We start from the raw sequence: 57,098 nt of genomic DNA on the forward strand, positions 1-57,098 counted from the left end.
CGTGGGTCGATCGGTGGACGCTCGCTCACTAACGTGGGTCGATCGGTGGACGCTCGCTCACTCTTGGTTGAAAGGCCGGGGATCCTCCTGCGGATTATCTGCAGGAGGATCCTGTCGTTTGGGCTTGTTTGTGAGCGGGGGTTGCCGGGGGTGGGCTTGTTTGTGAGCGAGCGTCGCACTGGAGTCAATTGAATTGTGCACAATTTAATTGTGAGCTATCGTTATTCCCATGAGTGAAGCCCCCCGCCTCGACCGCCAGGTCTGTTTCGCGCTCTACTCCGCCTCGAAGGCCGCCACGGCGGTCTACCGGCCGGTGCTGGACGAGCTTGGACTGACGTATCCGCAGTATCTCGTGATGCTGGTGCTCTGGGAGAACGAGCCTCGAAGCGTCCGGGAACTGGGTGCTGAGCTGGGACTCGATTCGGGAACCCTGTCGCCGCTGCTCAAGAGGCTTGAAGCTTTGGGCCTCGTGGAGCGCCGGCGTTCAGCCGAGGACGAGCGCCGCGTCGAAATCCACCTGAGCGATGCCGGGCGGGACCTCAGCGCCCGGGCCGGGGCTGTTCCGCAACGGCTCGCCGACGCCGCGGGCTTGAGCGCCGCCGAGCTTGCTCAGCTTCACGACACCTTGGGCCGGCTTACGGCCGCCCTCCACTCAGCCATCTGATCGTCCATCCCATAGAAGGAAAAGGAACCACAGTGAAGACTCTGTACGTAGCCGAGGCGCTTGCCTCCGGTGAAGGCCGCGAAGGCAACGCACGCACCAATGACGGCAAGCTGGACGTCGCTCTCGCCAGCCCGGTGGAACTGGGCGGGAGTGGCCAAGGCACCAACCCTGAGCAACTCTTCGCCGCCGGATACGCGGCATGCTTCCACTCGGCGCTCAGGATGGTGGGACGCAAGGCCCGCGTGGATCTCAGTGATTCCGCTGTGGCCGCCAAGATCCACTTCGGTGCCCTGGAGGACCGCGAAGGGTATGGGCTCGCCGCCGAACTCGAGATCGCGCTGCCCGCCCTCGACCGGGAAACAGCGGAGCAACTCGTGGCCAAGGCCCACCAGATCTGCCCCTACTCCAACGCGACCCGCGGGAACATCGCCGTCGACATCAAGCTTGTGGAGGTGGCGGCATGAGCACGGTACTTCCCAAGAGCACCCGCGAAATCCGGCTGGCATCCCGCCCGCAAGGACGCCCTGTCAAGGAAAACTTCCGCCTGGCGGAGAGCGATCTGCCGGAGCTTCAGGACGGCCAGGTCCTGGTCCGCAACGAGTTCATGTCGGTCGACCCCTACATGCGCGGCCGCATGAACGACGCGAAGTCCTATTCGGCACCTTTCCGGCTCGACGCAGCGCTCGACGGCGGTGCGGTGGGTGAGGTGATCGCGTCCCGTTCCGAGACGCTCAAGGTGGGCGACGTCGTCGTGCACCCGCTCGGCTGGCGCGAATATTCCGTGGTGGATGCGGCAAGCGCGACGCCGGTTCCGGCCGGCCTGGCACCGACGTCGGCATTCCTCGGGGCGCTCGGCATGACAGGCCTGACCGCGTACGCCGGACTGCTCAAGGTGGCCGAGTTCAAAGCCGGGGACGTCGTCTTCGTTTCCGGTGCCGCAGGCGCAGTAGGCTCGATTGTCGGCCAGATCGCCAAAGCCATGGGCGCCTCCAAGGTGATCGGCAGCGCCGGTTCCCCGGAGAAGGTGGCGCGCTTGCTTGAACTCGGCTTCGACGTGGCCTTCGACTACCATGACGGACCGGTGGCGAAGCAACTCCATGAGGCGGCGGGGGAGCGGGGCATCGATGTCTACTTCGACAACGTTGGCGGCGAACACCTCGAGGCTGCCCTCGCAGTCCTCACTGTGGGCGGACGCGTAGCAATGTGCGGCGCCATTTCGCAATACAACTCCACAGAGCCCACACCGGGCCCGCGCAACCTGGCCGTGGCTATCGGAAAGCAATTGACCCTGCGTGGCTTCCTCGTAGGCGGCCAGCGCCAGCACGCCGCCGAGTTCGCCGGGAAGATGGCCGGATGGCTGGCCGACGGAACGGTCCGCTACGACGAGACGATCGTCGACGGGCTCGAAAACGCGCCGCAGGCCTTCATCGACCTCCTGGACGGAGCCAACACCGGCAAGATGCTGGTCCGCCTGTCCTGAGGGATTCCCGGCGCGAACTGGCGGCAGATGCCCGCAAAAGGCGATTTTTGGGTCATCTGCTGCCAGTTCGCGCGCTTGGGAACGGGCATCCTAGAACCGTTGGCTGGGAGTACCACTACTGCTTGGTAACAAAAGCTCAACAATCTTCGGGTTGTTGGGCTTTTGTGTTACCCGGGTGTGTTCAATCCCACTAAAGTTGTGCCATCAGTGCGCCCTAGGCGCAGTGCTGCGAAGCATCAGTGAAAACAGAATTTCAGACTCGAGTTTTCGAAACGGACACTCATTGACCAACTGTCGTAGCATCAATCACTTTCTTCCTGGAGGAAAATTGAAGCAATCACTGCGTGCCACACTAAAGCGCGGTTCATTTGCGGGCGTCGCAACTGCGGGCGCCGCTGCACTTTTGCTGGCAGGCTGCGGTAGCGCACCGTCTGCTTCGAGCTCGGGCAGCGCCACCAAGTCGGACTACACCGCATGCATGGTGTCCGACTCCGGCGGCTTCGATGACAAGTCGTTCAACCAGTCAGGCTTCGAGGGCCTTCAGGCGGCAGCCAAGGACCTGAGCATCCAGGAGAAGCACGTCCAGTCCAAGGCCGACACGGACTACGACCCCAACCTTCGTTCCATGGTCCAGCAAGGCTGCAAGCTGACGGTTACGGTCGGCTTCCTCCTGGGCGACGCCACGAAGAACATTGCGACGGCGAACCCGAACAGCCACTTCGCCATCATCGACTACTCGGACCCCACCTTCCCGAAGAACGTCAAGCCGATCGTCTATGACACGGCCCAGGCCGCCTTCCTGGCCGGGTACCTCGCCGCCGGCACGTCCAAGACGGGCAAGGTTGCCACCTTCGGTGGTCTCAATATCCCCACCGTGAGCATCTTCATGGACGGCTTCTCTGACGGAGTGAAGTACTACAACCAGAAGAAGGGCAAGTCCGTCCAGTTGCTTGGCTGGGACAAGGACAAGCAGGACGGAACGTTCGTCGGCGACTTCAAGCAGGTCGACAAGGGCAAGGTCCTCACCCAGGGATTCCTGGACCAGGGAGCCGACGTGGTCCTTCCCGTCGCTGGTCCGGTTGGAGCGGGCGCCGGAAGCGCCATCCTTGACGCCAAGGCAAAGGGCACGGACGCAAAGCTGATCTGGGTCGACTCGGACGGCTACCTGACCGCACCCGCCTACAAGTCGGTCATCCTGACCTCGGTCCAGAAGACCATGGCGACCGCCGTCGAAACGGTCATCAAGGCCGACAAGGACGGCAAGTTCGACCCCAGCCCCTACGTTGGCACGCTCGACAACGGGGGCGTGGCGCTTGCCCCGTTCCACGACCTCGACTCCGCAGTGCCGGCCGACATGAAGAGCGATCTTGACCAGTTGAAGAAGGACATCATCTCCGGCGCAGTCAAGGTCGAATCGAAGTCCAGCCCCAAGTAATCATCCGGGCTAAACCGCGTCGCGCTGCCCTTCAGCCGAGTTTTGGCAGAAGGGCAGCGCGTTCTGCGTTGCCTTCAATTTGCTCTTCGACACTCCTTTGCCGAGCACTATGCTGGGAGCACGGTGATGACGAGGAGCCATCCTTTATAGATGGGTTGGAGTTTTGAAACTCGAACTGAAAGGGATCACGAAGCGCTTCGGATCCCTCGTAGCCAATGACCACATCGATCTCGTGGTTGAGCCGGGCCAAGTCCATTGCCTCTTAGGCGAAAACGGCGCCGGTAAATCCACCCTGATGAATGTCCTTTACGGACTCTACGACCCCAGTGACGGCGAAATCCTGGTCGACGGAAAGCCGGTCGTTTTCAAGGGTCCCGGCGATGCCATGGCGGCAGGGATCGGAATGGTCCACCAGCACTTCATGCTGATTCCGGTATTCACCGTCGCCGAAAACGTCGCATTGGGAAACGAAGCCACCAAAGCGGCCGGTTTCCTGAACCTGGACGAAACCCGCCGCAAGATCTCCGAGATTTCCAAGCAGTACGGATTCCACGTGGACCCCGATGCCCTCGTGGAAGACCTTCCCGTGGGCGTGCAGCAGCGGGTCGAGATTATCAAGGCGCTCGTGCGCGACGCCGAAGTCCTGATTCTCGACGAACCGACCGCGGTTCTCACTCCGCAGGAAACTGACGAACTCCTGGACATTATCCGGCAGCTCAAGGCCGCAGGAAAATCAATTGTCTTCATCTCCCACAAACTGCGTGAGGTCAAGGAAATTTCGGACATCATCACGGTGATCCGGCGGGGCAAAGTGGTGGGCTCGGCTGATCCTTCCGCGTCCCCGACGGAACTCGCTTCGGCGATGGTGGGCCGGGCGGTCAGCCTGACCCTGGAAAAGAAACCCGCCCAACCGGGCGAGGCAACCTTCAAGGTCCGGGACCTGACGGTTGTCGACCACAACGGCCAGCATGTCGTGGACGGGCTGAGCTTCGACATCGCCAAGGGTGAAGTGCTTGCCATCGCCGGTGTCCAAGGCAACGGCCAGACGGAGCTCACGGAAGCCATCCTCGGCGTCCAGCCCCACGTCACCGGGTCCATCGTCCTCGACGACGTCGAACTGCTCGGCAAGACCGTCAAGCAGGTCCTATCCGCCGGCGTCGGGTTCGTCCCCGAGGACCGCAAGATCGACGGCCTGGTAGGCACGTTCTCGATTTCCGAGAACATGATCCTGGACCTGTACGACAAAGCGCCTTTTGCCCAAGGCATCGGCATGAAACCGGCCTTGATTGCTTCCCACGCGGAGAAAAAGGTCGAAGAGTTCGATGTGCGGACGCCGTCGATCGACGTCGCGGTGGGTACGCTCTCCGGCGGCAACCAGCAAAAAGTGGTCCTCGCAAGGGAGCTATCCAGGCCACTGAGGCTCTTCATCGCATCGCAGCCCACCCGCGGCCTCGACGTCGGATCCATCGAATTCGTGCACAAACGGGTCATTGCCGAACGGGACAACGGTACTCCCGTGATGATCGTGTCCACAGAGCTCGATGAAGTGCTCGAACTCGCTGACAGGATCGCCGTTCTCTACCGCGGAAAACTCGTCGGGATCGTTCCCGCCGGTACCTCCCGCGATGTGCTGGGCTTGATGATGGCAGGCGTTCCGGAACACGAAGCAGAACTGACTGCGCACAAGACCCTCGAGGGAGGAACACATGTCTGAGTCCAACACCCCTCGACAGGAAAACGAGGTCGAGCCGGAGCGCCCGGAAACTTTGAATGACGACGTCGTCCTCGATGTCGCGCTGGACACGGCAGACGGTGCAATGGCCCCGTCAGTCATCCCGGCTACCAGCCAAGGCGGACAGATCCCGCACGCCCCCGGTGGCTCGGTCTTCCGGCAGATCGTGACCGGAAACGCCATGGTCTCGGTGTTGTCCGTGTTCCTCGCGATTGTGCTCGGCGGAATCCTGATGGCCGTGACCAACCCCAAAGTGGCTGAAACGGCAGGCTACTTCTTCGCGCAGCCGGGGGACATGCTCACCGAGGTCTTCAGGCCCTATGTGGCACTCGTCCAGGGTTCGATATTCAACTGGGCCGGGGCCGACGCCGCAGCCCAGCTGTACCCGATCACTGAAACCCTGACGGTGTCCACGCCGCTGATCCTGGCAGGACTTGGCGTGGCCTTGGCCTTCCGTGCGGGACTGTTCAACATCGGTGCGCAAGGCCAAATCATCTTTGGCGCCCTGTTCGGCGCCTACGTGGGATTCACTTGGCACTTGCCGTTCCTGGTTCACTTGCTGCTCGTGATCGTTGCCGGATTCATCGGCGGCGCGGTGTGGGGCGGCGTCGTCGGCCTCCTCAAGGCCCGGACCGGTGCGCATGAGGTCATCGTGACCATCATGCTGAACTACATCGCGAACTTCCTGCTCCTGTTCCTCCTGACCACCCCTGCATTCCAGCGCAAGGGTTCGACCAACCCGATCTCGCCCTTCCTGGACCAGTCGGCACTGTTCCCGGAGTTGCTCGGGCCGCAGTTCAGGCTCCATGCCGGCTTCCTCCTGGCAGTGCTGGCAACGGTTTTCGTCTGGTGGCTCCTGAAGCGCTCCACGCTCGGCTTTGAATTCCGGGCCGTGGGCGCCAACCAGAGCGCGGCACGCACCGCTGGAATCAACGTTCCCCGCGCCGTGATCCTCGTGATGGCGATTGCGGGGGCGCTTGCAGGCCTGGCCGGCATTGCGCAGGTATCCGGAACGGAGAAATACCTCTCCGGAGGCGTCGCGGCCTCCATCGGATTCGATGCCATTACCGTCGCCTTGCTGGGGCGTTCGACGCCGTGGGGAACCTTCTTCGCAGGGCTTCTGTTCGGCGCGTTCCGTGCGGGAGGCGTCGCGATGCAGGCTGAGACCCAGACCCCCATCGACATCGTTTTGGTCATCCAGTCCTTGATCGTCCTCTTCATTGCGGCACCGCCGCTGGTGCGCGCGATCTTCGGACTGAACCCGCGGAAAAAGAAGAAGGCCACTGGCGGCCCCGGCTCCGGAACCATCCCCTCCGGAAAAATCGAGAGCGGAGCTGCAACAGCATGAGCACCACCACAACTCAGCCCGGCGGTGGCACACCCGCCGGTAGCGCCCCGGCGAGCCCCGGAAAAACGGCTGCCACCGAACTGGTGAGCTGGAAGGCCGGAATCGGGCTATCCCTGCTCGCAATCCTGGGAACCGTGCTTTTCGGGTTCATGTCCAATTCGAAATCGGCAGGCTTCGGCATTGCCGAGGCGGCCAATGAAGCCGCCTCGAGTGTTGCCGCGTTGGTCACGTTCGTCCTCGCCCTCCTGCTTTCCGTCGCACTCGGATACCTGTGGTTCGTCCGCCGTCGTTCGGGCCTGGCATCAGGTTCAGGCGCAGTGTCGGGTTCAGGAACGGTACCGGGTTGGTTGCCCCCGTCCACCGTCGCCGCCGTGGTGGTCCTCGGCCTGGCCGCGCTGGGAGTGGCGAAGGTTTCCAAGATCACGCTTCCTTCCGCGGCCATTGGCTGGATCGCTTCGGTGATTCTCCTGGGCCTGGCCGGCTACACGGTGTACCTCACCCAGGCGAAGAAGGCCACGCCCCGCTGGGTGGGCGGTACGTTTGCCGCAGTGTTCCTCATCGGGTTCATGGTCTGGATCGTGGCCGGCGGAAACGGCGATGAGCCGTCGATCTCCCTCGCCGGACTGATCGCAGGATCCGTAACCTTGGCCGTGCCCCTGGTCTTCGGATCCCTTTCCGGCGTCCTGTGCGAACGCGTCGGTGTGGTCAACATTGCCATTGAAGGGCAGCTCCTCCTGGGAGCGTTTTCCGCGGCCGTTGTTGCCACGGTGACGCACAATGTCTACGCCGGGCTGGTCGCGGCCGCCGTCGCCGGAGCGCTGGTTTCCTTGGTCCTGGCCGTGGTCAGCATCAAGTACCTCGTCAACCAGATCATCGTCGGCGTCGTTCTCAACGTCCTCATCAGTGGACTGACGAGCTTCCTCTTCTCGACGCTGCTGACGGCCGACCCGGATGGGCTCAACAAGCCTGGGCGCTTGCCTCCGGTGGACATTCCCTTCCTGTCCGATATCCCCGTCATCGGCCCCATCCTGTTCCACCAGTCCCTCGTGGGCTATTTGATGTACATCGCCGTGATCGTGGTCTACCTCGGCTTGTTCCACACGAAGTGGGGACTGCGCGTGCGGGCCGTCGGCGAGCACCCGCAGGCGGCCGACACCGTGGGCATCAACGTCAACCGGACCCGTTTCTGGAACGTCCTCATGGGCGGTGCGATCGCGGGCATTGGCGGCTCGTTCTTCACACTGGTATCCGTGGACGCGTTCAGCAAGGACATGTCCGGGGGCCGCGGGTACATCGCCCTGGCGGCGCTGATCTTCGGGCGCTGGAACCCGATCGGCGCCTTCCTGGCCGCGTTGCTTTTCGGTTTCGCGGACAACCTCCAGAGCGTCATCACCATCATCGGATCGCCCGTGCCGAGCCAGTTCATGGCCATGCTGCCTTACGCCTTGACGGTCTTCGCCGTCGCTGGATTGGTGGGCAGGTCCCGGCCGCCGGCGGCTAGCGGCATACCGTACGTCAAGGGCTGACCGTGGCGGTCACGGATACCGAAGTGGACTGGGCGGCCCTCGAGGCCGCCGCGGTCGCCGCCATGGGGAAGGCCTACGCTCCGTATTCGAAGTTCCCGGTGGGGGCCGCTGCCCTCACCGAGGACGGGCGGATCGTCAGCGGCTGCAACGTCGAGAACGCCAGCTACGGACTCACATTGTGCGCCGAGTGCGCCTTGGTGGGAGACCTCCATATGGGTGGCGGCGGCAGATTACGGGCGTTCTATTGCGTCGACGCCAAGGGCAATGTCCTCATGCCGTGTGGCCGTTGCAGGCAATTGCTGTATGAATTCCGGGCACCCGGCATGCAACTCATGACAACGCAAGGCATCAAGACCATGGACCAAGTGCTGCCGGATGCCTTCGGTCCCGACAACCTGGAGGAGAACCGGTGACACAGACTGAAGCGTTTGATGCCGTCCAGATCATCAGCATCAAGCGGGACAAGGGCACCCTGAGCCCGGAACAGATTGACTGGACCATCGATGCCTACACCCGCGGCGTCATTGCCGACGAGCAGATGGCGGCCCTGAACATGGCGATCCTGCTCAACGGGATGGACCGCGCCGAAATCTCACGCTGGACCGAGGCGATGATCGCCTCGGGCGAGCGGATGGACTTCTCCAGCCTCCGGCGTCCCGACGGCGGCATGAAAGCCACCACGGACAAACACTCCACCGGGGGTGTCGGGGACAAAATCACGCTTCCGCTGGCGCCGTTGGTGGCGGTCTTTGGAGTGGCGGTTCCCCAGCTTTCCGGCAGGGGACTGGGCCACACGGGAGGCACCCTCGACAAGCTCGAAGCAATCCCAGGTTGGCGGGCGAACCTGAGCAACGAGGAAATCCTGGCCCAGCTGCAGGACGTTGGTGCCGTCATCTGCGCCGCCGGCACGGGTTTGGCGCCAGCGGACAAGAAGCTCTATGCCCTGCGCGACGTCACGGGCACGGTGGAAGCCATTCCCCTGATTGCCTCGTCCATCATGAGCAAGAAGATCGCCGAGGGCACGGGGTCCCTTGTGCTCGACGTGAAGGTGGGTTCCGGCGCGTTCATGAAGGATGAAGCCCGTGCCCGCGAGCTGGCCGAAACCATGGTGGCCCTGGGCAAGGACGCGGGCGTCAATACGGTGGCCCTCCTGACCAACATGGGCACCCCGCTGGGCTTGACTGCGGGCAATGCCATCGAGGTGGAGGAATCGGTGGAGGTGCTTGCGGGCGGCGGCCCGGAAGACGTCGTCGAGCTGACCATCAGGCTCGCCGAGGAGATGCTTGCCTGCGCCGGAGTGCACGACGCCGACCCCGCGGCCGCCCTCAAGGACGGCCGCGCGATGGACGTCTGGAACCGCATGATCGAAGCCCAAGGGGGCGATCCGCGTGCCGCACTGCCGGTGGCCAAGGAATCCGAGATCATCCCGGCGCCGGCCGACGGCGTCCTGGTGGAGCTCGACGCTTTGTCCGTGGGCGTGGCGGCGTGGCGTCTCGGCGCCGGACGTGCCCGGAAGGAGGACGTCGTCCAGGCCGGTGCAGGGGTGCGGATGCACGCCAAACCGGGTGCCTTGGTCCGGGCGGGGGAGCCACTCATGACCCTCCTGACCGACACCCCGGAGAAGTTCGAAAGGGCCAAGGAAGCCTTGGAAGGAGCCGTACTCATCGCGCCGGAAGGCTCACGGCCTGCGCAGCGGCTCATCATCGACCGGATCTCCTAGGCTGGTCTCCCGGGCATTTTTGGGATGCCCGGGAGACAATCCCTGCGGCCATTCGTTAGGAAGACCGTGCAAGCCATCAACGACTTCATCCTCGCGGCAGCCGGGCAGCCCTGGGTTTTGCTTCTCGTGCTTGCCTGCTGCGTGATCGACGGATTCTTCCCGCCCATTCCCAGCGAGTCGGTGGTGGTGGGACTCGCGGCCGTCTCCGCGACCGCAGGGGTACCTAACGCATGGCTGCTGATCCTCGTGGGCGCCCTCGGGGCTTTCACGGGAGACAACATCGCCTACTTGATCGGCCGCAAGATAGGTGTTCGACGCTGGCGGTGGATGCGTTCCCAAAGGATGCAGGGCGCCTTCCGTTGGGCTGGGCGGGAACTTCGACGCCGGGCAGCGTCTCTGATCATGGTGGCCCGGTTCATCCCCATCGGCCGGGTGGCGGTCAACCTCACAGCCGGTGCAACCCATTTCTCGCACGGCATGTTCGTGGCACTCACGGCTATGTCTGCCGTTCTGTGGGCCAGCTACTCGGTGGCCATCGGTTTGTTCTTCGGCCAGTGGTTCGAACACAACCACCTGCTCGGAGCGATCATCGCGATCATCGCGGCCGTCATCCTGGGAATCATCGTGGACCGGGTCATCAGCAAAGTCCGCGGTGCCACGCCCGCCACCGAAGAGGACGAAGAAACCGGAGAGCCCGAAGAGGAACCCGTCATATAGCGAGGCGGAGCCAAGGTGGCGGATCTCCTCCTTGAGTATGACCCGCTTGGCTCCGGAAGATCCCTCCACGGGGGGATGCTTCCATTCCACCTTTGGAGCTAGCCTTAAATTGTGTTCTCCGCGGCTGGGGCGTAGCGAACGACGCTCCGGCCGTGGGACACTGGATAGCGATCTGTGTCACGCAACCGTGTGACTTTCCTTGAGGAGCAATGCCTGCGTGGAATTCATGAACCACATGCTCGAGCATGCCGCCGGGCAACCGTGGATCTACCCGGTGCTCCTGGTTTTCTTTTTCATCGACGGCTTTGCCACGATCCTTCCCAGTGAGACCGCGATTGTCGGGCTCTCGGCTTTGGCAATGCACCGGGGCGAGCCCAATCTGTGGCTCCTCGGCGCTACGGCCTTGGTCGGTGCTATGGCCGGCGACAACACGGCCTACATGCTGGGCCGCAAGATCGGCTTGGACCGCTGGAAATGGATGCGCAAGCCGAAGGTCCAGAAGATGTTCGCCTGGGCACACTACGAGCTGGACAAGCGCGGCGCAGTCCTTATCTTCACCGCCCGGTACATACCCTGGGGCCGTGTGGCGGTGAACTACGTCGCCGGACAGACTGGATTCCGACACAAGACCTTCTTCTGGCTGGATGCCTTCGCCTGCTTCACCTGGGTAGGCTATTCGATCGGCGTTGGATCCCTTGCCGGCCACTGGGTGCACAACAACCCGCTCCTGGGCGTCGGGATTGCCGTGGCATTCGCCGTGGTGCTCGGCGTCATTGTGGACCACACCTTGCGTTGGTGGCACAAGCACCTCGAAAAGAAGGACGGCGAGAAGAGGGAAGCAGCTTCCGCGGAAGCAGCCGCAGCCGACGCAGCCACCGCGGTTAACGCGACGGCCGGCGTCGACCGCTCAAACCCTGCTGGCTAAGCTTCTTCCGTCCCCCTAGAGTTGAGTGGTGACTGAGCCCATTGTTGATGCCGCCCCTGCCCTTGACTTCGACCTGAAGAGCCTGCCGAAGGTTTCCCTTCACGACCACTTGGACGGGGGACTGCGCCCGGCCACCATCATCGAGCTGGCGGAGGCCGTCGGCCACACCCTGCCTTCCACGGATCCCGTAGCGCTGGGCCAGTGGTTCCGTGAGTCCGCGGACTCCGGTTCTTTGGTCCGATACCTCGAAACCTTCGACCACACGATCGCTGTCATGCAGACCAAGGAAGGCCTGGCGCGCGTCGCCAAGGAGTTCGTTGAGGACCTGGCTGACGACGGCGTCGTCTACGGCGAGATCCGTTGGGCACCTGAACAGCACCTGCAGAAGGGCCTCACCCTCGACGAGGTTGTGGACGCGGTCCAGGAAGGGCTCGACGCCGGCGTCGACGCCGTTGAGGAGTCCGGCCGCCAGATCCAGGTGGGCCAGCTCATCACGGCGATGCGGCACGCGGACCGCGGCCAGGAAATTGCCGAACTCGCCGTACGACACCGCTACAACGGTGCTGTCGGCTTCGACATCGCCGGAGCCGAAGACGGCTTCCTGCCTTCCCGTTTCAAGGACGCCTTCACCTACCTGGCCGAGCACAATTTTCCGGCTACCGTCCACGCCGGCGAAGCCGCGGGCCTGGACAGCATCCAGTCCGCCCTCGTGGACGGCCGTGCCCTGCGCTTGGGCCACGGCGTGCGCATCGCCGAGGACATCACCGTTGAATTCGAAGATGCCGAGGGCGAAGAAGCCGACGACGACGCCGAGGACACCGTTGGCATGGTCACCTTGGGTGAGGTGGCCGGCTGGGTCCGCGACCGCGGAATCGCGCTGGAGATCTGCCCCTCGTCCAACCTGCAGACCGGCGCAATCGCGAACTTCGGCGAAGGCATCGAGAACCACCCGCTGGACATGCTGTACCAGCTGGGCTTCAACGTCACCATCAACACGGACAACCGGCTCATGAGCGGCGTGACGCTGACCGATGAATTCGAGCTTCTCGTGGAGACCTTCGACTACGACCTCGACGACCTCCTCGAACTGACCCTCAACGCTGCCGAGTCCTCGTTCCTGCCGTTGGACGAAAAAGAAGCGTTGGTGGAGTACATCAACGACGCCTACGCCAACCTTGGCTAAACAAACTCCCGCAGGCGCAGCCTCTGAAAGTCCCATGACAGTGCTCGGTGGGCCCACGGCAGCCGGGGTCCCCGGCCGAGCTTGCGAGGTTGGGGAGCTGCTGGGGAGAATTGCCTCTTTGCGAGAGCACTGTCCGTGGATGGGTGCGTTGACCCACGAATCGCTCGTCGAGTACCTGATCGAGGAAGCGTACGAAGTGGTCGATTCGATCGAAGCCGGTGCGTCCGGTTCCGATACTGCCGACGAACTCCGCGGCGAGCTGGGCGACGTGCTGCTTCAAGTGGTACTCCACGCCCGGCTCGCCGAGGAGCAAGGACAGTTCACCTTCGACGACGTCGCCCGCACCATCACAGAGAAGATGGTGCGGCGCAATCCGCATGTCTTCAAGCCGGACGGATCCTTGCAGGATTCCTTCCCGGCCACCGTGGAGGAGATCGTCGAAAAGTGGGATGCCGTGAAGAAGGCCGAAAAACCCGGGCGTTCGGATCCCTTCGAAGGCATTCCACCCCACCTTCCTGCCCTCGCGCTCGCGCAAAAGTCGCTTGACCGTGCCGAGCGCGCGGAGCGCTCGGGCGGCCCGGAACGCAGCAGCCGTCCAGTCGCGGCGGTGGAGGTTCCCGACTCCGAAGCTGCGCTTGGAGACTTGCTGCTTGCCGTCGTCGCGGGCTCGCGGGAGAAGGGTTTCGACGCCGAAAGGGCCTTGCGCGGTGCCGTCCGCCGCTACCAGGGGCGGGACGGCGAAGCCACAAAACGTGAGGAGCCCGACGCTGTTCCGTAACGTTGGCCTGTCTCGACTAGGCTAGTGGCGACGAGGACGTCGAGAATTTCCCTCAAGATTCCCAGTAAATCGCTTCACCATAAGGAGCAGTCCATGGCGCTTATCGATGCCATCCACGCCCGCGAGATCCTTGATTCCCGCGGAAACCCGACAGTAGAAGTTGAAGTTCTGCTTTCCGATGGCCAGATCGGCCGCGCGGCAGTTCCCTCCGGTGCTTCCACCGGCGAGCACGAAGCCGTTGAACTGCGCGACGGCGACAAGGGCCGTTACCTCGGCAAGGGCGTCCAGAAGGCCGTTGACGCGGTCATCGACGAAATCGCCCCGGCCCTGATCGGCTTCGACGCCACGGACCAGCGCAGCATCGACCAGGCCATGATCGACCTCGACGGCACCCCGAACAAGGGCAAGCTCGGCGCGAACGCCATCCTCGGTGTTTCCCTCGCCGTAGCCAACGCAGCCGCCGCCTCCGCGGACCTGCCGCTGTACAAGTACCTGGGCGGCCCGAACGCCCACGTCCTGCCCGTCCCGCTGATGAACATCCTCAACGGTGGCTCCCACGCCGACTCCGACGTCGACATCCAGGAATTCATGATCGCCCCCATCGGCGCCGAGACCTTCTCCGAAGGCCTGCGCTGGGGCGTTGAGGTCTACCACAACCTCAAGTCCGTCCTGCAGGCCAAGGGCCTCTCCACCGGTCTCGGCGACGAAGGCGGCTTCGCGCCGAACCTGCCGTCCAACCGCGCCGCACTGGACCTGATCGAGGAAGCCATCAAGAACGCCGGCTACACCCCGGGCAAGGACATCGCCCTCGCGCTGGACGTCGCCTCCTCCGAGTTCTACAAGGACGGCGCCTACCAGTTCGAAGGCAAGGCACTCTCGGCCACCGAGATGAGCGCCTACTATGCCGAACTCGTCGCAGACTACCCGCTGGTCTCGATTGAAGACCCGCTGGACGAAAACGACTGGGAAGGCTGGAAGACCCTCACCGAGACGATCGGCGACAAGGTCCAGCTGGTTGGCGACGACCTCTTCGTCACCAACCCGGTCCGCCTGCAGCAGGGCATCGACGCCGCCACTGCCAACTCCCTGCTCGTCAAGGTCAACCAGATCGGTTCCCTGACCGAAACCCTGGACGCCGTTTCCCTGGCCCAGCGCGCCGGTTACACCACCATCACCTCGCACCGCTCCGGCGAAACCGAGGACACCACCATTGCTGACATCGCCGTTGCCACCAACGCGGGCCAGATCAAGACCGGTGCCCCGGCCCGCTCCGAGCGCGTCGCCAAGTACAACCAGCTCCTGCGCATCGAAGAGGAACTCGACGACGCTGCTCGCTACGCCGGCCGCAGCGCCTTCCCGCGTTTCAAGGGCTAGTATCCGCTGAAACAGCTGACCGGTGGCTATGGTGGAAAGACCATAGCCACCGGTTCTGTTTAACGAAATGTGCGAGCACTTCGGGCAAACCGCAGGCTCCGTGAGGCACGCAACGCGCAGCAACCCGCCAGGCAAGCACCAGGCATTACAGGAGTGTCATGGCCACCCGCCGCCCCAAGGTCCCACGGGCAGATGCCCTGGGCCGCTCGCCCCAAAAGAACCCCGACGGCGGCCATGTCATCCGTGCCGACTTCGGCGAGTCCCGCAAGGCAACCGCCCAGCAAGAGACCCAAGTTCAAGTCGGGTCCAGGGCGCCGTCCAATTCCAAAGCCGAAGGCAGCACCCAAAGCAAGGGCCAGCCTGGCTCCAAGACTGGTTCTGCCGCGAAATCGGGACGTTCGCTTCCGGGCGGGCCGGGCAACACCCCGGTTGTCGGCAAGGCATCCAACAAAACGTCGGGTGCGGGCTCCGCCCACCCCGAGAAGGACCACAGCGCGCGACCCGTGCCCGCGAAGGCGTTCTCCGGCCGCATGCTTGCCCTGGCCGTGGTGATGATAGCGATCACCATCATGCTCGCGCCGACGGTCAAGATCTGGTTGGAGAAAAAGGCGGAAATCTCCGGCCTGGAAGCCGACATCGCGAGCAAACAGGCCGAGCAGGCCAGCCTCCAGAAGCAGATCACACGGTGGCAGGACCCGAACTACGTGAAACAACAAGCCCGGGACCGCATTAACATGGTTATGCCGGGTGAAGCTGGCTACTGGGTGTTTGGTGGAGATGTTCCCGCCGGCACGCCGGGTGGGAGCACCAGTTCAGGAGCTTCCGGAAGCCCGTCCAACCTGCCATGGGTGGACGGCCTGTGGGAATCCATCAGGCGCTCGGCAACAGACTAGACGCGGTGCCCGCCGCCGTCGCGCCCTGATGGGAGCGGCCAAAAAGGGCAGGAAGGATGGCAGCGCCAGTGGAAGACAACTCGGCACCTGCATCGCAGGAATCCCGCAAGCCATCAGCACATGATCTCGAAATCCTCAGCCGCCAGCTCGGACGGCCGGTGCGCGACGTCGTCGAAATCCCGGCGCGCTGCGTCTGCGGCAACCCGCTGGTCGCTGCAACCGCTCCGCGCTTGAGCAACGGCACCCCGTTTCCCACGGCGTTCTACTTGACGCACCCCGTCATCACCGCTGCCGTGTCGCGGTTGGAAGCCGGCGGGCTCATGAATGAGATGAACGAGCGGCTCACGGCTGACGAGCCTTTGGCTGCGGCTTACAGGACCGCCCACGAAGCCTATCTCCGGGCGCGTGACGAGATAGCCGGACGTGCCGGTACAGGGGATGTTCCAGAGATCGCCGGAGTGTCGGCCGGCGGCATGCCCACCCGCGTCAAATGCCTGCACGTGCTGGTCGGCCAGTCCCTGGCAGCCGGTCCCGGGATCAATCCGCTCGGCGACGAGGCCATCGAGGCGATCAGCGAATGGTGGACCGCGGACCGCTGCTATTGCGACGGCGCGTGGGACAGTGCGGGGGAGGCCCCGTCCAGGGACCTCAGCCGCCACGGACCGCAGGGCTTGCCGGACATCGTGGGCCGTCCCGCCCCCGTCCGCAAATCCAAGTCCTCCCACGCAACAGAGCCATCGGGAGAGCCAGCCGCAGGGGAGCTCAACGTATGAACCGGGTAGCTGCCATCGATTGCGGCACCAATTCGATTCGCCTCCTGATCGCGGATTCCAACGGCGCTGACGCAGGGTCTCCCTTGCGGGACGTTGTCCGCGAGATGCGCGTGGTGCGCCTCGGCCAGGGTGTAGACGCTACAGGCGAACTTGCCCCCGAGGCGCTCGAACGCACCTTCGCGGCAACCGCCGACTACGCCGGGCTGATCCGCCATCATGGTGCCCGGGGCGTCCGTTTCGTGGCGACCTCTGCCAGCCGCGACGCCCGCAACCGGGACGTCTTTGTTGACGGGATCCGTGAACTGCTCGGCGTCGAACCCGAGGTCATTTCCGGCGACGAAGAAGCAGCCCTTTCCTTCGCCGGTGCAAGCAGCGTGCTGCCTTCGCGCGGCAAGGACCCGGTGCTTGTGGTGGACCTTGGCGGCGGGAGCACCGAGTTCGTCCTCGGAGACTCCGACGGCGTGATTGCCGCCAAATCCGTCGACATCGGCTGCGTGCGGCTGACCGAACGGCACCTCCGCAGCGATCCTCCGACGCCGGAGCAGATCGCCGCAGCGGAAGCCGACGTCGACGCAGCCATTGACCTCGTAGCCCGTACGGTCCCGCTGGAGCGGGCCACCGCCGTCGTGGGAGTTGCCGGCTCCATCACCACCATCACGGCACATGCCCTGGGCTTGAACGAGTACGATCCCGCACTCATCCACGGTGCCAGCCTGGACCTGGAGACCATCAGCGACGCCGCCACAAGCCTGTTGGAAATGAGCCGCGAAGAGCGTGCCCGGCTGCCCTACATGCATCCGGGGCGCGTTGACGTCATCGGAGCCGGAGCCCTCGTCTGGCGCCGAATCCTCCAGCGCTTGGCTGAGCTCGGAGGGGGCTCCATCACTGCTGCCACCTCCAGCGAGCACGATATCCTCGACGGCATCGCGCTGAGTATTCTGAGTATTCGTTAATGGTGGGTATTCGCTGATGACGTTGCCACACGGTTGGCGCCGCCGGACAGCATCGGCCGCCCTGGCCGCCATGCTGGCCGGGGGAAGCCTTGCAGGGGCCCTGCTGACTGCGCCTTCGGCGTTCGCCGACTCTTGGCGGGACAAGGAATACTGGCTCAACGAGTACGGCATTTCCGCAGCCTGGCAGGTGTCCAAGGGCGCGGGGGTGAAAGTGGCCATCATCGACAGCGGGGTGGACGGGCAACACCCTGACCTCAAGGGCGTGGTAGTCGGGGGAACCGACGCATCGGGTGCGGGAGATCCGAACGGACAGAAGAGTATCGGGGCCAAGCCTGAGCACGGGACCCTCGTGGCCACGCTCCTGGCAGGGCGTGGACACGCTTCGCCCAGCCCGTCAGGGCCTCCGTCGCCGGCGTCGTCTCCCTCGCCCGGTTCCAGTGTCGGCCCCGACGGAATCGTCGGCGTCGCCCCCGAGGCCCAGATCTTGGCTGTTTCCGCCTGGCTCGGTTCGCCGAATCCCGCGGGCAAGACGGACCAGGAACAGATCCCCGCAGCTGTCCGATGGGCAGTGGACAACGGCGCCAAGGTCATCAATATTTCCCTCGGCAGCACCTCCCCTGATTGGCCCCAAAGCTGGGACGCGGCGTTCCTCTATGCCGAACAAAAGGACGTGGTGATCGTCGCCGCGGCGGGGAACCGGATCGGTGGAAATGTCCAGGTGGGCGCGCCCGCCACGATTCCGGGCGTACTGACCGTGGCAGGACTCGACCGGAACCGCGCGGCCAGCGTCGACGCTTCCTCGCAGGGAATCAGCATCGGCGTCTCGGCACCCGCGGAAAAGCTGGTGGGTGGCCTGCCCGGGGGGAGCTATGAAGATTGGGCGGGCACGTCCGGCTCGGCGCCGATTGTCTCCGGCGTCGCGGCCCTCATCCGCTCGAAATGGCCGGATATGAGCGCCAATCAGGTCATCAACAGGATCGTGTCCACGGCCGAGGATGCAGGGGCGCCCGGCAAGGACCCCATCTACGGCTACGGCATCCTCAACGCCGAGGCGGCCCTGAAAGCCGATGTGCCCGAGGTGACGAGCAATCCGCTGGGATCCATTGCGGACTGGATCCGGGTCCATCGGCGCGGGGACCTCAGCAGCCCTACACCTCAGCCAACGTCAAAACCGAGCATCCCCGCGGCCACCTTGGCCGATCCCACAGTTCCGGCGGCCAAGGCACCCTCGCAATCCGACACGGCGATTCCTGCGGCTGTGGTCATCGGCTTTGGTTCGCTTTTCGTGGCGATCGTTGCGGGCGCCTCCGTGCAATTAAGGCGTGCCTACCGGACCTCCCCGGAACTGCCCGACGAGCCCGCTACCGGCGTGGTGGACATCGTGGAACCGAGCGGCCCGAAATAGCCTCCGACGCCCGTGCGTAGCTTCGGGGAAATAGTTAGTGAAGATTTTCACAAGGTGCTGTACTCTATTGTTATGGCAACCACCCCTGAGCTCATTGACCGTCCCCGTGTTCTCGTTGTCGGCGGCGGATACGTCGGCCTGTACGTAGCACTCAAGCTGCAGAAGAAGATCGCGAACGCCGGCGGAATCGTCACCGTCGTTGATCCCCTTCCCTACATGACCTACCAGCCCTTCCTCCCCGAGGTGGCCGGCGGCAACATCGAGGCACGCCACGCCGTCGTCTCGCACCGCCAGCACCTCAAGCAGACGGAACTCATCCAGGGCCGCGTTACCAGCATCGACCACAAGAACCGCACCGCCGTTGTTGCTCCGGCCGACGGTGGAGAGCCTTTCGAGATCCCCTACTTCGACGTCGTGGTTGCCGCCGGCGCCATTACCCGCACCTTCCCCATCAAGGGACTCGCGGACGAAGGCATTGGCCTGAAGACCATCGAAGAAGCGGTCGCCCTGCGAAACAAGGTCCTTGAGCGCATCGAGGTCGCCTCCACCATGACGGACGCCGCCGAGCGCGCCAAAGCCCTGACCTTCGTTGTCGTGGGTGGCGGTTTCGCCGGTATTGAGTGCATCACCGAGATGGAAGACCTCGCCCGCGCCGCCGTCAAGAACAACTCGCGCATCCGCCAGGAAGAAGTCCGCTTCGTTCTGGTCGAAGCCATGGGCCGCATCATGCCCGAGGTCACCGCAGCCCAGGCCGAGTGGGTTGTTGAACACCTGCGCAGCCGCGGCATCGAGGTCCTGCTCAACACCTCCCTGGACAACGCAGAGGGTAGCCTCAAGCTCATCAACCTGCCGGACAAGACCCCTGCCCAGGAGTTCGAAGCCGACACCCTCGTGTGGACTGCAGGCGTGCAGGCCAACCCGATGATCCGTTCCACCGACTTCCCGCTCGAGCCGCGCGGACGTGTCCGTGTCCTTCCGGACCTCCGCATTGCGGGCGACGAAGGCATCATCGACAACGCCTGGGCCGCTGGCGATATCGCTGCCGTTCCGGACCTCACGGGCAGCGGCCTGCCGGACGGCACCTGCGTCCCGAACGCCCAGCACGCACTGCGCCAGGCCAAGCGCCTCGCCAAGAACCTGTGGGCATCCCGCTGGGACAAGCCCATGGGCGACTACAAGCACAAGAACCTCGGTGCGGTTGCCGGCTTCGGCGAATGGAAGGGCGTTGCCAACATCAACCTTCTGGGCCGTATCGGCCTCAAGGGCGGACTCGCCTGGCTGGCCCACCGCGGCTACCACGGCCTGGCCATCCCCACCGGTGAGCGCAAGGTCCGCGTGATCTTCAACTGGCTCCTGGGCATGACCATGGGCCGGGACACCACCCAGCTGCTCGACCTCGACAACCCGCGTGGAGCCTTCGTGGCCGCGGCAACCCCGGCTCCCAAGCCGGCCGCCGCACCCGCGCCGGCGGCTGAGCCCGCCGAAGCCAAGGCTCCGGTCACGGCCGACGCCAAGTAGCAGCACCCAAGCAGTCCCGCCGACGGCGGCCGTCTCCCACGCGGAGGCGGCCGCCGTCGTCGTTTTACTCCCGGCTCCTGTCCGCGGCGGCTGGGGCGTTATGGTCCGCGACGGCGGGTCCTAGACTTGCAGCATGGCTGGCGAAAGCGATCTTACGACCCTCCTGACATCCATGCATCCCGTGCTTCGGGACGGTGACTACGTGTACGCGTTGTGGCCGCACGGCAAACCGCTTGAGGGCAATATCGAAGCCGCTGTCCGCGAAGCGGAAGGCCTCACGGTGGTCCTGCACCGCGAGGAAGCCGGACGCCTGGGACTGTCCTACGACTTTGTGGCGGCGTGGATCACTCTTCAAATCCACTCTGCGTTGGACGCTGTGGGGCTCACCGCGGCCGTCAGCTCCGCCCTCACGGCAGCCGGGATCAGTTGCAACGTCCTGGCCGGGTTCCATCACGACCACCTGTTGGTTCCAACGGCCGAGCGAGGGCACGCCATGGAAGTGCTTCGACTGCTGGGCCAAGGTGTGGTGCTGCGAACGGAGAGGGAGGCGGACCGCGAGTCCGTGCTTGCGCTCACGGCTGCCGCCTTTTCAACTAGCCCGGTCACCGGGTTGCCCGTTGAAGGAGTCCCGGCCGAAGTAAGGCTGCTGCGGGAACTCTTCGACTGCGATGAGTACCTGCCGGAATTCAGCATCGTGGCAGAGATCGCCGGTGAGATCGTGGGCCACGTCATCAGTACCCGCGGCTGGGTCGGGGAGCTCCGGCTTTTGGGACTGGGCCCCATCAGCGTCCAGCCGCACCTGCAGCGGCGTGGCATCGGATCCGCGCTCTTGCGGGAAACCGCCCGACGGGCCGAAGATGCCGGCGAGCCGGGCATCGCCCTGCTGGGAAGCACCGGATACTATCCCCGCTTCGGGTTTCTTCCCGCACGCGCGCTTGGTGTGATGGCCCCCGACGCCGGGTGGGGAGACCATTTCCAGCTGTTGCGTCTCAAAGCATGGCCCGACGGCGCCGGCGGAACCTTTCGCTACGCCGCGCCGTTCCAAGCGCTCTAGGAGGTCAAGGAGGGGGAGTGCGCTGGGTTACCATTATCCGGGCGCCCCAGTAGCCCAATTGGCAGAGGCAGCGGACTTAAAATCCGCGTGTTGTGGGTTCGAGTCCCACCTGGGGCACGCGCGCGAATTGCGGGCCGTGCCGGCCCCTTCTTTGCGCCAAGCTGTGCCGTGACAAGAATTTAACCCCGCGTTCATCCGAAGAGCTGTCCGGGGCAGCGCGGAGATCCACCGTTATTAGATCCTGACCTGCGTATATGTGTTCTAGGACACATATTTGGTAGTACTCTCATGGAACATGTTCGAAGTGAAAGTGACTTCGGGCGAATGACCACGAATCAGACGCACCGCGGAGGCTATTTATGTACAGGAAGAAAGTCATTTCGGCGATCGCAGCAGCGGCCACTCTTGGCATGCTGGTGGCGGGCTGTGCGAACCAGACCGCCCCTAGCGGCACCGAAACCTCGGGTGGTGGCGGCAGGATCAATATCCCTGCGATTTCCAAAGTCGACGTTCCTGCCGGAGCTGTTTTGCCTGCAGGCGATGGCAAGGGAACATGTCCGTCCACGACAACCATTGCTTATGCCGGTGCCGAGACTGGACCCAACGCCCAGTTGGGTATCAACATTTTCAACGGCATCCAACTGGCCATCAACCAGCACAACGCCGCGAACCCCGGCTGCCAGGTCCAGTTCAAGAAATTCGACACTGAAGGCGATCCGAACAAGGCCACAGGCCCTGTCACGCAGATTGTGTCCGAGCCGGACATCGTCGGCGTGGTGGGCTTGCCGTTCTCCGGTGAGTCCAAGGCCACCGGCAACATCTTCGAGCAGAAGGGCTTGGTGCACATCACGCCTTCCGCTACCAACCCGAGCCTGACCAAGAACGGATGGACCACTTTCTTCCGCGCCCTCGGCAATGACGCCGTCCAGGGCCCGGCGGCAGCAAAGTTCCTCACGGACAAGCTGCAGGCAAAGAAGGTCTACCTGGTCCAGGACGACTCTGACTACGGCATCGGCCTGGGAACCACAACGTCCCAGGCTCTTGGCTCCGCGATGGTGGGGTCCGACAAGGTCGTCACTGGCCAGAAGGACTTCTCGGCAGTGATTTCCAAGATCATGAACGCCAAGGCAGACACCGTCTACTACGCCGGCTACTACGCAGAGGGTGCACCCTTCGACCAGCAGCTGGTCGCAAAGGGATTCACCGGATCCTTCGTGGGCCCGGATGGAGTGAAGGATGACCAGTTCATCAAGCTGGCAGGCGATGCGTCGTCCAACTCGTACTTCACCTGCCCCTGCATCCCGGGCGAACTGATCCCGAGCTTCGAGAGCGAGTACAAGAAACTGGCCAACGCGGAACCCGGAACCTACTCCATTGAAGGTTACGACGCCGTCACGGTCCTGCTCTCGGGCATCGACAAGGGCAAGCAGTCCCGCGCGGACCTCCTTTCCTGGGTCAAGTCCTACGATGCAGATGGCCTGTCGAAGCACTACAAGTGGGACTCAACCGGCGAACTGGCAACGCCTGATGTTTACGGCTACAAAGTTGAGAACGGCAAGATCGTTCCCATCGGCGTCATCGGAAAATAACACCGAGCCCAGATGAATGCTGGGGGTTAGCATCCATGCCGACCCCCAGCATTTCTTTTGATTACATCAGGAAGTGCCATGATCAGTGAAGTAATTCCCACTCTGCTCCACTCGGTTCCCGTGGACGACACGTGGATCACCTTCGACGTAAACTCATTTACCCAGAACTTCTGGAGTTCCACCTTTGACGGGCTGACCTTCGGGGCTATTTACGCTTTGGTTGCCCTCGGATATACCCTCGTCTACGGCGTTCTCAACCTCATCAACTTTGCCCACTCCGAAGTGTTCATCACGGGCTGTTACGGAGTGTTCTTTACCCTCAGCGCCCTCAATTTCGGCCCCTCTGCTCCGCGGCTGGGTTTCTGGGCCATCGTGGGAAACCTTGTCCTCGCCCTCATCGTCGCCATTATCGCCTCGGCCTTGATGGCAGTGATCGTGGAACGGGTGGCTTATAAACCTTTGCGCCAGCGCAAGGCGCCTCGCCTGGCATTCCTGATTACCGCCATCGGTGTTTCCTTCGCCATTCAGTACACCATCTACTGGTGGCGCGGACCGAGCCCGGAAGCTGCGCTGACGATGTTCCGGCCGCTCGCAATTTTCGACGTCTTCGGAACCATCGTCGATTCGCAGCAGGTGGTTATTGTCATCGCCGCGATCATCCTCATGATCGCCACCGATCAGTTCATTAGGCGGTCGCGGACCGGCCGAGGCATCCGTGCCGTGGCACAGGACCCGGATACCGCAACCTTGATGGGTGTCAACAAGGAAAAGATCATCGTGACCACCTTTATCATCGGCGGTATCTTGGCCGGAGCGGCTGCTTTGTTCTACGTCATGAAGATCCCGTCCGGCGTGCAATACAACGGCGGATTCATCCTCGGCGTCAAAGCCTTCGCCGCCGCCGTCCTCGGAGGCATCGGCAATGTGCGCGGTGCTTTGCTGGGCGGCCTGCTGATCGGTTTGATTGGCAACTATGGCCAGGTGCTCCTGGGGAGTTCCCAATGGACGGACGTTGTCGCGTTCGTGGTCCTGGTGTTGGTATTGATTGTGCGACCCGAGGGTGTCTTGGGTAGCTCGCTTGGAAAGAGTAAGGCATGAGCACAACAGACGGCCCCACACTTATTCCCGATGATGCCTCAGCACAGGAGATTGCCGACCGCGAAGCCAGGATGCGGCGCCGCAAAGGCTGGTTCCCGGGGCTCAGCGACAAATGGAATGCGCTCCCGCGCCAAACACAATGGCTGATCCTGATCGTCGTCGTTGTCATTGCCTATTTGCTTCCCATCCTCAATCCGCCGTTGATCACGACGGAACCGGGAAACAATTGGCAAATCGCACTCGCGCAAATGTCTGTTTATGCCCTGGTGGCTGTTGGCTTGAACGTGGTGGTCGGCTATGCGGGCCTCCTCGACTTGGGCTATGTGGCATTCTTTGCCCTGGGTTCCTACACGGCTGCAATGTTTACCAGCCCGGATTCGCCGTATGTGCACATTCCCTACCTGTGGACGCTGCCGCTGGCGATGGCTGTCGCCATGTTCTTTGGCGTGGTCCTGGGTGTGCCTACGCTTCGCCTCCGCGGCGACTACTTGGCTATCGTCACGCTCGGCTTCGGTGAGATCGTTCGCATCCTGGCCACTATCATTCCGGCGATGAAAGGCCAGGTTGGCTTCCAGAACGTTGGCCACCCTCCGGGAACGGATTCGAGCGGGCAAACAATCTTCCAGAACTCGAACGGAACCCCCTGGTACTGGCTTACGCTGACTATCATCATCCTCGTCCTCCTGGCCGCCGGGAACCTCGAGCGCAGCCGGGTGGGGCGCGCGTGGATTGCCATCCGCGAGGATGAAGACGCCGCGGAAATCATGGGCGTGCCCACATTCAAGTACAAGGTGTGGGCGTTTGCGATCGGTGCTTCTGTAGGCGGACTCTCGGGTGCCTTGTTTGCCGGCCAAGTGGGCTTTGTGAACAACCAGAAGTTTGACATCGCCACATCCATCTTGTTCGTCGCGGCTGTTGTCATGGGTGGCACTGGAAACAAGGTCGGGGCGATTCTTGGCGGCGCGTTGGTGGCATATATTCCACTCCGTTTCACCGCGATTGCCGAGTTCAAGTATCTGATCTTCGGCGCGGCGCTGGTTGTCATCATGATTTTCCGCCCCGGTGGCCTTCTCCCGGCACGCCAGAGCCTCCTCGCATACGGACGCTTGGCTTACAACAAACTCAAGGGCGCCCTGGGCGACATTCCTGCTTCGGGCAAAGTCGTTCTGGAACCGGGAAAGGGGGCTGACAAGTGAGCGAAGCGATCGAACCGGATATTGATGTAGAGGCACTCAAGGAACAAGGCGTGGACCTCGAGGTCGCCGAGAAGGTGGCCCCCGAAAGGGACATCGTCACCAAAGTGGGCGAAGCCTTGGTCCAGGTCCAAGACCTGACGATCAAATTCGGTGGCCTGACGGCTTTGGACAATGTCACGTTCGATATCAACCGAGGCGAAATCCTCGGTTTGATCGGCCCTAACGGTGCCGGCAAAACCACGTGTTTCAATGCCATGACGGGGGTGTACAAGCCGACGTCCGGAAAGGTCTTGCTGGAAGGACAACTGCTCAACGGGTTGCCGCAGCACCGGATCACCAGGCGGGGCTTGGCGAGGACATTCCAGAACATCCGCCTTTTTGGCGAGATGACAGCTTTGGAAAACGTCGTTGTTGGTCTCGATGCCCGCCACCGCACGAGTGTGGGCGGGGCACTCCTGCGTCTGCCCACCCACGTCCGGGAAGAGAAAACCGCCATTGAACGCGGCATGGCATTGCTTGAGTTCGTTGGCATCGCTGATCACGCACATTTCCTGTCGCGGCACCTTCCATATGGGTATCAGCGTCGCCTCGAAATCGCGCGGGCATTGGCTACCGACCCGAAGGTCCTGTGCCTGGACGAGCCCGCCGCCGGGTTCAATCCCGCGGAAAAAGAAGAACTCATGGCCTTGATCCGGACCATCCGTGACGACGGCTACACGGTTCTGCTGATTGAGCACGACATGAAGTTGGTGATGGGCGTGACCGACCGGATTGTGGTCCTGGAGTTCGGGAAAAAGATTGCGGATGCGTTGCCCAAGATTATTCGCGATGACCCGAAAGTTATTTCCGCCTATCTCGGGGAGCCTGAAGATGACCTTGCTTGAGCTGAAGAACATATCCGTCCACTACGGCCGGATCCAGGCAATTTCCGATATGTCATTCAGCGTGGAAGAGGGCGAAATCGTCTCGCTCATCGGCGCCAATGGTGCCGGCAAGACCACCACCATGAGGACCATCTCCGGATTGCTGGCTCCCTCGGCCGGCTCCATCACCTTCGCCGGCCAGGACATCACCAGGATGAAGGCGCACATCCGCGTCGTCCAAGGTATTTCGCAAGCGCCGGAGGGGCGGGGAATCTTCCCTGGCATGACGGTGGAGGAGAACCTTGACATGGGTTCCTACGGCCGCAAGGACCGGACCAAGGTGGCAGAAGACTTGGAACGTGTCTTCGACCTGTTTCCACGGTTGAAGGAGCGTATCAAGCAGTTTGGCGGCACCATGAGCGGTGGCGAACAACAGATGCTCGCGATCGGCCGGGCGCTGATGTCCAATCCCAAGCTGTTGCTTCTGGACGAACCTTCCATGGGGCTTGCTCCGCAGTTCATCCGCCAGATCTTCAAGATTGTCACCGAGATCAACAACCAAGGCACCACGGTGCTTCTGGTGGAGCAAAACGCCAACCAGGCCCTCGCCCGTGCACACCGTGCTTTTGTCCTTGAAACCGGGTCAATTACGCACAGGGGCACCGGCAAGGAACTGCTCGCCAACCCGGCGGTCAAGGAAGCGTACCTCGGCGTCGGATAGCCGCACATGCCGGCACCCTCACAACAAGCAGGGTGCCGGCATCGACGGCGGTGGAACTTTCGGTGCGGACCAAGCGTGGGAATTGGTAGCGTGAACTATCACTTCGCACCCAAAGCAAGAAGGACACCCACCATGGCACTCGGCGGCAACCCGATCTTCAACGGAAAGAATTTCCGTGGAGCCACACAGGCTCCGCCTGTTCCAAGCTACTCCCACGGCCAGAACCAGTACGGCCAGGCTCCGGGCGGCGTCCCCGGCCAGAACCAGTACGGCCAGCCCGCCTGGGCGGCACAACCGCAGATGACCAGCGATCAGCTGCAGCAGATGTACAACCAGCCCGCAGCCGGTCCGGCCGAGACCGGCCGCATGACGTTCGACGACGTCATCGTCAAGACTGCGGCCTGCCTCGCGGTGCTGTTGCTCGGCGCAGCTGTCACGTTGTTCGTTGCTCCCGGCACGGCAAGCCTCCTCATGGTTGTCGGTGCGCTGGGCGGTTTCGCCTTGGGCATGGTCAACTCTTTCAAGAAGCAGCCGTCCCCGGCACTGATCCTGACTTACGCCGGCCTTGAGGGCTTGTTCCTCGGAGGCCTGACCCGCCTTCTGGATGGCATGTTCCCAGGCGTTGGCCTGCAGGCAGTCATCGGTACCCTCGCGGTGTTCGGCGTGACGTTGGCTCTCTTCAAGAGCGGCAAGGTGCGCGCCACGCCGAAGGCAGTGCGCTTCTTCATGATCGCCATGCTCGGCTACCTCGTCTTCGCAGTCATCAACATGGTCCTCGTGTGGACCGGCGCCGTCCAGTCGCCTTTCGGCCTGAGCAGCAGCGTGCACATTTTCGGCATCCCGTTGGGCGTTTTCATCGGCATCCTGGCTATCGGCCTGGCCGCGTTCTCACTGGTCATGGACTTCACGAGCATCGAGCAGGGTGTCCGGCAGGGCGCTCCGGAGAAATACTCCTGGACGGCCGCTTTCGGCCTGACCGTCACGCTCGTGTGGCTGTACGTGGAGATCATCCGCCTGCTGGCGATCCTGCGCGGCGACGACTAGCCTCCCCGGGTTTATGCAGCGTAGTGCCCCTGAAGATCCGTCTTCAGGGGCACTACGGGTATACAGACCCTTTTCGGGGGGCCTAAGACAGCCGCTCGAAGACAACCGCCATGCCCTGCCCACCACCGACACACAGCGTCGCCAATCCCAAGGTGCCGTCCCGTTCGCGGAGGCCATTGAGCAAGGTGGTGGTCATGCGGGCGCCCGTCATGCCAAAGGGGTGCCCAAGGGCGATGGCGCCGCCATGGACGTTGAGCTTCTCCGGATCGATGCCGAGTTCACGGGCGCTCGCCACCACCTGGACGGCGAATGCCTCGTTGAGTTCCACGAGGTCAATGTCTGCCATGCTCAGCCCCGCCAAGGCCAACGCCCGGCGCGATGACTCCACCGGTCCCATGCCCATGAGTTCCGGGGAAAGGGCGCTGACGCCTGTAGAGACGATGCGTGCCAGCGGCTCGAGGCCAAGTTCCCGGGCCCTGAAATCGCTCATGACCACCACGGCGGCGGCGCCATCGTTGAGCGGGCATGCGTTGCCTGCAGTCACTGTCCCTTCCTTGCGGAAGACCGGTTCCAAGGCGCTGACGGCTTCGAGGGTGACGCCGGAGCGGGGTGAATCGTCGCGCTCGACGACGGTCCCGTCTTTGCGGGTATACGGCGTGATCTCCCGGGCGTAGAAACCGGAGGCAATGGCCGCCTCGGCACGGTTCTGGCTCTGGACCGCCCACAGATCCTGCTCAGCCCGGCTGATTCCGTGGCTCGTGGCGACGTTTTCCGCGGTCTGTCCCATCGCGATGTAGACGTCCGGCATCCGTCCACCCATGCGGGGATCCGTCCATGGGGTGTTGGACGCGGCCCGGGCGGCCGTGCGGGCACGCGCGGCTTCAAACAGGGGGTTGTGCAGGCTGGTGTCCGTTTCCCCTGCCCCGACCCAGTTCTGGTAGCGGGACACCGACTCGACCCCCGCCGAGACGAAGGCATGGCCTTCCCCGGAGCTGATGGCGTGGAAGGCCATCCGCAGGGTCTGCAGGCTCGAGGCGCAGAAGCGGTTGATGGTGGCCGCGGGGACGGTGTCCAGGCCGGCCAGGACGGTCACCACCCGGGCCATGTTCGAACCGGCTTCGCCGCTGGGCTCGGCGCAGCCAAGGTAGAGGTCATCGAGCCCGCGGCCGTCCAGTGCTCCTGGATCGAAAGCCGGAATCTTCGCCAGCGCGGCAGTCACCATGGCCGCCGCGAGGTCGTCAGGACGTTCGTCCTTGAGGGACCCTTTGAAGGCCCGTCCAATCGGGCTTCTGGCGGTGGAAACGATGACGGCCTCAGTCATGCCCCCAGCTTACGCCGGGGCCAGCTCGCCGGAAGGCGGCGGATGCGCGGACCTCAGGCGAGGCGTGTGGCCCCGGCGGCCGGGGTCACGGTGAAGATGTCCGGCGTCGTGAAACCGGCAGCCTCGAAGGCGCGTACGACGGCGTCACGCACCTCCTGCTCGTGGCCCACCGGGGTGAGGGCGATAGCCGAGCCGCCGAAGCCGCCGCCCGTCATCCGGGCGCCGATGGCGCCGTGGGCGCGGGAGGTTTCCACCGCGAGATCCAGTTCCGGGCAGGAGATCTCGAAGTCATCGCGCATGGACGCATGGCTCGCATCGAGGAGCCTGCCGATGTGGGCGGGTCCCTCCGTGGTGAGGCGTTCCACGGTCTGCAGCACGCGGTCGTTCTCGGTGACGATGTGCCGGACTCGCCGGAAAGTGGTGCTGTCCAGGAGTCCGCTGGCTTCCTCCAGGTCGCCGATGCCGACGTCGCGGAGGGCCGGGACCCCCAGTACTTGGGCGCCGAGTTCGCAGGAAGCCCGACGGGAGGCATAGCCGCCATCCGCATGCGAATGGGAGACCTTGGTGTCGATGACCAGCAGCACGAGGCCGGCTTCCTGGGCGTCGAAGGGGACCAGTTGTACGCTCTGATCGCGGCAGTCCAGGAAGACGGCATGGCCCTTTGATCCACGAAGCGACGCCGACTGGTCCATGATTCCGGTGGGGGCGCCCACGAAGTCGTTTTCGGCCCTCTGGGTTGCGAGGACCATGTCTTCGGCGCCCAGTCCCGCACCCGTCAGTTCGTTGAGGGCCGAGATGACGGCGCATTCGATGGCGTGCGAGGAGGACAGCCCCGCGCCAAGGGGGACATCCGAATCCATGAGGAGATCGAAGCCCGGGACAAGGATGCCCCGCTGTTGCAGGGCCCAGGCCACGCCGAGCGGATACTTCGTCCAGCCCTTGGCTTCATCCGGAACCAACATGTCCACGTCGGCCTCGACCAGGCCCTGCCCGCCGAAAGTGGACAGCAGGCGGACGCGCGAATCATGGCGGATCCGGACTGCAACCTTCGCGGTCTTGTCGATCGCGAATGGCAACACGAAACCCTCGTTGTAATCGGTGTGCTCGCCGATCAGGTTCACGCGTCCCGGTGCCTGCCACACGCCGTCGGGGGCTGAACCGAAAGTCGACTCGAAAAGCCCGGAGAGGACGCTCAGGGCGGGGGCGTCGGGAGTGGAGGTCATGCTTGGGCCCCTTCTGGAATAGCGCGCTGCGAATCGCTGGCGACTGCGCGCAGCCGTTCTGCTACGGATTCGGGCGTGGTGTCGTTGATGAAAGCTCCCATGGCGGCCTCGGAACCGGCAAGGTACTTGAGCTTGTCAGCGGCGCGGCGCGGGGAGGTGAGTTGCAGGTGCAGGTGGCCGGACGGCCTCAAGACGGGATCCAGGGGTGCCTGGTGCCAAGCGGAAATGTACGGCGTGGGAGTTGGATACAGGGCATCCATGCGCTTGAGCAACTCAAGGTAAACGCTGGCTAGCTCGTCGCGTTCTTCGCCACTCAAAGCGGCGAGGTCCGGAACTTGCCGATGGGGGACGAGGTGGACCTCCAGCGGCCAGCGGGCGGCGAACGGCACGTAGGCGCTGAAATGCTCGGCTTCGAGCACCATGCGGCTCCCGTCCAAGCGCTCGGCCTTGAGGATCGAGGATGTCAGCGATTCCCGGCCCTTGGAGTCGTCGAAGTACCGGCCGGCGGCGGCGCCAAGGCTTGCCGCCCTCGGCGTGACGTAGGGGTAGGCATAGATCTGTCCGTGCGGGTGGTGGAGCGTTACCCCGATGTCCGCACCCCGGTTTTCGAACGGAAACACCTGCTGGATTCCAGGGAGCGCGCTGAGCGCCTTGGTCCTGTGCGCCCAGGCTTCAATGACCGTGCGTGCCCTGGTTTCGCCAAGCTCGGCGAAGGATCCGGTGTGGCTGGGCGTGAAGGAGACAACTTCGCAGCGGCCGTAGGCCGGGCCTGAGGTTCCCCAGGCGGGCATGCCGGGGATCGTGCCGACGGCCGGCCCGAGTGAGGGGAAGCGGTTCTCGAAGACCACGACGTCGTAGTCCGGCGCCGGGATTTCGGAAGGGTTCGCGGGCGTGGTGGGGCAGATCGGACATTGGTCCGCAGGTGGCAGATGGGTGCGGCTTTGGCGGTGTGCCGCGACGGCGACCCATTCGCCGCTCAACGCGTCGTAGCGCACCTCGCCCGGATCGGCGCGCGGCGGCAGCTCACGGTGATCCGTCAGCGAGCCGGGATCGCGCTCCGGCGAGCCGGCGTCGTCGAAATAGATCAGCTCCCGGCCATCGGCGAGGCGTGTGCTGGTAAGGCGAGTCATGGATTTATGGTGCCACAGAGTGCTCAAAAAGGCAAAATATCTAACAAAAAAGAACATTAAGGGTGGAGTCAAGCAACACTCGGGATGCAGTACGGTGGTGCCATGCCTCCCACAACACCGTCCTCCGCACCGGGCGAAGAGACCGTATCCCGCCGCTTTGCCAGCGGACGCCAATTCGAGATCCGCCGCGGCGACGCGCTCGCCGTCGTCACCGAACTCGCTGCGGGCCTGCGGTTGTTCAGCCGCGACGGCGTCCAGCTCACCGAGAGCTACGGCGACGGGCAACTACCACCGGGCGCCACCGGGATTACCTTGGCCCCGTGGGCCAACCGGATCGAGGACGGGATCTGGTACCTCGACGGCAAGAAGCAGCAATTGGACATCACCGAGGTGTCCCGCAACAACGCGAGCCACGGGCTCCTGCGCAACTCCTCCTACGGCCTCGTGGCGGAAGACGAGTTTTCCGTGACCCTCGAAGCCGTGATCTTCCCACAGCATGGCTACCCCTTCCTGGCCCGGCACCAGGTACGGTACGAGATCGACGCCGGGCTCGCGCTGCGGGTCTCCCAGAGTTTCATCAATGATTCGGCGGCCCCCGCGCCCTTCGTGCTCGGGGCGCACCCATACTTGCGCGTGGGGGACGTTCCGCCGGAAGAGATGGTCCTGACTGTCCAGGCCGGCACAAGGCTCCTGGCTGACGAGCGGCTGATCCCGCGTAGTTCGGTGCCCGTCGACGGTGATTTTGATCTCGGTGGCGGCCGGAGTGTGGGCGGTTTGGATATCGATGTGGCGTTCACGGACCTGCAGTTCGACGGCGGCATCGCCCGCCAAACGCTGTCGGCGCCGGATGGCCGGAGCGTCTCCCTGGAGCAGGACGAAAACTGCGCCTACGTCCATGTCTTCGTCACGGATACTTTTCCGGGCCGCTCGAAAGCCGTCGCGATCGAGCCCATGACCGGTCCGGCGAACGCCTTCAACTCGGGGGAGGGCCTCCGGTGGCTTGAACCGGGGGAGACCTTCACCATGAGGTGGGGAATCGTGGGCGCGCTGTAGATGGGTTTCCCATCCGGCAGTCCCTGCGGAATTATGGGGGAATGACGCCAGCACACGACGCCACGCCATCAAGTGACCCCGTTTCGGCCGCGCCCCGCCCGGTGTCGGAGCATCACATCGCGCAGGACATTCCGTACGGAGTCCGGATTGCTGCTGCTTGGTCCTGGCGGGTGGGGCTCATCATGGTGGTTGTGGGAGCCCTCATCTGGTTGTTGGGGAAGGTCAGCTTCCTGATCATCCCCCTCATGATCGCCTCCCTCCTGGCCGGCCTGCTCTACCCCGTCACGGAGTGGCTCAGGAAGCTCAAGATGCCGCAAGGGGCGGCCGTCGCCATCACGGTGGTGGGGTTCCTCGGGGTCATTACGGGAGCCCTGGCGTTGGTGGGACGGCAACTTGCGGTGGGATTCGGCGAGCTGTGGCAGGAGGCGCTTACGGGCGTCCAGCAAATCCAGGGGTGGCTCGCTGACGGGCCGTTGCATCTGACCGCGGACCAGATCGACACCTACATCCAGAGCGCCACCTCGGCCCTGCAGAACAACAGCAGCAGCATCCTCAGCGGTGCCCTGTCATTTGGTAGTACCGCCGGGCATTTTGCCGCGGGCATGGTCCTGGCCCTCTTTATCCTGATCTTCTTCCTTCTCGAGGGGTCCAGGATCTGGCGGTTCATTGTCGGGCTCCTGCCCCGGACTGCACGCCCGGCGGCTTACGGCGCGGGCAAGCGCGGATGGTCGTCCATGGTCAGCTACGTGCGCATCCAGATGTTCGTGGCGTTCGTGGACGCGGTGGGGATCGGCGTCGGCGCAGCGATTATCCAAGTTCCCCTCGCCTTGCCCCTGGGTGTCCTCGTGTTCATCGGTTCATTCATCCCCGTGGTTGGTGCCCTCGTGACGGGAGCTATCGCAGTGCTCCTGGCCTTGGTAGCCAATGGTCCCGTCAACGCGCTCGTCATGTTGGCCATCGTGCTGTTCGTGCAGCAGCTCGAAAGCCATATCCTCCAGCCGCTCATCATGGGCAAAGCCGTATCGCTGCACCCTGTCGCCGTGATCTTGTCGGTCGCAGCCGGTTCCTACCTGGCCGGAATACCGGGAGCGCTCTTTGCCGTCCCGCTCCTGGCCGTAGCAAATACGGCGGTTCGCTATATTGCCGCGCGGACGTGGGAACATGATGAAGGACTGATGACGGCGTACGCCGGCGCAGGGATTGCACCACCGGACTCCGATGAGGAACCAATCACCATCGAGGAAATCCACCGTCCCGGCGCCAACGCGGGCGCACGGTCCAACAGCGGCGAAGATGCCGCAGGTCAGCACGCGGCTGCGGAACGGACATTCGCCAAGGATGCCGCAGAGCACACCAACAAAGGAGAATAACCCGTGAATACCCTCGATACCCTGCCCGTCACCCTGGACGATGTCCTTAAGGCGCGGGAGCTGCTCGAGGGCATTATTACCAAGACCCCCATCGAGTCCTCGCGGGCCCTGGGAGCGATGGTAGGCGGAGAGGTCTTCTTCAAATGCGAGAACCTCCAACGGGCAGGTTCCTTCAAGGTCCGTGGTGCCTACGTGCGGATGGCACGCCTTTCTCCCGAGGAGAAGAAGCGCGGCGTGGTCGCGGCTTCGGCCGGCAACCACGCACAAGGCGTTGCGGTGGCGGCTAAAAGCCTGGGAATCAAGGCACGCATCTACATGCCGCTCGGTGTAGCGCTTCCGAAGCTTGCCGCGACCCGCAGCCACGGAGCCGAAGTTGTCCTGCACGGACACAACGTCGATGAGGCCCTGGCCGAGGCGCAGCGCTACGCGAACGAAACAGGCGCCGTCTTCGTCCACCCCTTCGACAACGTCGACGTCGTGGCGGGTCAGGGCACCGTCGGGCTCGAAATCCTCGACCAGGTCCCCAATGTCGACACTGTCCTGATGGGCGTCGGTGGCGGTGGCCTGCTGGCAGGAGTCGCCGTCGCAATCAAAGCGAGGGCCAGGGAACTGGGACGCGAGATCCGGATCATCGGCGTGCAGGCGGAGAATGCTGCCGCTTACCCGCCGTCGCTCGCCGCGGATGCCTTGGTGCCGCTCAAGAAGGTTTCCACCATGGCCGATGGCATCGCCGTCGGACGCCCCGGCCAGCTGCCGTTCAGCATCATCCGCGAACTCGTGGACGACGTCGTGACCGTGAGCGAAGACTCCTTGGCCCGGGCGCTCATCTTCCTGCTGGAGCGCGCCAAGATGGTGGTTGAGCCGGCCGGTGCCGTCGGCGTCGCCGCCCTCATGGACGGCAAGATCGAAAACCCTGGGACCACCGCCGTCATCCTGTCCGGCGGCAACATCGACCCCATGCTGATGCTCAAGGTGATTCAGCGCGGCCTCTCGGCGGCGGGACGCTACATGACCGTGCGCATGATGCTGGATGACCGGCCCGGTTCCTTGGCCACCATCGCCCGCATCATCGCCGAAAACGATGCCAATGTGACCGGCCTGGACCACACCCGGGTGGGCGGCGCGATCAGCATGGGCGACGTCTCCATCACCGTCAACCTCGAAACCAAAGGCCACGAGCACAGCGAGCAGGTCCTGGCCGCCCTTCGCGCCGAGGGCTTCCACCCGATCGTGGTGCACTGACGGGCTGCTGACCATGGCGCTTTACGGCAACGGGGACGGGCCGATAACGGCCAAGGAGTCACTGGCCATCCGCGCCAGGGGCGGATTGCTGTTCATGGGTGGCTTCGTGGGGCTGTTGGCGGTCATTGAGCTGGTCAACACCTTGATGTCGCACAGCCTCAACGCCATCTTCGGGCTGCGGCCGCGGAGCGTGGACGGAGTTTTCGACATCCTGACGTTTCCCTTGCTCCACGCCAATTTCGGGCATCTCCTGTCCAACGCGCTGCCGCTGGTCATCTTCGGCTTCCTGGTGTTCCTGTCCGGTCTCCGGGTGTTCCTGACGGCACTGGCGTTCAGCTGGCTAGGCTCAGGCCTTGCCGTGTGGCTCATCGGCGGGGGAGGTGTGACAGTGGGCGCTTCTGGCCTGGTTTTCGGGCTCTTCGCGTTCCTGCTGGTACGTGGCTTCTTCAACCGCAGCTGGTGGCAAATCCTGCTGTCCGTGGTGCTTTTCCTGGCTTACGGCGGCATCTTGTTCGGTGTGTTGCCCACCGTGATGGGTTTCGTCTCGTGGCAGGCTCACCTTGGCGGCGCCGTCGGGGGAGTGGTGGCCGCAGTGCTGCTGCGCCCGCGCCCCCGCCCCCGCGCCGTAGCCCAGCCCAACTGACGCCGTGGCCCAGCCCAACTGACTCGCATTTGTTGTCGTTATGAGCGCTCATAACGACAACAAATGCGAGCTAGTTGGGGGACCAAAAGCGAAACGCCGGCCCGCCCCGCGAAGGGGTGGGCCGGCGAAACGACAACACCGCATGGGGCCCCACCGCCAGGGTTCCCTGGCCGTGGGGCCCCACCGGCGAGGGTCCCTGCCTGAGCTTGCGAGGGCTGGGAGCCGGTGGGACTTGCGAGGCGAGGGTGGCGGTGGGGATTATTAGCCAGCGAACGGCTTGGCGGAGACAATCTCCACCGGGATTTCCTTGCCGTTGGGGGCGACGTAGCTGATCTTGTCGCCTTCCTTGTGGCCCATGATCGCCACGCCCAGCGGGGACTTCTCACTGAAGACGTTGAGATCGGAATCGCCGGCGATTTCGCGGGATCCGAGCAGGAAGGTCTCTTCGTCACCGGCGATGCGCGCGACGACGAGCATGCCGGGCTCGACGATTCCGTCATCGGCCGGAGCTTCGCCAACCTGGGCATCGCGCAGGAGCACGGTCAGCTGGCGGATGCGGGCCTCGATCTTGCCCTGCTCTTCCTTTGCGGCATGGTATCCGCCGTTTTCCTTGAGGTCGCCTTCCTGACGGGCGGCTTCGATCTTCTGTACGATCTCCGCACGGCCAGGGCCGGAAAGGTGGTCCAGCTCTGCCTTCAGGCGGTCAAATGCGTCCTGGGTAAGCCAAGCTGCAGGCGCGCTGTTGGTGGTCGACACGGACTTCTCCTTATGGATCTGACAAGCAAAGACCCCGCCGGTGCAGGCCACTCGTGGAACTCAGCAACCAACTCAGCGGGGTTAAGGTATTGATCCAGTGTAGTCAATCCTGTGGACAAACCCAAGCTCACTGAGTCGCGGGTCACACGTTTGTTATTTGCCGCTGTCGACAATCCAGCAGTTGTCCACGACGGCGGACACGGCCGCGGACTCGGTCCGCAGTACGGTCCTCTGGGCGGTTGTCTGGCCGCCGTCAGCGCCGTCCTTGGGGGCATTCGGGCCGATCTGGACGACTTTCCAGCCGACCACCGCGAACCCGGAGTCCATTGCCTTGATGGCACATTTGGCAGTAGCGCCGGGGTTCTTGGTGACCTGGAAATCGACCGAAAGCTGAGTGGCGTCGGTGGCGCTGTAGCCGATGTCCTTGAAAGTCACAGACGACTGCGAGGAAGAGGTGGTGACCCAAAACAAGAGCCCGATGACCCCGAGGAGGACGGCGATGACGATGTTCCGTTTGGTTTTCCCCCCGAAGGCGCGCTTTTGGCTGCCGTAGCGATTGGCTAGGCTGGTAGTTGCTGGCAGCGCCGTGCCCGATGGGTCTTCCGAAGTCACCCACCTAGTTTAGTGGGCTACCGGCGCCTCCTCGCACACAGTGGAGTCGCGCGCGTTAGAAATGCCTGATCAACACCCGGCCGTCAGCAAACCCAGAACAGCATGACCCAGAAAGAGGAACCGTACCGGATGAGCACATCCACCAGCCCCGACACGCAGCTCCGGCTGCTCGCCGTCCACGCACACCCGGACGACGAGTCAAGCAAGGGCGCGGCAACCATGGCGATGTATGCGGCTTCCGGCGTGGAGGTCATGGTGGCTACGTGCACTGACGGTTCCCGCGGGGACATCCAGAACCCGGCCATGGAGTCGGCTCCGCACCCGAAGAGGGACATGGCAGGCGCGCGCCGCTTGGAAATGAAGCAAGCTGCCGCAGTCCTGGGAATCAAGCAGCGTTGGTTGGGTTTCGTGGATTCCGGACTGCCCGACGGCGATCCGTTGCCACCCCTGCCCAGCGGCTGCTTTGCGCTTCAGCCCCTTGAGCGGGCGGCGGCACCGCTCGTCCGCTTGGTCCGCGACTTCAAGCCGCACGTCATAGTGAGCTACGACGAAAACGGCGGCTATCCGCATCCTGACCACATCATGGCCCACAAGGTTGCCGTCGAAGCCTTCCATGCTGCCGGTGACCCGGAGCGCTACCCCGGGACGGGCGAAAGCTGGGCGCCCAGCAAGCTGTACTACGACCGCGCCTTCAGCCCCGACCGTTTCCGCGCCTTGCATTTCGCCCTCGAAGAGGCAGGACTGCAATCGCCTTACGCCGAACGCTTGGCTTCCTGGCTGGAAGCCGATGCCGAAGGCCATACTCCGCCGAGGCCGATGCACCAGACCACCACGCAGGTGGATTGCGGAGACTACTTTGAGGCCCGTGACGACGCACTGAGGGCGCATCGGACGCAGATTGATCCGCTTGGCTTCTTCTTCGCTGTGTCCCCGGACATGCAGCGCAGGGCCTGGCCGTGGGAGGACTACACGCTGGTCCACTCCCGGATCCCGGCCGAACTGCCGGAAAAGGACCTGTTCGCAGGGCTAAGATAGGATCGCCGGCGATTTCTATCAAGCGTAGAAGTCGCCAACCGGCTGGAAACTCCCATAGAAGGTTTGAACCGTGCACCACTTTCTCATCGCCCTGGCCACGACCCCGTCGCCTACCCCGACCCCGTCGCTGCGCCCCGGCTTGTCGGAAGACCAGGTGACCCCGGGGACCTGGGGTTTCGTCCTGACTGCCTTCATCGTGGTGCTCACGACCTTCCTGATCGTTGACATGGTCCGCCGGATCCGGCGGGTACGCTACCGCGCCCAGGTTGAAGAAGCCTTGGTCGGCGAGACCGACGGCGCTGAGACTGATGAAATAGTCTCGGGCAAGCCGGGCGCAGAAGACTCCGACGGCGATGCCGGCTCCGGAGCCCGCTGACCCGGGCAACACCCGGCAATGGCCGGGGGCGTCCAACGCCCTCGGCTCGGAACCGTCCGCCTATCTTCGCCAGCACGCCGACAATCCGGTGCACTGGCGGCCGTTCGGCGATGAGGCCTTTGCGTTCGCGACGGCTCGCGATGTTCCCGTATTTCTTTCCATTGGTTACGCCGCGTGCCACTGGTGCCACGTCATGGCCCACGAGTCCTTCGAAGACCCGGACACCGCCGACTACCTGAACGCCCGGTTCGTGGCCATCAAGGTGGACCGCGAAGAACGCCCCGACGTGGATTCGATCTACATGGCAGCCACCCAGGCCATCAGCGGAGAAGGCGGCTGGCCGATGTCCGTCTTCCTGACGCCCGATGGCCTGGCCTTCCATGCAGGAACGTATTTCCCGCCAACGGCCCAGCCCGGGAGGCCGTCCTTCCGCCAAGTGCTTGAAGCGGTCCACGAGGCGTGGCTGGAACGCCGGGACGCCGTCGAGCAGAATGCCCGGATGCTCGCCGTCGGCATGGCCAATGCCCAGCTCGCCGCGGCAGTGTTCCTGGACCGGCCGCCTGAAAGCGTGGACCGAAGCCTGCTGTCGGAGGCAGTGCGACTTCTCGCCCGCTCTGAAGACCCCGACGGCGGCGGCTTCGGCGGCGCTCCCAAGTTCCCGCCGTCGGCGGTCCTTGAGTTCCTGATACGGCACGCTGCCGTGCCGTCGGACACCTCGGACGCCGCCCGCGACATGGCGGGCCGCACGCTCGCCGCAATGGCCCGTTCCGCACTGTGCGACCAGCTCGACGGCGGCTTCGCCCGGTATTCCGTGACCGCGGATTGGTCCGTGCCGCATTTCGAGAAGATGCTTTACGACAACGCCCAGCTCCTCCGGGTCTATGTCCATTGGGTCCGGCTGCGCGGCGATTGGGTCCTGCCGGCCGGCGAGGCCGCTAGTGTTGCGTCGCGGGTGGCGGACTGGATGCTGGACTCTCTCGGGGTGGGCGATCCCGCAATCCCGGACGGACTCGCTTCCTCGCTGGACGCCGATACCGTGGTGGACGGAGTGCATCACGAAGGGGCGTCGTACCTGTGGATTCCCGCGAGCCTCGAAGCCGTGCTCGGCCCGGGAGACGGCGCGGCCGTGGCCAGGCTGATGAACGTGGGGCCGTCCGGTACGGTCTCGGAGCTTGGATCTCCGCTCCATCCCGGTCGCCAACTGTCCGGCGCGGAATCGCGGTTGTGGAACCGCGTCAAGCCCGCCTTGCGCGCCGCGCGCTCGGCGCGCCCCCGGCCGGCCCGGGACGATAAGGTCGTGGCAGGGTGGAATGGCCTGGCCATCGCGGCGCTTGCCGAAGCCGGTGCGGTCCTGGACAGGCCGGAACTGGTGACCGCAGCGGAAAGCCTCGCCGAGTACATAGCGCGGGTGCATTGGCGGCCGGGCTCAAAAACCGGCGCGGGGGTGCTGATCAGGGTTTCGCACGATGGCGTTGCGCGAGGGATCAGCGGCCTGTTGGAAGACTATGCGTTTTGCGCGGAAGGCTTCCTGGCCCTCTACGCTGTGACCGGCGAGCGGCGTTGGTACGGCTTCGCGGAGGAGCTGATCAGCGGCGCCTGCGCGCGTTTCGTGGTGGACGGCAGGTTGTCGGACTCCGTGGGGGAGTCGGCCCAGGTATTCAACGCGCAGGGCCAGCACGCGGGCCTGGACCCCTTTGACAATGCCGCCCCCAGCGGGGCAGCGGCCTTTGCCGGAGTGTTGCTGAGCTATGCGGCCTACTCCGGTTCGCACGAGCACAGGGCCATGGCAAGCAACATCCTCTCGCTCCTGCCGTCCATAGCCGGGCGGGCACCACGGGTAGCGGGATGGCTGCTTGCGACCACCCAGGCGGCCGCGGCGGGTCCCATAGAAGCCGCCGTATCCGGCCCACCCGGCCCCGAGCAACGGGAACTCCACCGCGCGCTGTTGGCGTCGCCGAGCCCGGGAATGGTGGTTGCGGTCCAGCTCGGTGTGGCCGGCGAACAAGCGCCCGACGGCGCGCCGCCCGGATCCCGCGCCACGGAACCGGAGGTGCCACTTCTCGAGGCCCGCACGGCTGCTGCGGACGGCTCACCACAGGTGTATTTGTGCCGGGGGATGGTGTGTGACCTGCCGCTTGGCTCTGTCGAGGAACTCGCGCAGCGCCTGGACGCCATGACGGGTGCCGCAGGCTAGCTCAGCACGGCAATCATGATTGCGGCGAAATGTGCAGCGAAGGCCAGCACCGTGAGGGCATGGAAGAGTTCATGGAAGCCGAAGTTCAACGGACTGAAGTTGGGCTTCTTGATCCCGTAGAAGACCGCCCCCGCGATGTAAAGTGCCCCGCCGACACAGATCAGGATCGCGGCTGGAACGTTCGCCGCGAAGAACTCCGGCAAGTAGAACAACGCCCCGCAGCCCAGTGCAACGTAGATAGGCACATAGAGCCAACGTGGAGCGCCCGTCCAAAGAACCCGGAAGAGTACTCCCAGCAGTGCTCCGGACCAGATCACCCACAGCAGGAGTACGGCCTTGGGGCGCTCCAGCAGCGACCAAGCGAGGGGCGTGTAGCTGCCCGCGATCACCAACATGATGTTCGTGTGGTCCAGGCGCTTGAGGACCATCCGGGTCTTCGGCTCCCAATTGCCACGGTGGTAGACCGCGGACACGCCGAAGAGCAGTACACCCGTCAAAGCGTAGATGGCGGAAGCGATTTTGCGATCTGTCGTTGGCGCCAGTGTCACCAGGACGATCCCTGCCGCGACGGCGAAAGGCGTGGCCACAGCATGTATCCAGCCGCGCCACCTTGGCTTGATTGTGAGCAGCTCCGACATCGTTAAAGCGTAACCCGGCCGCGGATAAGTTACTGCGGAGTAATGAGTTTTGCGATCGTTTTCTGCTGCTCAGGTGTGCCGACTGGCCAGTTCGGGAAGGTAGCCTTGGTGGTGCGCCTAGGGCAGCAGTCCGGAGGCGTCGATAGTTGTTCGGCGGAAGGTCTGCTGCCAACGGGCCAGCCGCCGTCGTTGTTTGTTTCGCTTTTCACGTTTTGTTCAAAGGAAGTCAGGTGAGTGTCCGGATGGAGTGGCCCGGCTTCCTCTACGGCTTCTACGAGCGCAAACTGCTCCGTTCGCTCGAGCAGGAGAAGATTCCCCGGCACATCGGCGTCATGGTGGATGGCAACCGCCGCTGGGCGCGGCAATTCAACGCTCCCACGAGCGAAGGCCATCAAGCAGGCGCGGACAAGATCCACGAATTCCTAGGCTGGTGCCAGGAACTTGGAGTCAAAGTCGTCACGCTGTACATGCTCTCGACGGACAACATGAACCGCTCCGGCGAAGAGCTCGAACTGCTCATGGGAATCATCGCCAACACCCTCGATCGCTTGGATGACGACGCCAACATCTCGGTCCACGCCATGGGTGCGCCCGAGCTCCTGCCGGACTACCTCGCCGAGCGGCTGAACAAGCTCACGGCCCGCACCCCGATCCGCTCGCGGCTGCACGTGAACGTCGCCGTCGGTTACGGCGGACGCCGCGAAATCGTTGACGCCGTGCGGGAACTGCTGCACGACGCCGTCGCGCACGGCCGCAACATCACCGAGCTGGCCGATGAACTTTCGGTGGACGACATCTCTCGTTTCCTCTACACGCGCGGCCAGCCGGACCCCGATCTGGTGATCCGCACGTCGGGCGAGCAGCGCTTGTCAGGTTTCCTCATGTGGCAAAGCGCCTACAGCGAGTTCTACTTTTGCGAGGCACTCTGGCCCGCGTTCCGCAAGGTTGACTTCCTGCGGGCCCTGCGGGATTACGCAGGCCGCCAGCGCCGTTTCGGTTCCTGATCCGGTGCGTTCCCGTTTACGGGAAGTTCACATGTTGTCTACACGAATCGCCGTTTGGGCTAACCGGAAATGTAATCGCACGGGAATACGTTAATCCCATCAGTAGGCAAACCGCCTGCTGATCGGGGAGGCCAGTAGATGGAGCGAATCATCGCACCAGTTACGTGGGGGGCCGCGCCCGGCCTTCCGGCCGAGCCGCCTCACGAATAAGCCGGGTTCGCCCGGGGCTGGAGTCGATGTGGCTATTTCTGAGCAACTGCCCGTAGTCGTTTCCGACGGGGAAAGTTCAGCTACCTCTCGCACCAAGCGGGCCAACGGTGGACGGACGGCAAAGTCCGCGACCCCGACAGGTCGAAGCTATGTGATTGACACTTCCGTATTGCTTTCCGATCCGCACGCCCTGTTGCGCTTCGCGGAGCACGAAGTCATTGTCCCGATCGTGGTCATCACAGAATTGGAAGGCAAACGCCACGATCCCGAGTTGGGCTACTTCGCCCGCAAGGCCCTCAGGCTCCTGGACGACTTGCGCATCGAGCATGGTGGCTTGAATCAAGCCATCCCGATCGGATCCGACGGTGGCACGCTGCGTGTCGAGATGAACCATGTGTCCACCGAAGTGCTGCCAGCAGGATTCCGCGGCCCGGACAACGACAGCCGCATCCTGGCCGTCGCCAAGAACCTCGCCAACGAAGGCCACAACGTCACGGTCGTCTCCAAGGACCTCCCCATGCGCGTCAAAGCCTCCGCGATGGGGCTGTTCGCGGACGAATACCGCAATGAACTCGTCAAGGACTCCGGCTGGACCGGCATGGCGGAGATCGAAGCCAGCGAGGACGAAATCACCACCCTGTACGGGCACGAACCGGTTTTCATTCCGGCAGCAGCCGAGCTGCCCGTCAACACGGGCCTGGTGCTGCTCTCGAACCGGGGCTCCGCCCTGGGCCGCGTGGGTGCGGACAAACAGGTTCGGCTGGTCAAGGGTGACCGTGATGTCTTCGGACTCCACGGCCGCTCAGCGGAGCAGCGGCTTGCGATCGACCTGCTCATGGATCCCAGCGTCGGAATCGTGTCGATCGGCGGCCGGGCGGGCACTGGAAAGTCGGCACTCGCCTTGTGTGCGGGACTCGAGGCCGTCCTCGAGCGCCGGGAACACCGCAAGGTGATCGTCTTCCGCCCCCTGTACGCGGTGGGTGGACAGGAACTTGGCTACCTGCCCGGTTCCGAGGCGGAGAAGATGAACCCCTGGGCGCAGGCGGTCTTCGACACTCTCGGTGCACTCGTCAGCCAGGAAGTCGTGGAAGAAGTCATGGACCGGGGCATGCTCGAAGTCATGCCGCTGACCCACATCCGCGGACGGTCGCTCCATGACGCCTTCGTGATCGTGGACGAGGCACAGTCGCTCGAAAAGAACGTGCTCCTCACGGTCATGAGCCGTATCGGCCAGAACTCCAAGATCGTCCTGACCCACGACGTCGCCCAGCGGGACAACCTCCGTGTCGGCCGGCACGACGGCGTCGCCGCCGTCGTCGAGACCCTGAAGGGACACCCGCTGTTCGGCCACATCACCCTGACTCGCTCCGAACGCTCGCCGATCGCGGCCCTCGTGACGGAATTGCTTGAAGGGGCGGAAATCTAAAGCTCCATGTGCGCGGAGGGCCGTGGCCGGGTTCGCCGGGCCACGGCCCTCCGCCTCCGTCACTGACGCTCGCTCACGTTTGTCGGCTTTCCTGCTGACGCTCGCTCACATTTGTCGGGTTTTCCGCCGACGCTCGCTCACGTACCTAGGAAGTTGGCTGTAGTCTCGTGGCCCTCTACCTTTAGCTTCCAGTCCGGTCTGATGAACGATTCCGGAATGAGTCGGACGCGTTGCACTTCCACGACGTCGGCGCCCCATTGGTCGCGATAGACACCGTTGAACTCATAGCCGAGGCTGGTGGAAACGCCCAAGGATTGCTTGTTCCAAATGGCAGCCTCGGAGGTTGCTATTTCTGCGTCCAGGTAATCGAAGGCGTAGCTGAGGGCGGCCGCGCGCATCTCTTTGCCGAGGCCTCGGCCTTGCGCGCCCTTCTTGAGCCAGGAACCGGTGGAGACAGTCTTCAACGATGCGAAGTTCTTCGCCTCCACATCTTGGCAGCCAATGAACTCGTTGTTGTGCCAGATACCGAGGAGGAGCGTCCACGAATCGGGGGTCATTCCTGCTCGGCAGCGCCAATACCATCGGGCCATGTTGGCACCCAACTCATCTTCGGGAACTTCCGTCCAAGGGTTGCTGAAGGGCGATTTCCCAGGCTCGTGAATGCCGCTGAGGGCCGCATTGACCGCTGCGGGGATGTCAGCATCCAGGATTGGGCGCAACTGCAAACGGGGTGTGCTCAGGGTGAGGCCGAAGAGGGGCCAGATGGCGCTTAGCTCGTTCATCCGGGAAGCCTAGCGGACGGCCCGGGGTAGCTTGTCATGTGTCGGCCCGGACCGCTTTCTCATCAGTTGGTGAGCGAGCGTTTGGCGGGAGGGTGCCTATAAGTGAGCGGGCGTTTGGCCAACGGGGGCTGTATGTGAGCGGGCGTTTGGGGGGTGGGGGGCGGCGGGACGGCTCTTACGCGCGGGGGCCGATGTCCCAGCTGATGTGCTTGCGGACGTCGGTGAGGTTCATCGATTCGGCGAGGAACAGATCGTCCAGCATGTATTCGTCCACCCCCAGGATCCGCATCCAATGCCCCTGGCCAGTGGTATCGCCGTCGAGCGATTGGCTGGAAACGCACACGCCCGTTCCCGAGTCCACCCGCAAGAGCGTGCGTCCGGGGAAGCACAGCGGTGTTGCCGCATCAGACGCCACGTAACTGTGTCCCGGCGTCGCGATGGTTTCCAACGCCGGACGCCCCTCGTGGTCCACTTCCCGAATGGGGCCGAACGACACCCGGTTGGACTCGGGAAATTCCATCGGCACCGGCGCATTCCCGGCGAGCTCCACAGGATCGAGGGCTGCCGCGAGCCGACCGTTCCCGAAGGACGGTTCACCATAAGCAGCCTCGGGACGCCGGCGGACCAAGCCCGCGGAGTCGTAAACGGGGGTCACCAAGTGGGCCGGCAACAGCCAGGACTTGCGCTTGGAACCGAGGTAAAGCCCATCGCGGGAATCGTTGATGCCGGTGGTGCTATGCAGCAACGCGCCGTCCATGGTTTCGAGTCGAAGCGCTCCCGGGCGACGCAGCCAGGCCCGCACTGTGGCGTCCGTGTTGCCGGGCCGATCCAGGTATTCGAACCTCAGGCTGGTCCATTTCCACGGGGAGGAACGGCAGAGGTTTCGGAAGGTGGAGGACATGTCGGCGTCCGGATTGCCTTGGATTTCTGCACTGTAGCGCCCCATATCCACAGTCTAAGCGTGCGTGACCGGCGCAGGTTTGAGAAAACCGATAGCATCCGAGAGTGATCCGACGACTCGGCGAATTGTGGGGGACCAGTTTCCCGGCCTTCTGGCTCTTGCTCGCAGCTTGTGTGTACTTTGCGATCATGGCTGCCCGCCTCACGATCATCGACGTCCGTCACCACCTCTTGCCCAACCGGATCGTCTTCCCGTCTTATGCCATCGCCGGTGTGCTCTTGCTCGGCGCAGCAGTCTCCGTCACCCTGGCCGGCCGAGCGGCAACGAACTTCAGCGGCGGAGCGGCAGGGTCCACGCCCGACGGCGGTGCCTCCTTCCTCGGGGTGCCCGCCTTGGGAATCGTGGCCGGGGGAGCCACTCTATGGGTGTTCTACTTCATCCTGCGATTGGTGTACCCGCCCGGGATGGGCTTCGGGGACGTCAAATTGGCAGGTGTCCTCGGCCTCTACCTTGGCTATCTGGGTTGGGCGCATATTTTCGCCGGAACGTTTGCTGCGTTCCTCTTCGGCGGACTGTGGAGCCTGGGAGTCCTGGCTGCCCGGCGGGGAACCCTGAAATCATCAATACCCTTCGGGCCGTTCATGCTCGCGGGTGCCGCTGCGGCGATGTTCGCCCTGCCCGCGTGAGGACGGCAGCGAGCAAGGCGGCGCGAGAGACGGCCGTTCGAGCAGCCTGCCGCTGTCAATCGGGCATCGCCGGTGGGATACTCGCCCTACTGGCGGATCCGACCCTGAAGCGGAGGCAGTGCTCTTGTTGGTGATGATCGATTCGAAAGCGGGCTAGGCAGTGGCGGTCCCGGAATTCATCCTGCAAATCCGCGAGAAGATCGGCAACGACCCGCTGTGGCTACCCGGCGTGCGCGGCGTGGTCCTGGACGACGAGAACCGGGTCCTGCTGTGCCAACGGGCCGACAATGGCCGTTGGACCCTGATCACGGGAATGCTGGAACCCGGGGAGCACCCCGCCCCGGGTTTGCTCCGCGAGATCTTCGAGGAGACTGCCGTGGTGGCCGAAACCGAGCGGATCCTGGCGGTGGGAGTGATCGGCCCGGTCACGTACCCCAACGGAGACGTGTGCGACTTCCTGGATATTGCCTTCAAATGCCGCTATGTCTCAGGGGAGGCCCGCGTCAACGACGACGAATCAATCGCCGTCGGCTGGTTCGCCCTCGACGAGTTGCCTGAGATCAGTGCCGGCCACCGCGAAACCATCCGGCTCGCGCTGGAGCCAGGCTCCGCCGTCGCGTATCAGCGTGATTGACGGGCCGCGAGGATCGCGCGGGCAGCGAAGAGGCACGCGGCGGCACCGCAGGCAATAGCGCCTAGGATGGTCCACCATTCGCCCCTGGCGGAGGCAATGGAGACGGCCAGAAGGCCGAAAAGGACTGCCCCTAATCCCCATCGAACGGCCGGGCTGATGTTCGCGGATTCTTCGGGCTCTGAACTCATGGGTTCCAGCCTAGGCCAGACGCCCTTGGGCCGGACAACCCAAGGCCCAGTGGACATGCCCTGTTTTGCATCCGGGCAGCGGGCATATTCCTCATATGTCCACTGGTCCGGGCCAAGGCCGGGCATGTCCCGGGCTCAACGTCGGGCGAGCTCGCCGTCGTTGTCGCCCACCGGACCGGACTGCGGCTCAGCGTCCGCGACCGCCGACCCCTCGACGGATTCCTCCGCGGACGCTTCGGCGGATCCTCCGAGGCGTTCGGCTTCGAGGCGTTCGGCCTCCTCGCCTCCGACAGCCTCACCTCGGGTCACCATTCCGGCGGTGTCGGAGAGCGGGATCTGCTTGAGGGTGACGGCGAGCAGAAGGGCGGCCGCGATGAACGGGATGAGGTACCAGAACACGGGTGCCAGCGAATCGGCATAGGCGTTGACGATGGCGTCCTTGATCTGGGCCGGCAGTTGGGCCAGCGTCTGCGGATCGAGCTTGCTCGTGGATTGAGCAGCCTGTGAAGCGGAAGCACCGGCGCCTGTGAATGCCTTGGTGAGGGACTCGGCGAGCCGCGTGGTGAAGATCGAGCCGAAGACGGCAACGCCCAACGAAGCCCCGACCTCGCGGAAGTAGTTGTTGGTGCTCGTTGCCGTGCCGATCTGCTCGGCCGGAACCGCGTTCTGGACCACCAGGACGATGACCTGCATGATCAAGCCCAGACCTGCGCCGAAGATGAACAGCTGGATGCAGATGACCCAGATCGGAGTTGCTGCGGTGAGCGTGGTGAGCCACAACATGGCAACGATCGTGAGGCTCGCTCCGAGGATCGGGAACATCTTGTACTTGCCGGTCTTGGAGATGCGGATACCGGAGTAGATGGACGTGCCCATGAGCCCCACCATCATCGGCAGCATGAGCAGGCCGGAGACGGCGGCTGAAGTACCGGAGGACATCTGCAGGAACGTCGGCACGAAGGCGATGGCGGCGAACATGCCCAAGCCCAAGGTGAAGCCGATGGCCGTTGCGTTGATGAAAATCCGGTTCTTGAACAGGCTCAGCGGAATGATGGGGTCTTCGGCCTTGCGCTCCACGAGGACGAAGAGGAAGGCGGCAAGCACCATGCCGGCGCCGAAGGCCCAGGTGAGCGGGGAGTCCCAGCCTTGGTCCTTCTTGCCGCCGAAGTCGGTGAAGAAGATCAGGCAGGCCGTGGCAGCGGACAGCAGCAGCACGCCCAGGATGTCGATGCGCTTTTCGGCCTTCTTGTTCGGCAGAGTGAGCGTGAACCAGGCGATGGTGAACGCCGCAATGCCGACGGGGATGTTGATGTAGAAGGCCCATTCCCAGGTCAGGTGATCGACGAAGAAGCCGCCCAGGAGGGGACCGGCCACGGCGGAGAGGCCGAAGATGGCGCCGAGGGGGCCCATGTATTTGCCGCGTTCCTTGGCCGGCACGATGTCCGCGATGATGGCCTGCGACAGGATCATCAGGCCGCCGCCGCCCAGGCCCTGGATGGCGCGGAAGATCACGAAGCCCCAGAAGTCGGTGGCGAAGGCGCAAGCGATGGAAGCTGCGGTGAACAGACCGATGGCAATAAGGAACAGGTTCCGCCGGCCCAGGATGTCACCGAACTTGCCGTAGATCGGCATGACGATGGTGGTCGCGAGCAAATAGGCCGTGGTGATCCAGGCCTGGTTCTCCACGCCGCCAAGCTTGCCGACGATCGTGGGCATGGCCGTGGACACGATGGTCTGGTCGAGGCTCGAGAGCAGCATTCCGGCGATCAACGCCGAGAAAATGATCCAGATCCGTTTCTGGGTCAAGAGCAGCGGTGCGGCTGCTTTGGTCTTGAGAGTTGTACTCACGGTTGATCCTTCTGGGGTTCGACGGGGTTGGCGTCCAGCGGTTGGGCGAAGAGCGTGCGGGCTGCGTTGAGGTTCCTATCCAGCAGTTCCCGGTAGGGCTCGGTGTTCTCCTCGGAAAAGAACTGTTGGCTTGTCTTCTTGGTGACAGCGCCGAAGACCGCGGCGGCCATGATGATCTCGGCATGGTCCGCGGCGAGGCCTTCACGGGCGGCGATCAGCTCGGCGAATTGGCGCTCGCGGACTTCGCCCTCGCGGGTCAACCGGCCCAGGAGCTGGGGCTCGGCTGTGACAGCGGCGATGAGCTGGCGGATCTCCGAAGGGCTGACGGTGGACCGCTCGAGGACCGCCAGGGTGAAGTGCCGCAGTGCGGACAGTAGCGAGTCGGAGATCGTGCCGTCGGCACGGGCGGGATTGCGGCTGAAGCCCTCCAACGCGTCCTCGGGAAGCTCGTCGGAGAATGAGCCGATCACCGCGTCTTCCTTGGTGTGGAAGTAGTTGAAGAACGTCCGCCGCGATATCCCCGCCTGTTCGCAGGCCTCCTCGACGGTAAATCCGTTGAGTCCGCGTTGGGACGTCAGGGACCGTGCGACGGCGGTGATCGCCGCGCGGGTCTGTGCGCGTTTGCGCTCCCGGAGCCCGCCGTCGTTAGTTGCACTATTTTCCACAAAGTAAAGTTTTGCACTTTTTGTCTTGTAGTGCAAGAAAGCTTCCATGGCCAGGAACGACGACGGCGGCCGGCACCTTCCGTGGGGAAGGTGCCGGCCGCCGTCGGGCTGGCCAGTCGGGCTGGCGGGAAACTAGGCCTTGTGGGCCGGGCGGGTCATGGTGGTGACGTCGAGAGCCTTGTCGAGCTGCTCTTCGCTCAGTTCGCCGCGCTCAAGGTAACCAAGTGAGATCACGGCTTCGCGGATGGTCAAACCCTCGGCAACAGCCTTCTTGGCGATCTTTGCCGCTGCTTCGTAGCCGATGAACTTGTTCAGCGGGGTCACGATGGACGGGGAAGCCTCGGCAAGGAAGCGGGCGCGCTCCACGTTGGCCGTGATGCCGTCGATCATCTTGTCGGCCATGACGCGGCTGGTGTTGGCCAGGAGGCGGATGGATTCGAGCAGGTTGGCGGCCATCACGGGGATGCCGACATTGAGCTCGAAGGCGCCGTTGGTACCGGACCAGGCAATGGCGGTGTCGTTGCCGATGACCTGGGCGCAGACCATGATCGAGGCTTCGCAGATGACCGGGTTGACCTTGCCCGGCATGATCGACGAGCCGGGCTGGAGGTCCGGGATGGAGATCTCGCCAAGTCCCGTGTTGGGGCCGGAGCCCATCCAGCGGAGGTCGTTGTTGATCTTCATGAAGGAGATGGCGATGTTGCGCAGCTGGCTGGAGCCCTCGATGAGCCCGTCACGGTTGGCCTGCGCCTCGAAGTGGTCGCGTGCCTCGGTCAGGGGCAGGCCGGTGTCGGCCGCGAGGAGTTCGATAACGCGCTCCGGGAAGCCTTCCGGGGTGTTGATGCCGGTGCCGACCGCGGTGCCGCCCAGGGGAACCTCGGCGACGCGGGGGAGGGCGGCGTTGATGCGCTCGATGCCGTAACGGACCTGCGCGGCGTAGCCGCCGAACTCCTGGCCCAAAGTCACCGGAGTGGCGTCCATGAGGTGGGTGCGGCCGGACTTGACGACGTCCTTGAACTCCGCGGCCTTGCGGTCCAGGGAAGCAGCCAGGTACTCAAGGGCCGGGATCAGGTCGTTGATCAGGGCCGACGTCGCGGCGACGTGGACGGACGTCGGGAAGACGTCGTTCGAGGACTGGGAAGCGTTGACGTGGTCGTTCGGGTGGACAACTTTGTCGCTCCCGGCCGCCGCGAGGGCACGCGTCGCCAGTTCAGCGATGACCTCGTTGGTGTTCATGTTGGAGGACGTACCCGAACCGGTCTGGAAGACGTCGATGGGGAAGTCGCCGTCGTACTTCCCGGTGGCAACCTCATCGGCAGCGTTGGCAATAGCCGCGGCGAGCTCGCCGTCGAGCACCCCAAGTTCAGCGTTTGCCAAGGCCGCAGCCTTCTTGACGCGGGCCAAGGCCGCGATGTGCGCGCGCTCAAGCGTCTTGCCGGAGATCGGGAAGTTCTCCACGGCGCGCTGCGTCTGGGCGCGGTACAGGGCGTTCACAGGAACGCGAACTTCGCCCATCGTGTCATGTTCAATACGGAACTCGGCCGTGTTGGATTCTTGAGTGGAAGTCATGGGGCTAGCTTATGGCGAGCAGCCGCTTGACCGAAAACCGGTGGAGCAAAGCTACGGCCGCTGGTTGCCGCCCTTTGGGGGCGGCCCGGCATCCGGCCTAGAGCTTGCCGATCCCGGAAACCAGCGCCGCGCGGCCTTCGTCCAGTTTGTAGGAAAGCCCGACGACGGCGGCCCGGCCGTCGTCGATCGCGTCGGAAATCACACGGGAACTGTCGGCCAGGCGGCGGGCCGTCTGCTTGACGTGCTCCACGACCATCTCGTTGACGTCCGTCTGCTCGTTTCGCATCGCGGTGAGCACGGAAGGCGTGATGCGCTCCACGAGTGAACGGATGAAACCTGCAGGCATTTCACCGGTCTCCACGGCACTCTTGGTCGCGGTCACTGCGCCGCAGCTGTCGTGGCCCAGGATCACGATGAGGGGGACATGCAGTTGGGAGATGCTGTATTCCAGCGAACCGAGGACCGCGTCGTCGATCACCTGACCGGCGGTGCGGACCACGAAGGCATCGCCCAGGCCGAGGTCGAAGATGATTTCCGCGGCCAGGCGGGAATCCGAGCAACCGAAGATCACGGCAAAGGGGTGCTGGTCCTCGACCAAGGAATGCCGCCGGGATGCGTCCTGGTTGGGGTGCAAGGATTCCCCGGCGACGAAGCGTTCGTTTCCTTCGCGCAAGCGGCGCCAGGCAAGTGCAGGAGTCAGATAGGTAGCCACGGCGCTACTTTACGGCTTTGAGGTTGCAGGCTGCGAAACTGTGTCGCCCGGCTTCGTGCTCGGGTCCGCGGAAGCGACCGGAGCTGCGTCCGCTGCCTTCACGACGGCTGCGGCCAAGGTGGAGAACTCGTCCAGTCCTGCGCTGCCGCTCAGGATGATCGTGGTGCCGCGGTAGCTCAGGACCATGCTGCGGTTGCCCTTTGCCGTGTCATGGAGCTCCCAGTCGCGGCCGCCGGCGCTGCGCGTTCCGGTCACCGGAGCGCTGCCGGTCTGCTGGAAAATCCAGGTCGGATTGGCCTTGCGGGTCTGGACAATTCCGATGAACGCCTGCTTGGGAGTGACGTATCCGACCTCCCACGTGGGTACGCCATCGCCGGTTCCGGATGACCAGCGAGCGTAGTTCGGACTGAATGTGTCGCCGGTATCCGGCGCCACTGGTGTGAAACCCGCCACATCTTTCGCGTTGGCTGCGGTTGCCGCCACATCGACGTTGGGCTTGTAACCGTTGCTCTTTGGAGAAGGATTCATGAGGACAATCGGCAGGAACGCGAGCACGCAGAGGAGTAACGCGATGAGCATGCCGATCACCGACGCATTCGCCCTTTTGGCTGCTTTCGCCGCGATAACGGGCTTCACCGCAGGCTGACCGGCGTCGTCGGCGCCAGCTGCGCCCGTGCCTCCGCTGGCGGAGGGGGCGGCGGCAATTGCTTTGTCTTGCGTTTCACTCACGCTTCAATAGTCTCCTATCCAAGCGGCTAATACACATCGGCCGGTCCGCGCAAGGGGCGTCCCGGGAGTTGGTCATCCCATGACCGCGCCGCCCCGCCCCGACTATGATCTGTTCTAGAGGAATCATTCAGGCCGCCAAGCCCAGCCATTCCTGGTCCCACGAATCGCGTCATCGAAGAAGAGGTTCACGTGTCTCCAGCGCCAATGTCCCAGAAGTATTCCACGATTTCGCCGGCGCTCGCCGTCGGGACCGATGAGCCGGACCGCAACCTGGCCCTCGAACTAGTCCGCGTTACAGAAGCCGCCGCCATTGCCGGCGGCCACTGGGTTGGTTTCGGCGACAAGAACAAGGCAGACGGCGCCGCCGTTGACGCCATGCGCTCCTTCCTCCACACCGTCCATTTCAACGGCGTCGTTGTCATTGGCGAGGGTGAAAAGGACGAAGCCCCCATGCTCTTCAACGGCGAGCACGTCGGTGACGGCACCGGACCCGAGTGCGACGTCGCCGTCGACCCCATCGATGGAACCCGCCTGACCGCGCTGGGCATCAACAACGCCCTCGCCGTGCTGGCAGTTGCCGAACGCGGCACGATGTTCGATCCCTCCGCCGTGTTCTACATGGAGAAGCTCGTCACGGGCCCCGAAGCCGCCGACATGGTGGACCTGCGCCTGCCGGTGAAGCAGAACCTGCACCTGATCGCCAAGGCCAAGGGCGTCAAGGTCAACCAACTCAACGTCATGATCCTGGACCGCGACCGCCACCGCCCGCTGGTGGAGGAAATCCGCGAAGCCGGTGCGCGCACCAAGTTCATCATGGACGGCGACGTTGCAGGCGCCATTGCCGCCGCACGTTCGGGCACCGGCGTCGACGCCCTGATGGGCATCGGCGGTACCCCGGAAGGCATCGTGGCCGCTTGTGCCATCAAGTCCCTCGGCGGTGTCATCCAGGGCCGCCTGTGGCCCACGAGCGACGACGAGAAGCAGAAGGCCATCGACGCCGGACACGACCTCGAACGCGTCCTCTCCACGAACGACCTCGTCACGAGCGACAACTGCTACTTCGCAGCTACCGGCATCACCGACGGCGACCTCCTCAAGGGTGTGCGCTACTCCAAGGACAAGGTCCTGACCCAGTCCATCGTAATGCGCTCCAAGTCCGGCACCATCCGCTTCGTCGAAGGCGAGCACCAGGCCAGCAAGTGGGAGGGCTACGCCCGCAAGTAGGACCAGGCTCCCGCGCGAACTGGCAGCAAATGCCCTCTGGATCGAGATTTGGAGGCATTTGCTGCCAGTTCGTGTTGAGGAGCGGAATCCGTCCTGTGGATAACTCAATTTAGGGCTCGAAGCCGGGCAAGAATTGAGCATGTCCCGGACTCCGATGCCCCCTCAGCTTCCAAACGGTTCCTTTCCGGCGTCGGCCGCTGAGAGCCTCGGACTGAGCCAGAAGCAACTGCGCCGCGACGGCATTGTCACGTTGTCGAGGGGACTGCGCCTGCCGCTGCACAGCACAGGGACGGTGGCGGAGCATTTACGGGGTTACACCGAGCTCGATCCAGAGTGCTGCCTTAGCCATGGATCCGCGGCGCGGGTCCATGGCATCAGTTTGTCCAAAGCACTTGAAGGGGACTGGCGGATTCACCTTGCCCGCACTGGCGAAAAATGGAAACCGCGGAGACGCAACGTTGTTGGACACCAACTGTCGTTCAAACCGGGTGAAGTGATCGAGCTCGACGGCGTCCGGCTTACCTCGCCTGCGCGTACGTGGCTGGACTTGGCCCATGTGATGAGTATCGATGACATTATCGCGGCGGGCGACTCGATCGTCGTCGAGCACGACGAAAACCATCCCAGGCCGCGTCAGGCGTTGGCGACCGTTGACGAATTGAAGGCAATCGTCGCAGCCCACCCCGGTATGCGAGGGGTCCGCAAGGCCCGGCTGGCCCTGGACCTGGTTCGAGTCGGAGCGGATTCGCCGCGGGAAACGCAGATGCGCCTCATATTGCTGCATGCAGGGCTGCCCGAACCCACGCTAAACCACGTCATCTTCAATGAGTGGGGTGCCCCTGCCCTTTGGCCCGATGCCGCTTACGTGAAGGAGCGGATCTCGCTCCAATACGAAGGCGGCCATCACGGGGAGGCTGAGCAATACAAGAGAGACATCAGACGACAGGCGCTGACAGAACGGCTGGGTTGGCGCGAAGTCCGGGTCCACCATGACGATTTGCTCGGGCCCCGGCCGGAAGTGGTGGATAAGGTTCGCCGGGCGCTCTGGACAGGCCGCGAGTTGGCAGCAAATGCCCGCAGAATCGGAATTTGAGGGTATCTGCTGCCAGTTCGCGCCGAGGAAACTCAGCGGAGCTTTTCGCGCAGCTTCCGGGCCACTTGGTAGGCACCGTACCGGAACTTGTTGACGGGAAGGTCCCATGTGCCGGGGTAGGCGATTTCGCGGCCCCCGAAGGACTTCTTGAAGGCGGTGAATCCGGCCCACTTGTGGTCAGGCTCGTCTTCCGGAGCCACGCCCCACAGGTCGACGTGCTTGAGTCCCTTGTCCTTGGCATCCGCCATGAGCGTCACGAGCAACGGAATGCCCGCGCTGAGCTTGCGGTGCGTGTCATCGAGAGCTGCGTGGGCGTAGGTGCGTGTGTCGGCGGAGTCGTACGCCAGGGCGGCCGCTATGGGCTCGCCCTCGAGTTCGGCGATGAACAGGGTGCCGGCACCGGCCGGCATGAGGGAGCGGGCCACCGAGCTCAAGTAGTCATCGCTCTGGGGCTTGAAACCGTTGCGCGCGGCGGTCATGTGCAGGAAGTCGAGAAGCACCGAGATCTCTTCAGGATCCTGCGAGGACCGGAAGGTGACACCCTTCTTGTGGATGTTGCGGTACAGGTTCCGGTTGGTGGGTTTCATGCCCGCAAGGACGTCCTTGAAGTCGCCGTCCAGATCCACAATCCAGCTCAACTCCGGCTGCTGGTTGGACGGCGCCGGCTGCAGTCCGCGTTCCCTCAGCACCGCACCGGCGTCGGCGGCTTCGAACCCGGCGGTGACGGGTTCCATCCGGACAAACACCGCGCGGCTGCGGCGCGCGATCGCCACAAGTGCGGCTACGGCATCGTCGAAGGCCTCCAGCGAATCGGCCACGGGTCCGTAAGGCGTGTAGATGACCTTGCCCGCAGGGTTCTTTTCCTCGACGGCGAGGAAACGCCAACCCTGACCGGACTCCTCGTGCACGGTACGGCCGAGGGATCGCTGGAAGGCCGCCCAGGCGGGCGTCTGCAGGAAGTACTCCACCCTCTAGTTCCCCAGGCCCGTTGTGACGGCGAAGGCAACGCTCGTTCCGCTTGCACCGGCGACCGGGTGCACCATGACGGGTTCTTCGGATGCCGGGATGAACGCGCTCCCGCCGCGCTCCACGGCGAGCTCGCTCTTGGGGGAGTCGAGCACGACGGAACCCGAAACCACGACGACGACGGCGGGGCCGGCTTGCGCCATCGGCACCGGTTCGGCTCCGGGAGCCAACTCGATGCGCTGGAGCTGGAATTCCTTGAACGGCGGCACATACAGATCCTGGCCGAATCCGGAGGTCCTCGGCTCGATGCGCGGTACGCCGAGGGACGCGAATTCGATGGTCTTCAGGAGCTCGGGGACATCGACGTGCTTGGGTGTGAGGCCGCCACGGAGCACGTTGTCCGAAGCCGCCATCACCTCAACACCGAGGCCTTTCAGGTAGGCGTGGACGTTTCCACCCGGCAGGTACACCGATTCGCCCGGGGACAGGAAGACAAGATTCAAGAGCAGGGAAATCAGGACACCGGGATCTCCCGGGAACTCACTGTTGATGTCCACCAAGGTGGACAGTTCCGCGGCGTGCTGACCCATCGGCGCGCCTGATCTCAGGATGAAAACCACCTGATCGGTGGCAGCTGAGACGGCATCCCCGCCGGTAATCAGGCGGGTGAACGCAGTTTTGAGTGCTGTCGGCTCATCGGACCCGGAGAGGTCCGCGATGACGCCGGTAATGACGTCCGGAACGTCGACGGCGGCAAGGTCCAGGAGGCTCGCGAGGTGCTCGAAGACACGCTGCGAATCGGTGGCGGGACGGAAACCGCAAAGGGCGTGAAACGGGGTCAGCGCGAAGATCATCTCCGGCTTGTGGTTGTCATCGCGA

55 protein-coding genes and 1 tRNA gene (1 of these 56 running past the window's edge) are annotated in these 57,098 nt (G+C 63.9%); 40 read left to right on the top strand and 16 right to left on the bottom strand.

Features of this window, described 5'->3' with window-relative positions; translation table 11 throughout:
• The first annotated feature begins 229 nt into the window (after nucleotides 1-229).
• From QRN52_RS09300 to QRN52_RS09430, 27 genes are all read left to right on the top strand, one after another.
• Nucleotides 230-664, top strand: a complete 435-nt coding sequence (locus QRN52_RS09300; RefSeq protein WP_284752447.1) for a MarR family winged helix-turn-helix transcriptional regulator — start codon at nucleotides 230-232, stop codon at nucleotides 662-664.
• A gap of 32 nt (nucleotides 665-696) precedes the next feature.
• Nucleotides 697-1,128: an organic hydroperoxide resistance protein gene (locus QRN52_RS09305; RefSeq protein WP_284752448.1), complete on the top strand. Its 432-nt coding sequence runs from the start codon at nucleotides 697-699 to the stop codon at nucleotides 1,126-1,128.
• Entirely contained in the window at nucleotides 1,125-2,144 is a 1,020-nt protein-coding gene (locus QRN52_RS09310; RefSeq protein ID WP_284752449.1) for an NADP-dependent oxidoreductase, read from the top strand. The genes QRN52_RS09305 and QRN52_RS09310 overlap by 4 nt, the downstream gene beginning before the upstream one ends.
• Nucleotides 2,145-2,472: 328 nt before the next feature.
• A complete protein-coding gene (locus QRN52_RS09315; RefSeq protein ID WP_284752450.1) occupies nucleotides 2,473-3,579 on the top strand; it encodes a BMP family lipoprotein in 1,107 nt (368 codons plus the stop codon).
• Between the two features lie 163 nt (nucleotides 3,580-3,742).
• A complete protein-coding gene (locus tag QRN52_RS09320) occupies nucleotides 3,743-5,293 on the top strand; it encodes an ABC transporter ATP-binding protein (RefSeq protein WP_284752451.1) in 1,551 nt (516 codons plus the stop codon).
• Nucleotides 5,286-6,659 (top strand): ABC transporter permease, encoded by a 1,374-nt coding sequence (locus tag QRN52_RS09325; RefSeq protein ID WP_502869703.1) that lies wholly within the window; start codon nucleotides 5,286-5,288, stop codon nucleotides 6,657-6,659. Before QRN52_RS09320 ends, QRN52_RS09325 begins: the two co-directional genes overlap by 8 nt.
• Nucleotides 6,656-8,185 carry an ABC transporter permease gene (locus tag QRN52_RS09330; protein ID WP_284752452.1) on the top strand — a complete coding sequence of 510 codons (1,530 nt, stop codon included), beginning with the start codon at nucleotides 6,656-6,658 and terminating at the stop codon, nucleotides 8,183-8,185. Before QRN52_RS09325 ends, QRN52_RS09330 begins: the two co-directional genes overlap by 4 nt.
• Nucleotides 8,186-8,187: 2 nt before the next feature.
• Entirely contained in the window at nucleotides 8,188-8,598 is a 411-nt protein-coding gene (locus QRN52_RS09335) for a cytidine deaminase (RefSeq protein WP_269993192.1), read from the top strand.
• Nucleotides 8,595-9,905: a thymidine phosphorylase gene (locus QRN52_RS09340; protein WP_284752453.1), complete on the top strand. Its 1,311-nt coding sequence runs from the start codon at nucleotides 8,595-8,597 to the stop codon at nucleotides 9,903-9,905. The genes QRN52_RS09335 and QRN52_RS09340 overlap by 4 nt, the downstream gene beginning before the upstream one ends.
• Nucleotides 9,906-9,971: 66 nt before the next feature.
• Nucleotides 9,972-10,622, top strand: a complete 651-nt coding sequence (locus QRN52_RS09345; protein WP_284752454.1) for a DedA family protein — start codon at nucleotides 9,972-9,974, stop codon at nucleotides 10,620-10,622.
• A 235-nt stretch (nucleotides 10,623-10,857) separates the two neighbouring features.
• Entirely contained in the window at nucleotides 10,858-11,547 is a 690-nt protein-coding gene (locus QRN52_RS09350) for a DedA family protein (RefSeq protein WP_284752567.1), read from the top strand.
• A 28-nt stretch (nucleotides 11,548-11,575) separates the two neighbouring features.
• Nucleotides 11,576-12,730 carry an adenosine deaminase gene (locus QRN52_RS09355; protein ID WP_284752455.1) on the top strand — a complete coding sequence of 385 codons (1,155 nt, stop codon included), beginning with the start codon at nucleotides 11,576-11,578 and terminating at the stop codon, nucleotides 12,728-12,730.
• 139 nt (nucleotides 12,731-12,869) lie between these two features.
• Nucleotides 12,870-13,508 carry a MazG nucleotide pyrophosphohydrolase domain-containing protein gene (locus tag QRN52_RS09360; RefSeq protein ID WP_284752456.1) on the top strand — a complete coding sequence of 213 codons (639 nt, stop codon included), beginning with the start codon at nucleotides 12,870-12,872 and terminating at the stop codon, nucleotides 13,506-13,508.
• 93 nt (nucleotides 13,509-13,601) lie between these two features.
• On the top strand, nucleotides 13,602-14,882 hold the full coding sequence (gene eno / locus QRN52_RS09365) for a phosphopyruvate hydratase (protein ID WP_284752457.1): 1,281 nt from the start codon (nucleotides 13,602-13,604) through the stop codon (nucleotides 14,880-14,882).
• A gap of 158 nt (nucleotides 14,883-15,040) precedes the next feature.
• Complete coding sequence (locus QRN52_RS09370) at nucleotides 15,041-15,775, top strand: FtsB family cell division protein (protein WP_284752458.1); 735 nt, start codon at nucleotides 15,041-15,043, stop codon at nucleotides 15,773-15,775.
• A gap of 56 nt (nucleotides 15,776-15,831) precedes the next feature.
• On the top strand, nucleotides 15,832-16,548 hold the full coding sequence (locus tag QRN52_RS09375; RefSeq protein WP_502869704.1) for a DUF501 domain-containing protein: 717 nt from the start codon (nucleotides 15,832-15,834) through the stop codon (nucleotides 16,546-16,548).
• Complete coding sequence (locus QRN52_RS09380; RefSeq protein WP_284752459.1) at nucleotides 16,545-17,501, top strand: Ppx/GppA phosphatase family protein; 957 nt, start codon at nucleotides 16,545-16,547, stop codon at nucleotides 17,499-17,501. Before QRN52_RS09375 ends, QRN52_RS09380 begins: the two co-directional genes overlap by 4 nt.
• A 16-nt stretch (nucleotides 17,502-17,517) precedes the next feature.
• A complete protein-coding gene (locus tag QRN52_RS09385) occupies nucleotides 17,518-18,906 on the top strand; it encodes a S8 family serine peptidase (protein WP_284752460.1) in 1,389 nt (462 codons plus the stop codon).
• A 72-nt stretch (nucleotides 18,907-18,978) separates the two neighbouring features.
• Complete coding sequence (locus QRN52_RS09390) at nucleotides 18,979-20,424, top strand: NAD(P)/FAD-dependent oxidoreductase (RefSeq protein WP_284752461.1); 1,446 nt, start codon at nucleotides 18,979-18,981, stop codon at nucleotides 20,422-20,424.
• A 133-nt stretch (nucleotides 20,425-20,557) separates the two neighbouring features.
• Nucleotides 20,558-21,478 (top strand): N-acetyltransferase, encoded by a 921-nt coding sequence (locus QRN52_RS09395; protein ID WP_284752462.1) that lies wholly within the window; start codon nucleotides 20,558-20,560, stop codon nucleotides 21,476-21,478.
• Nucleotides 21,479-21,521: 43 nt separating this feature from the next.
• Nucleotides 21,522-21,595, top strand: a tRNA-Leu gene (locus QRN52_RS09400).
• Nucleotides 21,596-21,837: 242 nt separating this feature from the next.
• A complete protein-coding gene (locus QRN52_RS09405; protein ID WP_284752463.1) occupies nucleotides 21,838-23,067 on the top strand; it encodes a branched-chain amino acid ABC transporter substrate-binding protein in 1,230 nt (409 codons plus the stop codon).
• Nucleotides 23,068-23,145: 78 nt separating this feature from the next.
• Complete coding sequence (locus QRN52_RS09410) at nucleotides 23,146-24,165, top strand: branched-chain amino acid ABC transporter permease (protein WP_284752464.1); 1,020 nt, start codon at nucleotides 23,146-23,148, stop codon at nucleotides 24,163-24,165.
• Nucleotides 24,162-25,361 (top strand): branched-chain amino acid ABC transporter permease, encoded by a 1,200-nt coding sequence (locus tag QRN52_RS09415; RefSeq protein ID WP_284752465.1) that lies wholly within the window; start codon nucleotides 24,162-24,164, stop codon nucleotides 25,359-25,361. The genes QRN52_RS09410 and QRN52_RS09415 overlap by 4 nt, the downstream gene beginning before the upstream one ends.
• Nucleotides 25,358-26,245, top strand: coding sequence for an ABC transporter ATP-binding protein (locus tag QRN52_RS09420; RefSeq protein WP_284752466.1), 888 nt, complete (start codon nucleotides 25,358-25,360; stop codon nucleotides 26,243-26,245). Before QRN52_RS09415 ends, QRN52_RS09420 begins: the two co-directional genes overlap by 4 nt.
• Nucleotides 26,232-26,945, top strand: coding sequence for an ABC transporter ATP-binding protein (locus tag QRN52_RS09425; protein WP_284752467.1), 714 nt, complete (start codon nucleotides 26,232-26,234; stop codon nucleotides 26,943-26,945). The genes QRN52_RS09420 and QRN52_RS09425 overlap by 14 nt, the downstream gene beginning before the upstream one ends.
• Nucleotides 26,946-27,077: 132 nt before the next feature.
• A complete protein-coding gene (locus QRN52_RS09430; protein WP_284752468.1) occupies nucleotides 27,078-27,989 on the top strand; it encodes a Bax inhibitor-1/YccA family protein in 912 nt (303 codons plus the stop codon).
• A gap of 82 nt (nucleotides 27,990-28,071) precedes the next feature.
• Here the strand turns inward: QRN52_RS09430 and QRN52_RS09435 are convergent, their stop codons facing one another.
• The 3 genes from QRN52_RS09435 to galT are packed head-to-tail and all read right to left on the bottom strand — an operon-like array spanning nucleotide 28,072 to nucleotide 31,663.
• Nucleotides 28,072-29,310, bottom strand: a complete 1,239-nt coding sequence (locus tag QRN52_RS09435) for an acetyl-CoA C-acetyltransferase (protein WP_284752469.1) — start codon at nucleotides 29,308-29,310, stop codon at nucleotides 28,072-28,074.
• Nucleotides 29,311-29,363: 53 nt separating this feature from the next.
• Nucleotides 29,364-30,533, bottom strand: coding sequence for a galactokinase (gene galK / locus QRN52_RS09440; protein ID WP_284752470.1), 1,170 nt, complete (start codon nucleotides 30,531-30,533; stop codon nucleotides 29,364-29,366).
• Nucleotides 30,530-31,663, bottom strand: a complete 1,134-nt coding sequence (gene galT / locus QRN52_RS09445) for a galactose-1-phosphate uridylyltransferase (protein ID WP_284752471.1) — start codon at nucleotides 31,661-31,663, stop codon at nucleotides 30,530-30,532. The genes galK and galT overlap by 4 nt, the downstream gene beginning before the upstream one ends.
• Before the next feature lie 102 nt (nucleotides 31,664-31,765).
• Between galT and QRN52_RS09450 the strand changes: the two genes are divergently transcribed.
• Genes QRN52_RS09450 through QRN52_RS09465 form a run of 4 tightly spaced genes read left to right on the top strand, consistent with a single transcriptional unit; the run spans nucleotide 31,766 to nucleotide 35,971 of the window.
• Nucleotides 31,766-32,716: an aldose 1-epimerase family protein gene (locus QRN52_RS09450; protein ID WP_284752472.1), complete on the top strand. Its 951-nt coding sequence runs from the start codon at nucleotides 31,766-31,768 to the stop codon at nucleotides 32,714-32,716.
• 41 nt (nucleotides 32,717-32,757) lie between these two features.
• On the top strand, nucleotides 32,758-34,086 hold the full coding sequence (locus QRN52_RS09455) for an AI-2E family transporter (RefSeq protein ID WP_284752473.1): 1,329 nt from the start codon (nucleotides 32,758-32,760) through the stop codon (nucleotides 34,084-34,086).
• A gap of 3 nt (nucleotides 34,087-34,089) precedes the next feature.
• On the top strand, nucleotides 34,090-35,328 hold the full coding sequence (gene ilvA, locus QRN52_RS09460; protein ID WP_284752474.1) for a threonine ammonia-lyase: 1,239 nt from the start codon (nucleotides 34,090-34,092) through the stop codon (nucleotides 35,326-35,328).
• Between the two features lie 13 nt (nucleotides 35,329-35,341).
• Nucleotides 35,342-35,971 (top strand): rhomboid family intramembrane serine protease, encoded by a 630-nt coding sequence (locus QRN52_RS09465; RefSeq protein ID WP_284752475.1) that lies wholly within the window; start codon nucleotides 35,342-35,344, stop codon nucleotides 35,969-35,971.
• A 261-nt stretch (nucleotides 35,972-36,232) separates the two neighbouring features.
• Here QRN52_RS09465 and greA read toward each other — a convergent pair whose 3' ends face one another.
• Nucleotides 36,233-36,727: a transcription elongation factor GreA gene (greA, locus tag QRN52_RS09470; RefSeq protein ID WP_184736437.1), complete on the bottom strand. Its 495-nt coding sequence runs from the start codon at nucleotides 36,725-36,727 to the stop codon at nucleotides 36,233-36,235.
• 153 nt (nucleotides 36,728-36,880) lie between these two features.
• Nucleotides 36,881-37,339, bottom strand: coding sequence for a DUF4307 domain-containing protein (locus tag QRN52_RS09475; RefSeq protein WP_284752476.1), 459 nt, complete (start codon nucleotides 37,337-37,339; stop codon nucleotides 36,881-36,883).
• Between the two features lie 129 nt (nucleotides 37,340-37,468).
• Here QRN52_RS09475 and mca point away from each other — a divergent pair, with 129 nt between their 5' ends.
• From mca to QRN52_RS09490, 3 genes are all read left to right on the top strand, one after another.
• Nucleotides 37,469-38,374 carry a mycothiol conjugate amidase Mca gene (mca, locus tag QRN52_RS09480; protein WP_284752569.1) on the top strand — a complete coding sequence of 302 codons (906 nt, stop codon included), beginning with the start codon at nucleotides 37,469-37,471 and terminating at the stop codon, nucleotides 38,372-38,374.
• A gap of 70 nt (nucleotides 38,375-38,444) precedes the next feature.
• The gene (locus tag QRN52_RS09485; RefSeq protein ID WP_284752477.1) at nucleotides 38,445-38,750 is read left to right on the top strand and encodes a hypothetical protein; all 306 of its coding nucleotides are present in this window, start codon (nucleotides 38,445-38,447) and stop codon (nucleotides 38,748-38,750) included.
• Nucleotides 38,728-40,944, top strand: a complete 2,217-nt coding sequence (locus tag QRN52_RS09490; RefSeq protein ID WP_284752478.1) for a thioredoxin domain-containing protein — start codon at nucleotides 38,728-38,730, stop codon at nucleotides 40,942-40,944. The genes QRN52_RS09485 and QRN52_RS09490 overlap by 23 nt, the downstream gene beginning before the upstream one ends.
• Here QRN52_RS09490 and trhA read toward each other — a convergent pair.
• Nucleotides 40,941-41,582 carry a PAQR family membrane homeostasis protein TrhA gene (trhA, locus tag QRN52_RS09495; protein WP_284752479.1) on the bottom strand — a complete coding sequence of 214 codons (642 nt, stop codon included), beginning with the start codon at nucleotides 41,580-41,582 and terminating at the stop codon, nucleotides 40,941-40,943. The genes QRN52_RS09490 and trhA overlap by 4 nt on opposite strands.
• A 242-nt stretch (nucleotides 41,583-41,824) precedes the next feature.
• Between trhA and QRN52_RS09500 the strand changes: the two genes are divergently transcribed.
• Both QRN52_RS09500 and phoH2 read left to right on the top strand, forming a co-directional pair.
• On the top strand, nucleotides 41,825-42,586 hold the full coding sequence (locus QRN52_RS09500) for an isoprenyl transferase (protein ID WP_284752570.1): 762 nt from the start codon (nucleotides 41,825-41,827) through the stop codon (nucleotides 42,584-42,586).
• Nucleotides 42,587-42,947: 361 nt separating this feature from the next.
• Nucleotides 42,948-44,222, top strand: a complete 1,275-nt coding sequence (gene phoH2, locus QRN52_RS09505) for an RNA 5'-3' helicase PhoH2 (protein WP_390279610.1) — start codon at nucleotides 42,948-42,950, stop codon at nucleotides 44,220-44,222.
• A 137-nt stretch (nucleotides 44,223-44,359) separates the two neighbouring features.
• Here the strand turns inward: phoH2 and QRN52_RS09510 are convergent, their stop codons facing one another.
• Nucleotides 44,360-45,004: a GNAT family N-acetyltransferase gene (locus QRN52_RS09510; RefSeq protein WP_284752481.1), complete on the bottom strand. Its 645-nt coding sequence runs from the start codon at nucleotides 45,002-45,004 to the stop codon at nucleotides 44,360-44,362.
• A gap of 175 nt (nucleotides 45,005-45,179) precedes the next feature.
• A complete protein-coding gene (locus tag QRN52_RS09515; RefSeq protein WP_284752482.1) occupies nucleotides 45,180-45,950 on the bottom strand; it encodes a hypothetical protein in 771 nt (256 codons plus the stop codon).
• Nucleotides 45,951-46,009: 59 nt separating this feature from the next.
• On the opposite strand from QRN52_RS09515, the gene QRN52_RS09520 reads away from it, so the two are divergent.
• Together QRN52_RS09520 and QRN52_RS09525 are read left to right on the top strand one after the other, a co-directional pair.
• Nucleotides 46,010-46,591, top strand: a complete 582-nt coding sequence (locus QRN52_RS09520; RefSeq protein ID WP_284752483.1) for a prepilin peptidase — start codon at nucleotides 46,010-46,012, stop codon at nucleotides 46,589-46,591.
• A gap of 160 nt (nucleotides 46,592-46,751) precedes the next feature.
• Nucleotides 46,752-47,225 (top strand): NUDIX hydrolase, encoded by a 474-nt coding sequence (locus QRN52_RS09525; protein ID WP_284752484.1) that lies wholly within the window; start codon nucleotides 46,752-46,754, stop codon nucleotides 47,223-47,225.
• Here the strand turns inward: QRN52_RS09525 and QRN52_RS09530 are convergent.
• The 6 genes from QRN52_RS09530 to QRN52_RS09555 all read right to left on the bottom strand — a co-directional run bounded on the left by QRN52_RS09530 (nucleotide 47,213) and on the right by QRN52_RS09555 (nucleotide 52,936).
• Entirely contained in the window at nucleotides 47,213-47,413 is a 201-nt protein-coding gene (locus QRN52_RS09530; protein ID WP_284752485.1) for a hypothetical protein, read from the bottom strand. The two genes, QRN52_RS09525 and QRN52_RS09530, sit on opposite strands and share 13 nt — an antisense overlap.
• 135 nt (nucleotides 47,414-47,548) lie before the next feature.
• Entirely contained in the window at nucleotides 47,549-49,261 is a 1,713-nt protein-coding gene (locus tag QRN52_RS09535) for an MDR family MFS transporter (RefSeq protein ID WP_284752486.1), read from the bottom strand.
• Nucleotides 49,258-49,926: a TetR/AcrR family transcriptional regulator gene (locus QRN52_RS09540; protein WP_284752487.1), complete on the bottom strand. Its 669-nt coding sequence runs from the start codon at nucleotides 49,924-49,926 to the stop codon at nucleotides 49,258-49,260. Before QRN52_RS09540 ends, QRN52_RS09535 begins: the two co-directional genes overlap by 4 nt.
• 132 nt (nucleotides 49,927-50,058) lie before the next feature.
• Nucleotides 50,059-51,495: a class II fumarate hydratase gene (locus QRN52_RS09545; RefSeq protein WP_284752488.1), complete on the bottom strand. Its 1,437-nt coding sequence runs from the start codon at nucleotides 51,493-51,495 to the stop codon at nucleotides 50,059-50,061.
• Nucleotides 51,496-51,592: 97 nt separating this feature from the next.
• Entirely contained in the window at nucleotides 51,593-52,207 is a 615-nt protein-coding gene (locus tag QRN52_RS09550) for a carbonic anhydrase (protein ID WP_078105935.1), read from the bottom strand.
• A 9-nt stretch (nucleotides 52,208-52,216) separates the two neighbouring features.
• Nucleotides 52,217-52,936: a DUF4245 domain-containing protein gene (locus tag QRN52_RS09555; RefSeq protein WP_284752489.1), complete on the bottom strand. Its 720-nt coding sequence runs from the start codon at nucleotides 52,934-52,936 to the stop codon at nucleotides 52,217-52,219.
• A gap of 204 nt (nucleotides 52,937-53,140) precedes the next feature.
• Here QRN52_RS09555 and glpX point away from each other — a divergent pair, with 204 nt between their 5' ends.
• Nucleotides 53,141-54,160 (top strand): class II fructose-bisphosphatase, encoded by a 1,020-nt coding sequence (gene glpX / locus QRN52_RS09560; RefSeq protein ID WP_184736742.1) that lies wholly within the window; start codon nucleotides 53,141-53,143, stop codon nucleotides 54,158-54,160.
• Between the two features lie 139 nt (nucleotides 54,161-54,299).
• Complete coding sequence (locus QRN52_RS09565) at nucleotides 54,300-55,253, top strand: putative endonuclease domain-containing protein (RefSeq protein ID WP_284752490.1); 954 nt, start codon at nucleotides 54,300-54,302, stop codon at nucleotides 55,251-55,253.
• Nucleotides 55,254-55,285: 32 nt separating this feature from the next.
• On the opposite strand, the gene QRN52_RS09570 is transcribed toward QRN52_RS09565, so the two are convergent.
• Nucleotides 55,286-56,221, bottom strand: coding sequence for a lipid II:glycine glycyltransferase FemX (locus QRN52_RS09570; RefSeq protein ID WP_284752491.1), 936 nt, complete (start codon nucleotides 56,219-56,221; stop codon nucleotides 55,286-55,288).
• A 3-nt stretch (nucleotides 56,222-56,224) separates the two neighbouring features.
• Nucleotides 56,225-57,098: the 3' portion of a mannose-6-phosphate isomerase, class I gene (manA, locus tag QRN52_RS09575; protein WP_284752492.1), read on the bottom strand. The gene runs 377 nt beyond the window's last position; only the last 874 of its 1,251 coding nucleotides appear in the window; the start codon falls outside the window, past its right edge; it ends in the stop codon at nucleotides 56,225-56,227.

The sequence above is a fragment of the Arthrobacter sp. efr-133-R2A-120 genome (assembly GCF_030209835.1).
In the GTDB taxonomy this organism is placed as follows: domain Bacteria; phylum Actinomycetota; class Actinomycetes; order Actinomycetales; family Micrococcaceae; genus Arthrobacter.

Excerpts from the sequence above, each read along its gene's own strand:
- QRN52_RS09300 (WP_284752447.1), top strand. The coding sequence starts at position 230 with ATGAGTGAAGCCCCCCGCCTCGACCGCCAGGTCTGTTTCGCGCTCTAC.
- QRN52_RS09310 (WP_284752449.1), top strand. The coding sequence starts at position 1,125 with ATGAGCACGGTACTTCCCAAGAGCACCCGCGAAATCCGGCTGGCATCC.
- QRN52_RS09325 (WP_502869703.1), top strand. The coding sequence starts at position 5,286 with ATGTCTGAGTCCAACACCCCTCGACAGGAAAACGAGGTCGAGCCGGAG.
- QRN52_RS09330 (WP_284752452.1), top strand. The coding sequence starts at position 6,656 with ATGAGCACCACCACAACTCAGCCCGGCGGTGGCACACCCGCCGGTAGC.
- QRN52_RS09350 (WP_284752567.1), top strand. The coding sequence starts at position 10,858 with ATGCTCGAGCATGCCGCCGGGCAACCGTGGATCTACCCGGTGCTCCTG.
- QRN52_RS09360 (WP_284752456.1), top strand. The coding sequence starts at position 12,870 with ATGGGTGCGTTGACCCACGAATCGCTCGTCGAGTACCTGATCGAGGAA.
- eno (WP_284752457.1), top strand. The coding sequence starts at position 13,602 with ATGGCGCTTATCGATGCCATCCACGCCCGCGAGATCCTTGATTCCCGC.
- QRN52_RS09370 (WP_284752458.1), top strand. The coding sequence starts at position 15,041 with ATGGCCACCCGCCGCCCCAAGGTCCCACGGGCAGATGCCCTGGGCCGC.
- QRN52_RS09375 (WP_502869704.1), top strand. The coding sequence starts at position 15,832 with ATGGCAGCGCCAGTGGAAGACAACTCGGCACCTGCATCGCAGGAATCC.
- QRN52_RS09380 (WP_284752459.1), top strand. The coding sequence starts at position 16,545 with ATGAACCGGGTAGCTGCCATCGATTGCGGCACCAATTCGATTCGCCTC.
- QRN52_RS09385 (WP_284752460.1), top strand. The coding sequence starts at position 17,518 with ATGACGTTGCCACACGGTTGGCGCCGCCGGACAGCATCGGCCGCCCTG.
- QRN52_RS09390 (WP_284752461.1), top strand. The coding sequence starts at position 18,979 with ATGGCAACCACCCCTGAGCTCATTGACCGTCCCCGTGTTCTCGTTGTC.
- QRN52_RS09395 (WP_284752462.1), top strand. The coding sequence starts at position 20,558 with ATGGCTGGCGAAAGCGATCTTACGACCCTCCTGACATCCATGCATCCC.
- QRN52_RS09405 (WP_284752463.1), top strand. The coding sequence starts at position 21,838 with ATGTACAGGAAGAAAGTCATTTCGGCGATCGCAGCAGCGGCCACTCTT.
- QRN52_RS09410 (WP_284752464.1), top strand. The coding sequence starts at position 23,146 with ATGATCAGTGAAGTAATTCCCACTCTGCTCCACTCGGTTCCCGTGGAC.
- QRN52_RS09415 (WP_284752465.1), top strand. The coding sequence starts at position 24,162 with ATGAGCACAACAGACGGCCCCACACTTATTCCCGATGATGCCTCAGCA.
- QRN52_RS09425 (WP_284752467.1), top strand. The coding sequence starts at position 26,232 with ATGACCTTGCTTGAGCTGAAGAACATATCCGTCCACTACGGCCGGATC.
- QRN52_RS09430 (WP_284752468.1), top strand. The coding sequence starts at position 27,078 with ATGGCACTCGGCGGCAACCCGATCTTCAACGGAAAGAATTTCCGTGGA.
- QRN52_RS09435 (WP_284752469.1), bottom strand. The coding sequence starts at position 29,310 with ATGACTGAGGCCGTCATCGTTTCCACCGCCAGAAGCCCGATTGGACGG.
- galK (WP_284752470.1), bottom strand. The coding sequence starts at position 30,533 with ATGACCTCCACTCCCGACGCCCCCGCCCTGAGCGTCCTCTCCGGGCTT.
- galT (WP_284752471.1), bottom strand. The coding sequence starts at position 31,663 with ATGACTCGCCTTACCAGCACACGCCTCGCCGATGGCCGGGAGCTGATC.
- QRN52_RS09450 (WP_284752472.1), top strand. The coding sequence starts at position 31,766 with ATGCCTCCCACAACACCGTCCTCCGCACCGGGCGAAGAGACCGTATCC.
- QRN52_RS09455 (WP_284752473.1), top strand. The coding sequence starts at position 32,758 with ATGACGCCAGCACACGACGCCACGCCATCAAGTGACCCCGTTTCGGCC.
- QRN52_RS09465 (WP_284752475.1), top strand. The coding sequence starts at position 35,342 with ATGGCGCTTTACGGCAACGGGGACGGGCCGATAACGGCCAAGGAGTCA.
- mca (WP_284752569.1), top strand. The coding sequence starts at position 37,469 with ATGAGCACATCCACCAGCCCCGACACGCAGCTCCGGCTGCTCGCCGTC.
- QRN52_RS09490 (WP_284752478.1), top strand. The coding sequence starts at position 38,728 with ATGCCGGCTCCGGAGCCCGCTGACCCGGGCAACACCCGGCAATGGCCG.
- trhA (WP_284752479.1), bottom strand. The coding sequence starts at position 41,582 with ATGTCGGAGCTGCTCACAATCAAGCCAAGGTGGCGCGGCTGGATACAT.
- QRN52_RS09500 (WP_284752570.1), top strand. The coding sequence starts at position 41,825 with ATGGAGTGGCCCGGCTTCCTCTACGGCTTCTACGAGCGCAAACTGCTC.
- QRN52_RS09510 (WP_284752481.1), bottom strand. The coding sequence starts at position 45,004 with ATGAACGAGCTAAGCGCCATCTGGCCCCTCTTCGGCCTCACCCTGAGC.
- QRN52_RS09515 (WP_284752482.1), bottom strand. The coding sequence starts at position 45,950 with ATGGGGCGCTACAGTGCAGAAATCCAAGGCAATCCGGACGCCGACATG.
- QRN52_RS09530 (WP_284752485.1), bottom strand. The coding sequence starts at position 47,413 with ATGAGTTCAGAGCCCGAAGAATCCGCGAACATCAGCCCGGCCGTTCGA.
- QRN52_RS09545 (WP_284752488.1), bottom strand. The coding sequence starts at position 51,495 with ATGACTTCCACTCAAGAATCCAACACGGCCGAGTTCCGTATTGAACAT.
- glpX (WP_184736742.1), top strand. The coding sequence starts at position 53,141 with ATGTCCCAGAAGTATTCCACGATTTCGCCGGCGCTCGCCGTCGGGACC.
- QRN52_RS09565 (WP_284752490.1), top strand. The coding sequence starts at position 54,300 with ATGTCCCGGACTCCGATGCCCCCTCAGCTTCCAAACGGTTCCTTTCCG.